Genomic DNA, 48629 nt, shown 5'->3' on the forward strand with positions numbered 1-48629 from the left:
CTGGGCGCTGTCCGCCGGGGTTCGTGCCGGTTCTGACGTCGGGTGAAGTGGGTGGGGCCAAGGCTTTGCTGTCAGTACCCGACCCTAGGCTAGCTCGATGGGATTCAGATCCAGCTTCTCGCTCCAGTGCATGGTCGAAGCGGCAAGGGGGCTCACCGAGCACGCGGTGGTCCAGCAGCGCATCGATAAGGTGTTGCGGATCATGGGAACGGACCGCACGTACGGCAAGGGCCGGCCATTGGTGGACGCCCTGAACGATGTGGCCCAAGGGGCCGTCCTGTGTGGGGACTTCGCGCTTGCTCAGCGCTTCCAACGGTTCGCCGGTTATGCCGGCGGAGAGCTGTTCCTCGAAGTTTTGGAGGGGTACTACGACGAGGACGCTCAGCAGCGTGGCGAGGAGTTCCATCGGAGGATGGCCGCTCTTGGCGCCGGCCGGGCGGTTGCCGTGCTTGACGTGCTCTGCCGTGACAATCCGGACGCGACTGCCGCGGATGCCCGTGATCTCTTCCGCGGCATTGCACAGTCCGCCGATCACCTAGGAGTCGAGGCTGGCGAGGGTGGGATCCGGCTGTCCACTCGGGAGGTCAGGCGACTCCAGCAGTATGGCCACCTTGAGCTCGTCCTGCGAAGTCTGCCGCGTCCGGCCTCTGCGGAGTCTGCCCGGTTGCTGGGTGATGTCCTGGCGGATGCCGACGCGGGGCTGTTGGCCCAGTTCCTCGAGCTGAAGGCCAGGCGGGCCGGCCTCGCGGCCCTGAGGGCTACGGTGGACGATCCGGCCAGTTCCGAGAGCGCGCTTCACGCCTGTCTGAAGAATCAGGCGTGGATCTTCGGCGGGGCCTATGTGGGTGAGCTGGCGCGCCGCCAATTCACCCCGGACACCATCCTGGACATCCCGCTTCTGCGTGCCGATGGCTCCCTGCACGTCGTCGAGCTCAAGCGCGCCAACATCGAGAACTTGGTCATTCGCCGCAGCGGCCATCTGATGCTCGGCGCGCCACCCCACCAAGCGGTCTCCCAGGCGCAGAACTACCTGCGGACACTGGACGAGAACCGGCGGACCATCCTGGCCGACTACGGAGTCGACAGCCGCAGGGCCTCGGCCACCATTGTGATCGGCCACTCGCGCTATGTGGGAGGGGGTATTGCGCCGACGGAAGTCGCACAGACCCTGCGTACCTACAACACGCACGCCACCCGGATAGAAGTGATCACCTACGAGACCCTGCTCGATTCGGCCAGTCGGATGCTTGCGCTGTCATCCGAACAACAGGACTCGGAAGCGACTGAGGAGGCCGACTCGTGACTGGCGCCCAGCCCTCGATCGAGCAGCTCCTGGCTCGCCTGTGCGGTGGCTCGATCACTGCGAAGGACTACGTGGGCTACTTCCTGAACGAGTACGGCGAGGAGCTCGTTTTTGCTCAGCGTCGAGGGGAGAAGACGGCGCGCCTCTGGCACAGCGACGCGGATTGGCAGCTGTTCCGCGTCGGCGACCACTCGATCCGGGTCGGCGAGGCCATGGGCGGGATGATCACTGTCGGCGACCTGGTCATCAACCAACCAGAGGCAACCTGGTTGTCTTCCTGCTTGGAGGCCTCTCGCCACCTGCGCCGACGGTAAACATGATGGCAGCGGGGACAGTCGGCAACGACGAAGGCCCGGACCGCGTGACGCGGTCCGGGCCTTCTGCCGGCGGAGGATACGAGATTCGAACTCGTGAGGGGTTGCCCCCAACACGCTTTCCAAGTGCCTCCAACGGTGTCCGCCGGGGTTCGCGGCTGTCCTGACCTGCGGCGGAGTGAACCGCTGGGCAGTGGCTGGACCCGGCTGGACGGGGGTGAACGAGACCAGAACTGAGACCAAGCGTGCAGGCGGCGCTCGGGGAACGGCGTCCGCCCTGTCGCAGGTGTCGGTCCGGTCATCCGTCGGCTGCAGCCCGACCAGAGTGGCGTGGCCCGGGGTAGCCATCGCTCCCCTGATCGAGTGAACCGACAGTAGCCAGCGGTTCGCCGAATCGTTACCCGGGAAGATGTTGCGAATATTTCGAATACTTCGGATGCTGCGACTACGCTGGGAAGCTAGGAGGTTCGACTATGGCAACCGCCACAGAAGGCCGGAAGATCGCGCCGGGCACCGTGGACGCGCAAAGCGCCGAACGGGCGCTGCGTAGGGTCCGTGACTACCTCGCGCACAACACGGACGCCACCGCAGACATCACCATCGTCGGTGAGGTCGGCACCGACGATCCTCTTGTGCTGCCGCGCCCCACGGTCGAGATGTTCGCCGCCATGCTCGCCGCCCTGGCGAACGGGCAAGGCGTGCAGATCATGCCAGTCAATGCCATCGTGTCCACCCAGGTCGCCGCCGACATGCTCAACGTTTCCAGGCCCTACCTGATCGGTCTCCTGGAGAAGGGAGACATCCCCTTCGAACGGGTCGGGCGCCATCGGCGCATCAAGTTCAACGATGTCATGGAGTACAAGCGGAGAGACGACCGCGAACGTAAGGACGCAGCCGACTCGCTCACGGCCCTCGATGAGGAGCTGGGGCTGCTCTGACATGGCCTTCATTGTTCTGTACGACTCGAACGTGCTCTACCCGAACACGGTGCGGGATCTGCTCATCCGTCTGGCTCGGCACGGGATCGTCCAAGCCAAGTGGACCGAGCAGATCCTCGACGAGGTGGAAGCTGCACTCCGCCGCAACGACATCGGAGACGACGAGAAGCGTGCGGAGCTGCGGCGCCGCATGAACGCAGCTGTGCGGGACTGCATCGTCACCGGCTACGAGCCTCTGATCGACGGGCTTAAGCTCCCCGATCCGAACGACCGTCACGTCCTCGCGGCGGCGATCAGGGCCGGCGCGCAAGTGATCGTCACCGACAACAGCAAGGATTTCCCGTCCGAGTACGTGGCGGAGTGGGGCATCGAGCAGAAGACCGCCGACGACTTCGTCATGGACTTGATCGACCTGGACGACCGTGTGGTCTACGGCTGCGTCATGGAGATTGCGGGTAGTCGGCGACGGGAGCCGGTCACGTTCGACGATGTGCTGGGCCAGTTGGAGAGATCCCAACTGATCGGATCAGTGAGCATGCTCCGAAGCGGACCTGTCGAGAGCACCTGACGAGCCAAGTCCATGGGCCCCGGCCGCCAGCAGATGCTGGCCGGGGCCTTCGCGTACTCACTCACACAGGAGCGGGACGATGCTTGGCAACTCTGGGGGACAAGCTCCATGTCGCGCACCACGCCGTTGCCCCGGTGGGCCGCCGAGATGGTCGAGGGGCGACTGTGGGAGAAGGGGAAACGACGAAGGCCCGGACCACGTGATGCGGTCCGGGCCTTCTGCCGGCGGAGGATACGAGATTCGAACTCGTGAGGGGTTGCCCCCAACACGCTTTCCAAATGTTCGTCCGACTGTCCGGGGACGGCCGTAGGTGTCCTGACCTGCGACGGAATGACTCGCGGGTCGGGCGCTGAACGCCCCCGGACGGGGGTGAACGCAACCAGAACTGCAACCAGGAGCCTCTTCGCGATGGTGTTGATTCCGCCCGGGGCTACGCGGGCATCACCCCATGGATGCGAGAGAGGGTGAACACCCGCTCGTCGTTCCGCAGATGGCACCAGGCGTGCAGGTAGGGAGCATCCAGTTCGAGCCGGCTGAGGGTGCGGACGGTTGTGTTGCCTGAGGTGGCTACATATTCGATCGTGATGGCCTGGCCGTCGTTGACGGCATGGGCCAGCTGGCGGACGTCAGTGAAGGGCAGGTTGCGCGCGTAGCCTGCGATGATCTCCTCGGTGTCCCTGTCGTAGGGGCGGCCGTCGTACGGGTCGGGCTCCGGGATGTCCTGCGGGGTGCCCCGCAGCCGGGTGGCGAGGGCGGGTAGGTCGACGGTCGTCCGGGCCTCTGCGGTGAGGGCTTTCGTGTGCTGCGGGCGGGGCCTGCCACCGGCTGGACGCGGGAGCGGGACGGAGCCCGCCGCGCGGTGGTGCTGGGCCCGTTCGATGCGGACGGACCCGTCGGGTTTCTCGGGGACGGGGGCGTAGCCCGCGGACCGCAGTGCCGCGAGCGTCTGGTCCAGTGGGGTCCGGCTAATCAGCACCGTCGGTGCCAGCAGCCGCAGGCCGAGCTGAGTGAGCTTGCGGTGCGCGGCCAGTTCGGCGAGGAGGGCGGGTTCCTCGCCGTGAATCACACAGGCCGCGGAGACGACGCGCATCCGGCCGTGGCTGCGCGCGGTGTCGTGGATCAGGTACGAGAGCGGCTGGGGAAGCGACTCGACGGCGATGGCGGCCAGGTCGGCTGTGAGGGTGTCGGGGGTGAGGCCGGCGTCGAGGGCGCGGCGGACGCTTCTCGGGCTGAACCGCCATACGGACGCCGCACCGGCGGTCTCCCGGTCCGCGACGGAGTCCAGCAGTGCGAGGAGGTATGCCGACGGCGTGCCGGTGACCACGGCCGTGAGATCGCTGCCGAAGCGGGCAGTCACGCTGGCGGCGGGCAGCAGTCGCCGGCAGGTGTCGGTCAGGGCTTCGGCGTCGTCGGCGAGCAGGGCGGCCCCGATCGGGGAAACGGCCCCGAGGGCGAGTGCGCCGAGCAGTTCCGCCTCCTTGATCAGGGTGGCGAACGGCGTGGCGTCCTGGGGGAGTTCGTCGGAGAGAGGGCGGAGCCACACGAGCAGCGCGCCCAGTTCCGCCGGCTTCGCTGCACCTTCGCCGACCGGGAGCTGCGACGCGGCTGTGAGCAGCCCGTGCCGGGCCTGCACGCAGCCTCCGCAGGGCGGTGCCCCGGCGAGCGCCGGAAGAGCCTTCCCGTCCTCGTCGCGGCTTCCGCCGGGGGTCAGCGGGAGCGCCCACCACGCCTGGAGTAGCACGGTGAGTTGGTCGGCCGGTTCCTGCTCGGCCCAGGTGTCGTAGGCGGCGGTAGCCGCGACCCGGTCACCGTCCCGGGCCAGCAACCCGGCCGCGCTCGCCGCCTCCAGCACGAGGCGCACCACGATCTCGTCGCACTGTGCCGCCTTGCCGATCCGGGACAGCTCGCGGGCGCCGATCCCGCCGGCCTTGAGCCGGGCCGGGGGAGTGGCGGCGCACACCCCGAGGACGGACACGGCATGGGCGGCGAACGCCATCGACGCGGCTGCGGTTTCACGGTCGATGTCCGGGGTGGTGGCAGGCACCGACCGCACACCGGGCGGGACGGGCGTGAACGGGGCGTGCCAGTCGGAGCCGCGCAATGCGAGTGCGACCTCCGCGGGCACGCGGGCCGAGCTGTACCAGTGGCGGTCCCGGATCAGCAGCCCCCGCTCCAGCGCCCATTGTTCACCGGGCTTGGAGTCGGCCGGAGCCCCGAACATGATGAAGTCCGGTCGCTTGGGGACCTCACGCGCCAGCCGCTCAAGGAGTTTCCGGGTGGCTGTGGGCGCCTTGGCCACCAGCGCGGCGACCCGAGCCGGATCGCTGTGATGGTCGACCAGCGCCGCCAGCCGCATCTCTTTTCTGTTGGCGGCCGGTTTGACGTCGAGTTTCGCCAACATGCGGCCCAGTTCGTCGGAGTTCGAGCCCGCGAGCAGTTGCACGAGCGGTGCGTCGAGCCCCAGGGGCGAGCCCCACGCGCTCCGTAGCGGCGCCGCCATGTGCAGCAGCCCACTGCCGGTCGGCCACACCAGGGCGCGGTCGGCCAGCGCGTTCAGGACGGCATCCAATCCGTGGGCGCGGTCACCGTGCGTCGCGTCCAGGAGTCCCGCCAGATCGTCCCGTGACACGGAGGTCAGTGCGGCGACGGCCTCTGCCACCTGAAGGCACGGCAGCGAGAGCCGGGGCAGGGCCAGTGCCACCGAGGCCGGGCGCTGGAGGCGGTCCGCCAGTTCACCGACCGACCGCGGTTCCGGAGCGGACGCGGCGTCCGGGCGGGCCACCAGGATTCGCTCCAACTCGGCCGCGTCCAGGCCGCGCAACCAGGCGGCCAGTGTCGATCCGCTCTTCTTACTGATGGGGCACCTCACCACAACGGAGGACGTCCACGTCCTGCCGGAACCAGCTGGGGGTACAAGGATGACGTACCAAACAGGGGTGGGAACGACGAAGGCCCGGACCGCGTGACGCGGTCCGGGCCTTCTGCCGGCGGAGGATACGAGATTCGAACTCGTGAGGGGTTGCCCCCAACACGCTTTCCAAGCGTGCGCCCTAGGCCTCTAGGCGAATCCTCCGTGGGAGAGCTTAGTACATGTTGAGGGGTGGTCGCGACCAGCTATCCCGGAGGCTCGGAGGCGGGGTGGCCTGTGGATCGTCGGGGCGGGGATCCGGTACTGTGGGTGTCAGCCCCTCGTGTGGCGTTATCTCTCTGAACCCCCCCAGGGCCGGAAGGCAGCAAGGGTAGGAGGGCTCTGGCGGGTGCACGGGGGGTCTTTGCGTTCCCGGGGCCGGTGGGCGGGGGCGAGGGGCGACGCGTTTGTCCGTGCGTCCCGATATCGTCGGGGGTGTGTCCCTAGCCCTGTACCGCCGCTACCGCCCCGAGACCTTCGCGGAGGTCATCGGGCAGGAGCACGTGACCGCTCCGCTCCAGCAGGCCCTGCGCAACAACAGGGTCAACCACGCGTACCTGTTCAGCGGGCCGCGCGGCTGTGGCAAGACCACGAGCGCACGCATCCTGGCCCGCTGTCTGAACTGTGAGCAGGGGCCGACGCCGACGCCCTGCGGCGAGTGCCAGTCCTGTCGCGACCTCGCGACCGGCGGGCCCGGCTCGATCGACGTGATCGAGATCGACGCGGCCTCGCACGGCGGCGTCGACGACGCGCGCGAGCTGCGGGAGCGGGCCTTCTTCGCGCCGGTGCACAGCCGGTACAAGATCTTCATCCTGGACGAGGCCCACATGGTGACCTCGGCGGGGTTCAACGCGCTGCTCAAGGTGGTGGAGGAGCCGCCGGAGCACCTGAAGTTCATCTTCGCGACCACCGAGCCGGAGAAGGTCATCGGGACGATCCGGTCCCGGACGCACCACTACCCGTTCCGGCTGGTGCCGCCGGGCACCCTGCGCGACTACCTGGCGGAGGTCTGCGGCCGGGAGGGCATCCAGGTCGAGGACTCGGTGTTCCCGCTGGTGGTCCGCGCCGGCGCGGGTTCGGTGCGTGACTCGATGTCGGTCATGGACCAGCTGCTGGCCGGTGCCGCCGAGGGCGGCGTGACGTACCAGATGGCGACGGCGCTGCTCGGGTACACCGACTCGGCGCTGCTGGACGAGGTGGTGGACGCCTTCGCCGCGCAGGACGGGGCGACGGTGTTCCAGGTGATCGACCGGGTGGTCGAGGGCGGGCACGATCCGCGGCGCTTCGTCACCGACCTGCTGGAGCGGCTGCGCGACCTGGTCATCCTGGCCACCGTTCCGGAGGCGGGGGAGAAGGGGCTGATCGACGCCCCGGCGGACCGGGTCGCAGTCATGCAGGCGCAGGCGGACGCCTTCGGTGCGGCGGAGCTGAGCCGCGCGGCTGACCTCGTCAACACCGGGCTGACCGAGATGCGCGGCAACGCGGCGCCCCGGCTGCAGCTGGAGCTGATCTGCGCCCGGGTGATGCTGCCGGGCGCGTACAGCGACGAGCTGTCGCTGCAGGCGCGGCTGGACAAGCTGGAGCGCCGGGCGGCCGCCGGCGGGTTCGCCGCTCCGGCGGGACTGGTACCGGCGGGCCCGGCCCCCGTGGCGGCTCCCGCGGCCCCCGCGGCCCCCGCGGCTGTTCCGGTCGCGGCCCCCGCGGCCGCGCCCGTCCCGGGGCCCGCCCCGGTGGCGGAGGCCGCTCCGGTGCAGGCCCCGCCCGTCCAGGCGGCCCCGGCTTCCGCGCCGGTGGCGCCCGCGCCCGCCGGGCCGGCGCCCGGTGCCTGGCCGATCCCGCGCAGCTTCCCCCCGGCCGGTGCCCCCGCGCCGCAGGCGCCTGCTCCGGCGGCGGAGGCCGCCCCGGCGCCCGCCCCCGCCGCGCCCGCCCCCGTGGCCGCCCCCGCGCCCCCGGTTCCCGCGTCCGCGCCCGGCGCGCAGCCGTCGGCCGCGGCGCAGCAGGGTGCCGCGCAGGTCCGGCAGCTGTGGCCGCAGATCCTGGAGGCGGTGAAGAACCGCCGCCGTTTCACCTGGATCCTGCTCAGCCAGAACGGTCAGGTGGCCGGGTTCGACGGCAGCGTGCTCCAGGTGTCGTTCATCAACGCCGGCGCCAGGGACAGCTTCGTCGGCAGCAACAGCGACGACGTGCTGCGCCAGGCGCTGGGCGACGCGCTGGGCGTGGACTGGCGGATCGAGTGCATCGTCGACCCGTCCGGCGGCGGCAGCCTCGGTGGCGGTGGCGGCGTCCCGGCCGGTGGCGGTGCCCCGGCCGGGGGCGGCTGGGGGGCTCCGGCCCGTCCGGCGGCCGCCGCGCCGCCGGTGCCGGCCCCGGTGCCCGCGCCGGTGCAGCCGCAGTCCTCGCCGCAGCCGCAGGCCGCCCCGGTGGCTTCCCCGCCGGTCCAGGCCGCGCCGCCGGTGGCGGCCGTGCCGGCCCGCCCGGTGCAGTCCGTGCGGCCGGAGGACGACGTCCCGGAGGAGGACGACCCGGACCTCAACGAGGACGCGTTCTCCGGTCAGGACCTGATCATCCGCGAGCTGGGGGCGACGGTCCTGGAGGAGATCCACCACCGCGGCAACTGAGCGACGGGCCGCCCCGGCAGCACGTAGGCTCGGCCGTGACGACGCGAGCTGGACTGCGGACGGGCGACGCGCCCCGTCCCGCACGCGGATGGCGCGAGCGGGGCGGGCACGTGGACGACGGGGCGGGCCAGCAGGCACGACAGCGAGGAGTGAGCCGTGTTTCCCGGTGGTGGCCAGCCCAACATGCAGCAGCTGCTGAAGCAGGCGCAGAAGATGCAGCAGGATCTCGCGAAGGCGCAGCAGGAGCTGGCCGAGGCGAAGGTGAACGGTTCGGCGGGCGGTGGCCTGGTCGAGGCCACGGTGACCGGTGCCGGTGAGCTGGTGGCGCTGACCATCGCCCCGGCCGCCGTCGACCCGGAGGACACCGAGACCCTGGCCGACCTGATCCTGGCGGCCGTGCGGGACGCCAACCAGACGGCGCAGAAGATGCAGGCCGAGCGCATGGGCCCGCTGACCCAGGGCCTGGGCGGCGGGATCCCCGGTCTGCCGTTCTGACCCCTCCGGCCCCGGAGCCCCGGGGGCCCGGAGCCCCGGGATTCTGGAGTTCAGACAGCGGACCCATGTGATTTATGTGGGAGTCGGGCGTCGGGCGGTGTGTCCGGCGCCCGATTCGTTGGATGATGGCACCGGAGCACCACCGACCATCCGAAGGAAGGCGCGACGTTGTACGAGGGCGTGGTTCAGGACCTGATCGACGAGCTGGGCAGGCTGCCCGGTGTCGGTCCCAAGAGCGCCCAGCGGATCGCCTTCCACGTCCTGCAGGCCGACCCGACCGACGTGCGCCGTCTCGCGCACGCGCTGCTGGAGGTCAAGGACAAGGTCCGTTTCTGCGCGGTCTGCGGGAACGTCGCGGAGGCCGAGCAGTGCCGGGTCTGTCTGGACCCGCGCCGCGACCTCGCCGTCATCTGCGTGGTGGAGGAGCCCAAGGACGTCGTCGCCATCGAGCGCACCCGTGAGTTCCGCGGCCGCTACCACGTGCTGGGCGGCGCGATCAGCCCCATCGAGGGCGTCGGCCCGGACGACCTGCGGATCCGCGAGCTGCTGTCGCGCCTCGCGGACGGCACGGTCACCGAGCTGATCCTGGCCACCGACCCCAACCTGGAGGGGGAGGCGACCGCCACCTATCTGGCCCGGCTCTGCAAGCCGATGGGCCTGAAGGTGACCCGGCTGGCGAGCGGTCTGCCCGTCGGCGGGGATCTGGAGTACGCGGACGAGGTCACCCTCGGCCGCGCCTTCGAAGGGAGACGACTGCTCGATGTCTGACCGGACGCTCAACCAGCAGCCCCACACGCCCCACCAGCCGTCCCACGGACAGCCGCACGGGGACCACGCGCCGCACACCCACGCGCACGGCTCGGAGCCGGACGACTTCGCCGTGCAGATCGCCGACTCGGTGGAGAGCTTCGTGCTCGCCGTCACCGAGGTCGCCAAGGGCGACGAGCCGGGCAGCGCGGTCTCGCTGCTGCTCCTGGAGGTCTCGCAGCTGCTGCTGGCCGGCGGCCGGCTGGGCGCCATCGAGGACGTCGTCCCCGAGGACCGCTTCGAGCCCGACGCGGGGCCCGAGCCGGACGGCGAGCAGCTCCGCGAGCGGCTGGCCGTGCTGCTCGCCCCGATCGACGTGTACCACGAGGTCTTCGACCCGTACGGGCCGCCGGAGAAGCCGAACGCCTTCCGGATCTCGGACGACCTGGCGGGGGTGGTCAGCGAGCTGCAGCACGGGCTGACGCACTACCGTGAGGGCCGGGTCAGCGAGGCGCTGTGGTGGTGGCAGTTCTCGTACCTCTCCAACTGGGGCACGACCTGCACGGCGGTGCTGCGCGCGCTGCAGTCGCTGATCGCGCACGTGCGGCTGGACAGCCCGATCGGGGCGGTGCCGGACGGCGCCGACACGGACGACGACGGGCTCACCGACGAGCAGCTGGAGCAACAGGCCGGCGACCTGATGGCGGCCGAGCTGGGTCTCGGGCGGTAGCGGCGCCCGGCGCGGCCGGCCGTGGCGGACGGTGACCGGCTCCGGCGGAGTGTGACGGATGCCTCAGCGGTCCGGGCGGGGAGGGAAACCCGCCGGATCGCCGTCCGTCCGTCCGCCGATTCTTCGGGGCACCGCCGGATCGCCCGCAGACCTGCCGGTGGCGCAGCCCGGCGGGCCGACCACCTGGTGAAACAGTCGTCTCATCATGTGGAAGGCGCCGGTCGGGGCACCCCTGCTCGGTAGACTGGCGCCGACCGCATGCCCCCGTTCCCCCGGGGGTGCGGGGGCCCGGAGCCCCCGGAAGACGACACAAGTCGAGGAGCGCACGTGGGCCTTGTCGTGCAGAAGTACGGCGGCTCATCCGTTGCGGATGCCGAGGGCATCAAGCGCGTGGCCCGTCGAATCGTTGACGCCAAGAAGGCCGGCCATGAGGTCGTCGTCGTGGTGTCCGCGATGGGCGACACGACGGACGAGCTCATCGAACTCGCGGAGCAGGTGTCACCGCTCCCTGCCGGCCGTGAGTTCGACATGCTGCTGACCGCTGGAGAGCGCATCTCCATGGCGCTGCTGGCCATGGCGATCAAATCCCTGGGTCACGAGGCCCAGTCCTTCACGGGCAGCCAGGCCGGTGTCATCACCGACTCCGTCCACAACAAGGCGCGCATCATCGACGTGACGCCGGGCCGCATCCGCACCGCCCTGGACGAGGGCAACATCGCGATCGTGGCCGGGTTCCAGGGCGTCTCGCAGAGCAGCAAGGACATCACCACGCTGGGCCGCGGCGGGTCGGACACCACCGCCGTCGCGCTCGCCGCCGCGCTCAAGGCCGAGGTCTGCGAGATCTACACCGACGTGGACGGCGTCTTCACCGCCGACCCGCGCGTGGTGAAGAAGGCCCGCAAGATCGACTGGATCGCGTACGAGGACATGCTGGAGCTGGCGTCGTCCGGCTCCAAGGTGCTGCTCGACCGCTGCGTGGAGTACGCGCGGCGCTACAACATCCCGATTCACGTACGCTCGTCCTTCTCGGGTCTCCCCGGGACGATCGTCAGCAACGACAACCCGAACAAGCCCGAAGGGGGCGAGATGGAGCAGGCCATCATCTCCGGAGTCGCCCACGACACCTCGGAGGCCAAGGTCACGGTCGTCGGGGTGCCCGACAAGCCGGGCGAGGCGGCCCGCATCTTCCGCGCCATCGCGGACGCCGAGGTCAACATCGACATGGTGGTGCAGAACGTCTCCGCCGCGTCGACCGGGCTGACCGACATCTCCTTCACCCTGCCGAAGACCGAGGGCCAGAAGGCCATCGACGCGCTCGGCCGGGTCAAGGAGGGCATCGGCTTCGAGTCGCTCCGCTACGACGACGCGATCGGCAAGATCTCCCTGGTCGGCGCCGGCATGCGCTCCAACCCGGGCGTCACCGCGACCTTCTTCGAGGCGCTCTCGGCGGCCGGCGTCAACATCGAGCTGATCTCCACCTCGGAGATCCGCATCTCGGTCGTCACCCGCGCCGACGACGTGCCGGAGGCCGTCCGCGCCGTGCACAGCGCCTTCGGACTGGACAGCGAGTCGGACGAGGCCGTCGTCTACGGGGGCACCGGGCGATGACCCGGCGGCCGAACCTCGCCGTCGTCGGCGCCACCGGCGCGGTCGGCGAGGTGCTGCTCGGCCTGCTCTCGCTCCGCCAGGACGTCTGGGGCGAGGTCCGACTCGTCGCCTCCCCGCGCTCGGCCGGCCGCAAGCCGGTCGTGCGCGGGGAGCCCGTCGAGGTCGTGCCGCTGACGGAGGAGGCCTTCGCGGGGATCGACGTCGCCGTGTTCGCCGTCCCCGACGCGGTCTCCGCCCAGTGGGCGCCGATCGCCGCGGCCAAGGGCGTCGTGGTGGTCGACGACTCCGCGGCCTTCCGCACGGCCGGGGACGTACCGCTGGTCGTCCCCGAGGTCAACGCGGCCGCGCTGCGGATGCGGGCCCGCGGCATCGTCGCCAGCCCCGCCAGCACCACCCTCGCGATGATCGCCGCCGTCGGCGCCCTGCACGCCGAGTACGGGCTGGTGCAGCTCGTCGTCGCCTCCTACCAGGCCGCCTCCGGCGAGGGCCGTGACGGCGAGGCGGCGCTGCGCGAACAGACCGCCCTGGTGGCCGGCGCGGAGCTCGGCCGGCAGACCGGCGACCTGCGCGCGGTGATCGCCGACAACGGGCCGTTCGCGGCCCCGCTCGCCCTCAACGCGGTGCCCTGGACGGGCTTCCTGCGGGACGGCGGGTGGTCCTCGGAGGAGATGGGCATCCGCGACGAGGCCCGCAAGATCCTCGGCCTGCCCGCCCTCAAGGTCTCGGCGACCTGCGTCCGCATCCCGGTCGTGCGCACCCACGCGCTGGCCGTGCACGCGCTGTTCGAACGCGAGGTCACCCAGGAGCACGCGCAGCAGATCCTCCGGGACGCCCCCGGCGTGGTGCTCTACGACGATCCGGCGGCCGGGGAGTTCCCCACCCCCAACGACGTGGTCGGCACCGACCCGGTCTGGGTCGGCCGGGTGCGCCGGGCCCTGGACGAGCCGGACGCGCTCGACCTCTTCCTCTGCGGCGACAACCTGCGCAAGGGCGCGGCGCTGAACCTGCTGCAGATCGCGGAACTGGTGGCCGGTGAGCTGACGGCCGGACAGGCCGCCGAGGACTGACCGGGGCTCAGCGGGGGTGGCGAAACCGCAACCCCTGCCGGGCGGTGGCGGAACCGTAACCCCGGCCCGGGGCGGCGGAACCTTCACCCCCGCCGGAGCGGACCGGGCCCCCGCCGCGTCCGGTCCTCCCCGCCCGCCCGGTACAGCACCTGACGGTCCGGACGGCATCCGGAAGGCGGGCGCGTGTCCGCTCCTCGACACAATCTGTCCGGAATCCCGCTGGAATCCCCTGGAGGCCTCTTCGGCCGATGCGGAAGAATGGCCCCCGGGCTGGGCAACCATGACAGGGGATCGAGTGTCCAACGGGCGTGGCGAACGTGATGGTGGGAGCAGGGGCGGGCATCCCGGCGAGGGCCGTGGTGACCTTCCCCTCGCGTACCCCGCGGCCGGCGAGTAGGCCGGAAGACGACCAGATGACCGCGGTCGCACCCGGTGCGGCGGGCTCCGGCGCCGGCACCGACGCCGGTACCAGCGAGGACCTGCTCACCGAGACCTACCAAGCCCACTACCGCTCCCTGCTGCGGCTCGCCGCCCTGCTCCTGGACGACCTGTCGACCTGTGAGGACGTCGTCCAGGAGGCGTTCATCCGGGTGCACGCCGCCCGCCGCCGGGTCCGTGAACCGGAGAAGACCCTCGCCTACCTGCGGCAGACCGTCGTCAACCTGTCGCGCTCCACGTTGCGCCGGCGGATCCTCGGTCTGCGGCTCCTGCCAAAGCCCATGCCTGACATGGCCAGTGCAGAAGAAGGCGCCTACGATGCGCTGGAGCGCGACCAGTTGAAGGCCGCGCTGCGTGGTCTGCAACGCCGTCAGCGGGAGGTTCTGGTGCTGCGTTACTTCGTGGACATGACGGAGGCGCAGGTCGCTGACACCCTCGGCATCTCGCTCGGGTCCGTGAAGGCCTACGGCTCCCGCGGACTCGCCGCCCTGCGGTCCCAGATGGAGGCCGGACATGGCTGACGGTGCCAGGCAACGGCCCTCCGGCGGCGCCGACGACGGGTTCTCCGCCGAGGAGCGGGCCGTCCGGGACCTGATGCGGCGGGCCGTCGCGGACATCCAGCCCGAACCCGGCGGCCTGCCGCGGATCCGGTACGCCGTACCCCGCCGTCGCGCCGCCCGGCGCGGAGCCTGGACCGGCGCCGCCGCCCTCGCCCTCGCCGTCGCGATCGCCCTGCCCGCCCTGCACGACGGGGAACACCTCGGCCTCTCCGGCGGCCCCGGCTCCGCCGACGCCAAGAGTCCGGCCGCCACCGCCCCCACCGGCACCAGGACCGGCGGCACCACCGGCTCCGGCACACCCCCGCGCACCGGCCCCGGCAGCGGCACCAGCGACACCGCACCACCGTCCGGCACCCCCACCGCCTCGCCCAGCTCCGGCAGCACCACCACCCGCGCCGACGGCACCACCACCGCCCCGGCCCCCGCCACCAGCACCGGCGACAGCCCGATCACCCCGCTCTGCACCCGTGCCGACCTCGGCCAGGGCAGCGCCCAGACCGGCCCCGCCGACTCCGACGGCCGGATCACCGGCTCCTTCACCGTGCTCAACGTCTCCGACCACAGCTGCCGGCTCGGCGGCCCCGGCGCCGTCGCCGTCACGTCCGTGACCGGGATCGACCGCGGCCGGGTCCGCACCGCCGACCGCACCGCCGGCGACCCTGCCGTGACCCTCCCCGCGATGGACGCCGAGCCGCCCGTGCTCGCCCCGCAGGCCGGCTACCGGGTGCCCTTCACCTGGATCCCCGACCGGACCGGCTGCCCCACCCGCGGGAGCGGCACCGCCACCACCACGCCCGCCGGCCAGGGCGGCGCCAACCCCGTCGCCGCCGGCACCCCGGCCCCCGCCGCCACCGGGGCGGCACCCGGCTCCGGCGCCTCGGGGGCCCCCAGCGTCGGGCCCCCGGCCAGTTCGTCCCCCAGTGCCGGGCCGACCACCGTGCCCAGTCCCACCGCCACCGCGACGGCCGGTCCGACCACGGCGCCCGCCGGCGCCACCATCGCCCACACCCCCGCCCCCGGCAGCCCCGCCGCCGCCACCGTCACCCTCCCGGTCGGCTGTGGCGGGACGTTCTACCGCGGCGGGGTGCAGGCGGCGGGCGGCGCGGCCGCCCCGCAGCCCTCGGGATCGCCCGCGGCGGGGTGAACCGGCGGCGGCCCGGGGCCGCCGCCTCCGCGCCGTCGGTCCGGCCGCGGCACGCCCCGCCGTGGCCCCGCCCGTCCGGTCGCCCGGGCCGGCTCCGCCCCGCCGCGGTCCGTGCCGCGGACCCCTGTGGTCGGAGCGGGTGTGAGGACTGGTTACCGTGGGGGGTGTGTACCGGTTCCTCCTGACCCCGCGCTGGCTCGGCGGCACCGCGCTGGCCGTGGCGGCCGTGGCGGTGTGCGTCTGGCTGGGCTCCTGGCAGCTCGGCCGGTTCGAGGACCGGTTCTCCTCCCACCGGGAGGCCGAGCGGACCGTCGCCGCCGCGGGTGATCCCAGGCCGATCGAGAGCCTGCTCAACCAGGCCGCCCCGCAGGTGACCACCGAGACCGTCGGCCAGCCCGTCACGCTGACCGGCGACTACGACCCGGAGCACCAACTGCTCGTCCCGGACCGGGTGGTGGACGGCAAGCAGGGCTACTACGTGCTCACCCCGCTGCGCACCGCCGACGGCCACGTCGCCGCGGTGGTCCGCGGCTGGGCGCCCGGCGAGCCCGCCGGGGGCGCGTCCGCGATCGCGCCGCCGCCGGCCGGGCAGGTGACCGTCACCGGCCGGCTGCAGGCCGGTGAGACCAGCGGCAGCAACGGTGCGGTGGCCGGCGGCCTGCCGGCCGGCCAGCTCGGCACCGTCAACCGGGCGGCACTGCTGAACGCGCTGGCGTACGACGGCTGGTACGACGGCTGGGTGGCGGCGGACGCCGCACCGGCCGGGCTGACCCCGGTGCCCACCGTCCAGCCGCAGGGCGGCGACGGGCTCAGCCTGCGGGCCTTCCAGAACCTGGGCTACACCCTGGAGTGGTTCGTCTTCGGCGGGTTCGTGGTCTTCATGTGGTTCCGCCTGCTGCGTCGCGAGGCGGAGGCGGAGCAGGACCGGGCCCTCGGCTTGGACCCGGTCCTGGACTGACCGCCGCGATCGGCCGCGCGCCGGCCGGTTCGGCGCTCCGACGCGCTCGATGCATCGGCGGTTCGGCGCTCCGACCCGCTCAGCGCTTCGGCGCACCCGGCACGGTGGGTGCTCCCGGCACGGCCGGCGCCGTCGGCACGGGCACGGCGGGGGCGCTGCCCGGCTTGGCCGGGACGCCCGGCACCGCCCCGGGGGAGCCCGGCACCGCACTCGGGGACTCGGTGAACGCCGGCGCGACGTCGCCGCAGCGGCCGCGGCCGCCGTTCACGGTGCCGTCCGAGTCGTAGTGGTCGATGTGGTGGTGCACCGTGCGCCCCGTCTTCGACCCCTTCGAGCCGCTGGACCCGCTGGACCCGCTGGAGCCCTTCGACCCGGACGAGCCCTTGGACCCGCTCGACCCCTTGCCGCTCCTGGCGGGCAGGACCACCGGGGCGTCCCCCTCGGACGGCTGGTAGACCGCCGGCCGCACGACCGTGCCCGCGCCCGGCCGGGCCGCCCCCCACGCGCCCGAGCGGGTCGCGGTGGCGGCCGGTGCCTTCGGCGCCGCCGCGGTCGGCGGGGCCGAGGGGGCCGACGGGACCGCGGGCGTCACCGTGCCCGACGGGCCGGGCGCCGCGGGTGCGGCCGGCGGCGGGCAGGACGCCAGCGCGTCGGACCGGCCGGAACAGCCGGTGAGCACCAGGGCCCCGACCGCCGCCACCCCCGCGACCACCAGCAGGCGTCTCACACCGTCCCCCCGCCACCGAGGTGCCGCCGGACGAAGTCGATCTCCAGCCGCAGCTGCTTGATCCGCTCCTCCACCACCAGCGACCCGTGCCCGGCGTCGTACCGGTAGACCTCGTGCGGCGTGCCCAGCCGCTCCAGCCGCTCGACGTAGTTCTCGATCTGCCGGATCGGGCAGCGCGGGTCGTTGACCCCGGCGCTGATGTAGACCGGCACCCGCACCCGGTCGACGTAACTGAGCGGTGAGGAGGCGGTGAAACGCTCCGGGACCTCCTCGGGGGTGCCGCCGAAGAGGGTGCGGTCCAGCGACTTCAGCGCCTCCATCTCGTCGGCGTACGCGGTGTGGTAGTCCGCGACGGGCACCGCGGCCACGCCCAGCGCCCAGGCGTCCGGCTGGACCCCGAGGCCGAGCAGGGTGAGGTAGCCACCCCAGCTGCCGCCGGTGAGCACGAGCCGCTGCGGGTCGGCGAGGCCGCTGGTGACGGCCCACTCGCGGACGGCCGCGATGTCCTCCAGCTCGATCAGGCCGACCCGCTCGCGCAGGGCGTCCGTCCAGGCCTGGCCGTAGCCGGTGGAGCCGCGGTAGTTGACCCGGACGACCGCGAAGCCGTGGTCCAGCCAGGCGGCCGGCCCGGCGGCGAAGGAGTCGCTGTCGTGGTGGGTGGGGCCGCCGTGGATCTCGAACACCGTCGGGTGGGGGCCCTCGCCCGCGCCGGCCGGCCGCTGCACGAGCGCGTGCACCCGCCCGCCGGGCCCGTCCACCCAGACGTCCTCGACCGGGACGGAGCCGGGCGGCACCGCGCCGGGCGCCCGCAGCACGACCGCCCCGGCGGTGGAGCGGACGGCGGAGGGCTCGGCCGCGGAGGACCACAGGTACTCGACGGTGCCGTCCGGACGGGCGGTGGCGCCGCCGACCGTGCCGCGCGGGGTGTCCAGGCGGGTCAGCCGGCCGTCCGCCAGCGCGTACGAGAACAGCTCGCTGCGCGCCTCGTACTCGTGCTCGACGAGCAGCTCCGCCGCGCCGGGCCGCCACTGGGCGGAGACGTCGCCGGGCAGCTCGCGCCCCTGCTCGTCGCGCAGCGGCAGCGCGGTCTCGGCGCCGGTGGCGACGTCCCAGATCATCGGCTCCCAGCGGCCGGTGCGCTGGTGCGCGACCAGCAGCCGGGTGTCGCCCTCGACGGGGGCGAAGCCGAGGCAGGCCACGCCGCGCGGCTCGTCGCGGCCGGTGACCTCGTCGAGCTCGGCGACGGTCGTGCCGTCGGCGAGGCGGACGACGCGGATCGCCGAGTGCATCGCGTCGCCGTGCTCGGTGTGGTCGATGGCCAGCAGCGCGCTGTCGTGGCTGAGGTCGCCGACGCCGCCGTACTCCTCGTGCCGGTAGATCTCGACGGCCGCGGCCGCGCCGGGGCGCCACAGGTGCAGGGTGGTGCCGTCCTCGTCGGTGGACCGGCCGACGACCACGGTGCCGTCACGGCCGAGCGCCAGGCCCGCCGAGTAGGAGGCGGCGAGGCCGGGCACGGCCTCCTCGTCGGGGCCGCCGGCGAAGGACTGGCGGCGCCAGACGCCGAACTCGTCCCCGTCGTGGTCGTCGAACCACCACACCGACTCGCCGTCGGGGGCCAGCTCGGCGTCGGTGGTGCCGTTCGGACGGTCGGTGACCTGGCGGTGGGTGCCGGTGGCACGGTCCCAGGCGTAGACCTCGTAGGTGCCGGTCGCGTTGGACACGTACAGCGCCCGGTCGGGGGCGTCCTCCGCCCAGTCGGGCAGTGACACGCGTGCCGCCCTGAACCGCTGCTCCCATGCCGGGACGGCGCTCTTCTCCTCGCTCATCCGACCATCCAACCCGATCGGGGGGACGGAACGGAACGGGCGGGTGGCTCCCGCCCGCCCGCCCGCACCGTTCCGCCCCCTCGGCGCCCCGCCGCCGGGGCCCGCCCGCGCCGCTCACGCCCGGCGCGGCAGCAGCCTGACCAGGCCCACCAGCACCAGCTCCAGCACCGCCAGCGCCGTCACGCTGCGGCCGAACGCCGCCACCGGATCCCCCGCCCCGTAGTACAGGAGTCCGATCAGGGCGATGCCGAGAGCCCCGCCGACCTGCTGCACGGTGGCCAGCACCCCGGCGGCCGAACCCGCCAGCCGCGGCTCCACCCCGGCCAGCACCACGGAGGTCACCGGCGCGATCACCAGGCCCATTCCGAGGCCGTCCACGAAGAGCCCCGGCGCCAGCCACCACACCCCGGCCGCCGGGGCCCCGTACACCGCGAGGGCGAGCAGGCCCAGGCCGGCGGCCATCGACAGCCCGCCGAGGGTGATCGTCCGCGGCCCGCCGAGCCGCTCCGCCACCCGGTGCACGGCGTTGGACGTGATCAGGTAGCCGACGCCGATCGCCGTGAACACCAGCCCGGCGCCGAACGCGTCCAGGCCGCGGCCCAGCTGCAGGTGCAGGGCGAGCACCAGGAAGAACGAGGCCTGGCCGAGCCAGAAGGCCAGCTGGGCGAGCAGCCCGGCGCCGAACGCCCTGCTCCGGAACAGCCCGGTGTCGACCAGCGGGGAGCCGGTCGCCCGGGTGCGGTGCTGGTGCACGGCGAAACCGGCCAGCAGGGCCGCCGAACCGGCCAGGCAGAGCAGCGTCCACGACGGCCAGCCCAGCTGCGGGCCCTGGATCAGCGGCAGCACCAGGCCGGTCAGCGCGGCGGTGACCAGCAGCACGCCGACCGGATCCAGACCCGGCCGCCGCGGCGCCCGCGACTCCGGCAGGCACCGGCGCACCAGGACGAGGGCGGCCAGGCCGACCGGCAGGTTGATCAGGAAGCAGCTGCGCCAGCCGAGGCCGAGCACGTCGGCCCGGATCAGCAGCCCGCCGATCAACTGGCCGAACACCGCGCCGACGCCCATCGTCAGCCCGTACCGGGCGAACGCCCGGGCCTGCGCGGCGCCGCTGAACGCCGTCCGCAGGATCGCCAGCACCTGCGGGCCCATCAGGGCCGCCGCCAGCCCCTGCGCGACCCGGGCGCCGACCAGCGCGGCGGCGGTCGGGGCGAAGCCGCAGCCCGCGGAGGCGAGGGTGAACAGGGCCAGCCCGAGGCCGAACACCCGTCGGCGGCCGTAGCGGTCGCCGAGCCGGCCGGCGGTGACCAGGCCGGCCGCGAGGGCCAGGCTGAACCCGGCCATCACCCACTGGACGACGGCCGGTCCGGCGCCCAGGTCGGCCTGGAGGGACGGGACGGCGACGTTGACGACGAAGACGTCGAGGGAGGTCATGAAGGTGGCGGCCAGGACGACCGGCAGCAGACCGGGCGGGGCGCCGGGGCGGCTCGCGGCGGGTCGGTCCTCGGCGCTCGTGCTCCCGGTGGATCGCCTGGCGGCGGGTCGGTGGGCGAGGTCGGGGGCGGTGCTCATCGGGCTCTCCTCGGTGGGGCGGGGCCAGGGGCAGGGCCAGGGGTCGTCGGCGGGGGCGGGGCGTGGCGCCCGGGGGCGGTGGGGGTCGCCCCCGGGCGCCCCCGGCCGGGGTGGGGCGCCCGGGCGGTCGGGGCGCGGCCGGTGTCGGGTGCGCGGGCCGGCGTCCGTCAGGAGTCCGGGTCGGCGTCAGGCACCCGGGACGCGGTCCAGGAAGCCGTACACCGCGCCGATCCGGCCGTCCGGCGTGGCGACCAGCACGTCGAAGCCGATCACCACCGGCTCGGCGCCGGCCGGTCCGAGCAGCCAGGTGAACCGGGCGACGTCGTGGTGCGCGTCCACCGGGCCCAGGGTGAACTCCAGCCCGGGGAACTGCGCCTGGGCCGCGCCGATCAGCGCGTCGACGGCGTCCCGGCCGGTCACGGCGGCCAGCGGGTCGGTGTAGCCGCCGTCCTCGGCCCACACCTCGTCGACCAGCTTGCGGCGGGCGGCCGGGTCGGTCTCGTTCCAGACGGCCAGGTAGCGCTCGGCGAGCTGCTGGAGGGTGCCGGCGGTGATCTCGGTCATGGTCATCTCCCGTGTTCCGGTGGGGTGTTGGGCGGTCGTTCCCGCTGCACACCACGGTAGGGACGGGCCGGCGCGGGCGAATCGGTCACGTATCGGCAAGGGGGTGCGTAACCCGGCGCTGCGGGGTACGTAGGTGTGCGGCCCGTCGCCGCCGCCGCGCCGCCCGTCGCGATCCCGTCCGCACCGTCCCCGTCCGCCCGCGCCGCCCCGGTCCCCGCTCGGTAGGGTCGGGGGATGCTGTACGGGAGGGAACACGAACAGGCTTCCGTGGACGGACTGTTGGCCACGGCGCGCGGCGGCGGCAGCGGAGTGCTGCTGCTCCGCGGGGAGCCGGGCATCGGCAAGACCGCGCTGCTGGAGCACGCCGTCGCCCGGGCGGGGGAGGCGTTCCGGGTGGTCCGGGCGGCCGGCGTCGAGTACGAGGCCGAGCTGCCCTTCGCCGGCCTGAGCCTGCTGCTGGCGCCAGGTCTGGACCGGCTGGAGGTCCTGCCGGCCCCTCAACGGCGCGCGCTGGAGGCGGCGTTCGGGCTCGGCGACGGGCACGCCCCGGCGCCGGCCGACCGGCTGCTGACCGGGCTCGCCACCCTCGGCCTGCTCGCCGAACTCGCCTCCGAACGGCCGCTGCTGTGCGTCGTCGACGACCTGCAGTGGCTGGACCGCGCCTCCCTGGACGCCCTGCTGCTGGCGGCCCGCCGGCTCCAGGCCGAGGGGGTGGCCCTGCTGCTCGCCGCCCGCACCGGCGGCACCGCGCCGGACCTCCCGGCCACCGGCTTCCCCGAGGTCCACCTGGCCGGCCTGCCCGCGCCCGACGCCGTGCGACTGCTGGAGCACCGGGCCGGCCCCGGCCTGCCCGCCGCCGTCCGCGGCCGGCTGCTCGCCGAGGCGGCCGGCAACCCGCTCGCCCTCACCGAACTCCCCGTCGCCGTGGCCGCGCAGACGCCCGCCGCCGGGGCCGGGACGGCCGGAGCGGGCTCCCCGTCGCCGGCCCCGGGCGGCCTGCCGCTCACCAGCCGGCTGCTGATCGCCTTCCACGGCCAGGTGACCGGACTGCCCCCGGCCACCCAGACCCTGCTGCTGGTCGCCGCCGCCGAGGAGAGCGGCGCACTGGACGTCGTGCTGCCCGCCGCGGCCGCCCTCGGCGTCCCCGCCGAACACCTGGGCCCCGCCGAGGAGTCGGGCCTGGTGACGGTCGCGCCCGACCGGCGGATCGCCTTCCGGCACCCGCTCCTGCGCGCCGCCATCCTGCAACGCGCCCCGCACCACCAGCGACTGACCGCCCACCGGGCCGTCGCCGGGGCGCTCCCGGACGGCGACCGCCGCACCTGGCACCTCGCCCTCGCCGCCACCGCCCCCGACGCCGCCCTCGCCGACGCCCTGGAACGCACCGCCGTCCGCGCCGGGGCCCGCGGCGCCCACGGCGCGGCCGCGGCGTACGAGCGGGCTGCCCGGCTCACCCCGGACCGCGACGGCGCCACCCGCCGCCTCGTCCTGGCCGCCGAAGCCGCCACCGAGGAGGGGAGGCTGGCGCAGGCCGAGGCGCTCGCCGAGGAGGCCGGCGGACGCACCGACAGCGCCCTGGCGCACGCCCTGCTGGACCAGGTCCGGGCCACCGCGCACTTCTGGCGCGGCTCCTACCCGACCGCCCACCGGCTGCTGCTGGACGCCGCCACCGGGGTCGCGGCGCCGCACGCCGCCCGGATGCTGTTCCAGGCCTTCCACGCCGCCTGGTACGCGGGGGAGGAGCCGGTGGTCGCCGTCCTCGACCGGCTGGCCGCGCTACCGCTCGCCGAGGACGACCCGCTCACCCCGCTCGCCCGCCACCTGCCCGCCGCAGTGCTCCCCGCCCTCGGCCACCCGGGCCCCGGCCACCCGGCCCCCGCCCGCCGGCAGCCGCCCACCGCCCGCGACACCGCCGCGGCCGCCCGCGGGGCCGGTGCCGAGTCCCCCGCCGACCTCGTCCAGCTCTGTGGCGCCACCCTGATCCTCGGCCGCGACGAGGAGACCGCCGAACTCGGCGGCGAGCTCGTCGCCGAGGCCCGCGCCAAGGGCGCCGTCGGCGTGATGCCGACCCTCCAGTTCTTCCTCGCCGAGGCCGAACTCTTCCACGGCCGGCACCGCGACGCCGAGCTCACCGCCACCGAGGCGCTCGCCCTCGCCCGGGACACCGGGCAGCACCAGTGGGTGAGCCAACTCACCGCGCTGCTCGCCTACCTGGCCGCCCTGGACGGCGCCGAGGACCGCTGCACCGGGCTCGTCGCCGAGTCCCTGGCCACCACCGGCCCGCAGACCGCCGCCCCCGCCGCCGGCCTCCCCTGGGCGCACTGGGCGCTCGCCCTGCTCGACCTCGGCCACGGCCGGGCCGGCGCCGCCGCCGACCGACTGCACACCCTCACCAGCGGGCCGCACCGGCACCACGTCAGCGCCACCCGCGCCGTCCCCGACCTCGTCGAGGCCGCGGTCCGGCTCGGCGCCCCGGATCGGGCGGCCGAGGCCTACGAGCGCTTCGCCCGCTGGAGCGCCGCCGCCGACCGCCCCTGGACGGAGGCCCTCCGGCTCCGCTGCCAGGCACTCCTGGGCCCCGACGAGCTCGCCGAGTCCGCCTACCGAGCCGCCCTCGACCTGCACGGGTCCGCGAACCGGCCCTTCGAACAGGCCCGCACCGCCCTCCTCTACGGCGAGTGGCTGCGCCGCTCCCGCCGCCGCACCGACGCCCGCCCCCAGCTGCGCGCCGCCCTGGAGACCTTCGAACGCCTCGCCGCCCACCCCTGGGCCGCCCGCGCCCGCACCGAACTCACCGCCACCGGCACCGCGGCCCCCGCCCCGGCCGACACCCCGCACGCCTCGCCGCTGACCCCCCAGGAGCTCCAGATCGCCCGCCTGGCCGCCCGCGGCCTCACCAACCGGGAGATCGCCGCCCAACTCTTCCTCAGCCCCCGTACCGTCGCCCACCACCTCTACAAGGCCTACCCCAAACTCGGCATCACCTCGCGCGCCGAGCTCCCCGCCGCGCTCTGACCCGGCCCCACCCACGCCGAGGGCCCCCGCCGGATCCGTCCGGCGGGGGCCCTGAGCCACAGTCATGCTGTCGGTCGCGCAACGACGACAGAGGCCCTGCCGGATTTCTCCGGCAGGGCCTCTGCACTGGGTCGGGGTGGCGGGATTTGAACCCACGGCCTCTTCGTCCCGAACGAAGCGCGCTACCAAGCTGCGCCACACCCCGGTCCTGCGTTTCGTTGCTCTGTCTCCGTCGCAACGAGTAGAACTCTACCGGACGCTCGCCGAGACACGAAATCCGGTTCTCGGCGGGCGTCCGCCGCAGGTCAGCGGGGGGCCGGGGTGAGGGTGAGGAGGGTGGCCTCCGGGGGGCAGGCGAAGCGGACGGGGGTGTAGCGGTTGGTGCCGCAGCCGGCCGAGACGTGCAGGTAGGAGCGGCGTCCGCCGGCCTGGTGGGTGGAGAGGCCCTTGACCCGCCGGGTGTCGATGTCGCAGTTGGTGACGAGGGCGCCGTAGAAGGGGATGCAGAGCTGGCCGCCGTGGGTGTGCCCGGCGAGGATCAGCGGGTAGCGGTCGGCGGTGAAGGCGTCGAGCACGCGCAGGTAGGGCGCGTGGACGACGGCGAGCGAGAGGTCGGCGTCGGCGGAGGGGCCGCCGGCGACCTCGCTGTAGCGGTCGCGCCGGATGTGCGGGTCGTCGAGTCCGGTGAACTCGAGGTCGAGGCCGTCGACGGTGAGCCGGCCGCGGGTGTTGGTGAGGTCGAGCCAGCCGGCCGAGTCGAAGCCGTCGCGGAGCTTCTCCCACGGGTTGTGGACGGCGCCGGTGATGCCGCGCCGGGCGCTGCCGTCGGCGTTGTTCAGGCCGTGGTCGCCGCTGCGCATCGCCTGGAGGTAGCGGGCGGGGTTCTTGCGGGCCGGGCCGTAGTAGTCGTTGGAGCCGAAGACGTAGACGCCGGGGAACTCCATGAGCGGCCCGAGCGCGTCGAGGGTGGCGGGGACGCCGAGCGGGTCGGAGAGGTTGTCCCCGGTGTTGACGACGAGGTCGGGGCGGAGCCCGGCGAGGCTCTTCAGCCAGCGCTGCTTCTTGCCCTGTCCGGTGACCATGTGGATGTCGGAGACCTGCAGTACCCGGATGGGCCGGGCGCCGTGGGGCAGGACGGGGACCTCGACCCGGCGGAGCCGGAAGGAACGGACCTCGTACCCGACGGAGTAGGCGAGGCAGGCGGCGCCGGCGGCGGCGAAGCCGAGGGGAACGGAGTACAGCGGTCGCATCGCCCCATGCTCTCAGACGGTGGATCAGCCGGTGAACGCCCGGTGGCCGGTGGGAGGCCCGGGTCGGCCCGTCGGGCGCGGGTCATTCCCGGGTGCGCCGGACCCGCAGGGCCCGGACCTTGTGCCGGTTGCCGCAGCGTTCCATCGAGCACCAGCGGCGCCGGCCGGGGCGCGAGGTGTCGACGAAGACCAGCCGGCAGTCGGGGGCCGCGCACGCGCGGATCCGGTCCGCGTGGGGGCCGGTGAGCAGGGCGATGGCGTCCCGGGCGAAGGTGGCGGCGAGCTGGTGCCCGTCGGCGGGCAGCGGGGCGGCGGCGGTGCCGTCGGGGGCGATCTGGGGGGCGAGCGGCGGGTGGGCGGCGGCCCGGTTGAGGACGGCGTAGTCGTCGGCGGCGCCGGGGCGGGCGTGGGCGCGGGCGGCGGTGAGGCGCCAGAGCGCGTCGCGCAGGGTACGGGTGGCGGCGAGCTGGTCGGGGTCGATCCGGACGGCCCCGGCGGGCAGCCGCAGCCGGGAGCGGGGCAGCCACCGGGCGAGGTCGGACGGCTGGTGCAGGGCCTCGTGCCGGGCGTACGGGCCGGGGCCTCCGGTGGTGAGCAGTTCGAGGCAGAGGGCGCCCGCGTCGAAGCGGAAGGCGGTGCCCCGGGCGGTGGTCAGGGTCAGTCCGGCGGGGGTGGTCCGGTCTCCGTCCGTCATGTAACCAGGCTAGGCGGTTACGCCCGGGCGCCGGGTCCGGATCCGGCGCCCGGGCCCGCCCGCGACCAGCGATCCCGGTTAATGGCAAGCGGGTGAACTCCGCAGGTGGGAGACTCGGGGCCATGACCACGCTCAAGGCGCAGCTGCAGGAGGACCTCACGGCTGCCATCAGGGACCGGGACGAGCTGCGCTCGTCCACCATCCGGCTCACGCTGTCCGCCGTCACCAGCGAGGAGGTGGCGGGCAAGGAGAAGCGCGAGCTGTCCGACGCCGAGGTGCTCAAGGTGATCGGCCGTGAGACGAAGAAGCGCCGGGAGGCCGCCGAGGCGTTCGACGCCGCCGGCCGTGCCGACCAGGCCGCCCGGGAGCGGGCGGAGGGCGAGCTGCTGGCGGGGTACCTGCCCAAGCAGCTCTCCGACGAGGAGCTGACGGCGATCGTGGCGGCCGCCGTGGCCGAGAGCGGCGCGACCGGTCCGCAGGCGATGGGCGCCGTGATGAAGCTGGTGAAGCCGAAGGTGGACGGCCTGGCCGAGGGCGGCCGGGTGGCCGCCGCGGTGAAGGCCGCGCTGACGGGCTGATCCCCGCCGGGCCGCCCGGTGCCGCCCGGGCCGTCCCGGGCGGCCGCCGGAACCACGAGGGGCGCCCTCCGAGAGTGATCTCGGAGGGCGCCCCTTCACCGTGCGGCGCCTTCACCGGGCCGGGCCGTTCGGCCGCCCGGTCGGCGCTCAGCCGTTGTTGCCGCCGTGCTTGCCGCCGTTGCCGCCGTTCCCGCCGATGACGCCCGGCGGGAAGGTGAACCCGCCGCCGATCATCCCGCCGGCGTTGTTGTTGCCCCCGCCGGGGTTGCCGCCGGGGCCGCCGCCGTTGTTCCCGCCGGGGTTCCCGGCCGGCGGCGGCGGGTTGCCGCCGGGCTGGGCGTTCGGGTCGGCCGGCGGGGTGGCCCCGCCGGTCGGCGTGGCGTTCGGGTCCGGCTTGGGCGCCGGGTCCGGGATGTTGATGGTCTGCAGCTGGTCCTTGGGCGTGCCGCGCAGGGCCTGGTCCATGGCGAGCTTCCAGATCGGGCCCGGCCCGGTGGCGCCGAAGACGCCGTCGCTGCCGTAGTAGGTGTCACCGATCTTGATGTTCTTCATCTTGACGCCGCCGGCCGGGCCGCCGAGCCAGACCGAGGTGGCGAGGGACGGGGTGTAGCCGCTGAACCAGGCGGCCTTCTTCTCGTCCGTGGTACCGGTCTTGCCGGCGATCTGGCGGCCGTCCTCCAGGCCGAGGGAGGCGCCGGTGCCCTTCTCCGTCACGTTGAGCAGGACGGTGTTGAGCGCGTCCGCGGTGTTCTCGGAGAAGGCCTGGCTGCAGCTGGACTGCGGGACCTTGACGTCCTTGCCGTCGACCGTGGAGATCTTGGTGATCGCGACCGGGGTGCAGTACTTGCCGCGGGCGGCGAAGGTCGCGTAGACGTTCGCCATGGTCAGCGGGCTGAGCTCCAGGGTGCCGAGGACCATCGAGGGGACCTCCTGGAAGGGGTCGCCCTTGGCGGACTGTGTGATGCCCAGCTTGTTGGCCATCTGCTTCATCGCGCAGAGGCCGACCTGCTGCTCCATCTGGACGAAGTAGGTGTTGACCGAGCGGGCCATCGCCTCCTTCAGCTCGTACGGGCCGACCTCGCTGGGCGACTCGTTCTTCACCGTGGCCTTGGGCTTGTCGGTGTTCTTCCAGGTGCCCGAGCAGGTGGACATGTTCGGGTAGTCGATCTTGTTCTCGGACGGGAACGGCTGGGTGGGCTGCATGCCCGACTCCAGGGCCGCCGCGGCGAGGATCGGCTTGAAGGTCGAGCCGGTCTGGAAGCCGTTGCCGCCGCCCATCGAGGCGTCGACGTTGAGGTTGACGACGGTCTGGTTCTTGTTCGGGTCCAGGCCGTACGGGCGGGTCTGGGCCATCGCCAGGATCTTGCCGGTGCCGGGCTCCATCATGGTCGCGGCGGCCGACACCGGGTCGGTCACGAGGACCTTCTTCGGGTTGGTCACGGCGGCCTGGGCGGCGGCCTGCTTGTCCGGGTCCAGCGTGGTGTAGATGTTCAGGCCGCCGGTGTCCCAGAGCTTCTTGCGGTCCGCGGCGTTCTTGCCGAACACCGGGTCCTGCTTGACGACGTGGCGCACGTAGTCGCAGAAGAAGCCCATGCCGGCCTGGGCGGTGATGCAGCCGTTCTGCGGGTCCTTGTACTTCAGGCCCAGCGGGGCGGCCTTCGCCTCCTTGGCCTGGTCCGCGGTGATGTGCTTGTTCTCGAGCATCTTGTCGATCACGACGTTGCGGCGCTTGACCGTGTTGTCGGGGTAGCGCACCGGGTCGAAGGACGACGGGTTCTGCACCATGCCGGCCAGGGTGGCGGCCTCGGCGACGGTCAGGTCCTTGTTGCTCTTGCTGAAGTAGCGCTGGGAGGCGGCCTCGACCCCGTAGGCCTGGTGGCCGTAGAAGGTGATGTTGAGGTAGTTGGTGAGGATCTGGTCCTTCGTCAGGTCCTCCTCCAGCTTGATCGCGACCTTGAGCTCCTGGATCTTGCGGCCCAGGGTCTTGCGCTGGGCCTCCAGGACGGCGGCCTGGTCGTCGCCGGCCTTCTCGACGTTGACGTTCTTCACGTACTGCTGGGTCAGCGTCGAGGCGCCCTGGGAGGCGGTGCCGCTCTCGGCGTTCTTGCTGATGGCGCGCAGCACGCCCTTGAGGTCGACGGCGCCGTGCTCGTAGAACCGGGCGTCCTCGATGTCGACCTGGGCGTGCCGCATGAACGGCGACATCTGGTCGGCGGTGATGACGGTGCGGTCGCGCTCGTAGACCTTGGCGATCAGCCCGCCCTTGGCGTCGAAGATCTGGGTCGCCTGGGTGAGCGGCGGGGTCTTGAAGTCGTCGGGGATGTTCTCGAAGCTCTCCGCCGTGTCCTTGGCGGTCAGCCCGATGGCGCCGACGGCGGGCAGGGCGAGGCCTGCCAGCAGGACTCCGGAGAGCACGCTGACGCCCAGGAACTTCACTCCGTGCCCCGCGAAGTCCAGCGGTGATCCGCTGCGCTTGCTGCGCGGAGCTCCGGGGTTGCCTGGGGGCTGGGGTGCCTGGGGGCGCTTCGGTGCCATGAGGAGAACCCTACGTCCCCGAATCCCGCACATAGGGGCAGGTGTTCGCCTAGGCTTGTCACAAGCTTGCGACAGCTTCGGTGCGTCAACATCATTCACTCTTGTGAGTGCGGAGACTTGCCCGAATTGCCCTTTCTTGGGTGGGTTTTGAGGCAGCTGTGGCCTGCTGTGCACCTGTGGGCGGTAGCGCTCCGTAGCGACGCGCGTGGCGAGAGTGGCCTCGGCGTGTTTGGCAAGGCTTGCGACCTGCGATCACTCCAACGAGTGAGCTGACCGATACCCATAGTCCAATCGGGTCATTCGAGATTGAGCCCGAAGGGGCTGTTGCAAGCTGTCGTTCTTCCGTAACGTCCTCAACTGGCAACGGTGAATATGCCGTTGCCGCCGTGGGGGAGCCTCGAATACGGGAGAGGACGGCGCCGGGATGGGCTGGGTTGACGACTGGAGTGCGCAGGCCGCCTGCCGCACGAGTGATCCGGACGAGTTGTTCGTCCAGGGGGCCGCGCAGAACCGCGCGAAGGCGGTGTGCAGCGGCTGCCCCGTCCGCACGGAGTGCCTCGCGGACGCGCTGGACAACCGGGTCGAGTTCGGAGTCTGGGGCGGGATGACGGAACGCGAGCGCCGGGCACTGCTGCGCCGCCGCCCGACGGTCATCTCGTGGCGGAGGCTGCTGGAGACGGCCCGCACCGAGTACGAGGAGTCCCTCGCCACCGGTGTGATACTGACCGACTACGCCCAGGCGGGCTGACCGCCCGACCGGGGCGGTGCCCGGCCGGGCCGGCCGGACCGGCGCCTACGCGGCGCCGCTGAGCCGGTCCCCGATCGCCCGCAGGCCGTCCAGGTCGTGCACGTCGCCCGGCAGCGCGGCGACCTCCACGATCGGCACGTCCGGGTAGACCGAGACGAAGCGGTCCCTGGTGCGCCGTTCCCGCCCCATGATCTGCATCCGCTCGGCGTGCAGCCGCAGCAGTCCCGCCGCGAGCTGTTCGGCCTCGGGCGAGGAGTGCTCCGAGCCGTTCTCCTCCAGTGCCTCGGCGGCCGCCAGCGCCCGCTCCGCGGTGAGCTGCGGCGCGCCGGAACCGTGCACCCGGTTGAGCACCAGCCCGGCCAGCGGCATCCGGTCGGCGGCGAGCCGGTCCACGAAGTACGCCGCCTCGCGCAGCGCGTCCCGCTCCGGCGCGGCCACCACCAGGAACGCCGTGCCCGGCGCCTTGAGCAGCTGGTACGTGCGGTCGGCGCGCTCGCGGAAGCCGCCGAACATCGAGTCCATCGCGCTGACGAAGGTCTGGACGTCCGTCAGCAGCTGGGCGCCGAAGATCTTCCCCAGGGTGCCCGTGAGCAGGCCCATGCCGGCGTTGAGGAACCTCATCGCGCTGCGGCCGCCGACCTTGGCCGGGGCGGTCAGGATGCGGATCACTCGGCCGTCGAGGAAGGACCCGAGCCGGTTGGGCGCGTCCAGGAAGTCCAGCGCCGAGCGGGACGGCGGGGTGTCGACGACGATCAGGTCCCACTCCTCGGCGTCGCGCAGCTGCCCGAGCTTCTCCATCGCCATGTACTCCTGCGTGCCCGCGAAGCCGGCCGACAGGGACTGGTAGAACGGGTTCTCCATGATCGCCCTGGCCCGCTCCGGCTCGGCGTGGGCGAGCACGACCTCGTCGAAGGTCCGCTTCATGTCGAGCATCATGGCCTGCAGCTCGCCGTCCCCGGCGACGCCCTTGACCACCCGCGGGGTGTTGTCCAGTTCGGTCAGGCCCATGGACTGGGCGAGGCGCCGGGCCGGGTCGATGGTGAGCACCACGACCTTGCGGCCGCGCTCGGCGGCGCGCAGTCCGATCGCCGCGGCGGTGGTGGTCTTGCCGACGCCGCCGGAACCGCAGCAGACGATGATCCTCGTCCCCGGGTCGTCGATCAGGGCGTCCACGGCGAGCCGGCTGCCGGTGGCCCGGACGCCGCCGCCTCCGCCGGCCGCTCCGCCGTTCGTCGCCGCACCGCCGGTCGCCCCGCCGCCGCGCGTTCCGCTGCCGGTCGTTCCGCCGTTCGTCACGCCGCCCCCTGCCGCTTCAGTTCGGCCGCCAGCCGGTACAGCCCCCCGAGGTCCACGCCCTCGCCCAGCAGCGGCAGTTCGTACGTGGGCAGCCGTAGCTGCTGCAGGTCGGCGCGCTGTTCGCGCTCCAGCTCGACGCGTTCGGCGTGCTCCCGGGCCTGTTCCAGCAGCGGGTCCAGCAGCGGCTCCACGGCGGCCCGGACGGTCTCCGGGCGGCGCGAGCGCCCTCCTAGCCCGGCCTCGCCGAGCGCCAGGGCGACCTCCTCGCGGTGGTCCCCGTCGACCGCGGCCACGGCGGCGGCGTCCAGCACCGGCGGCCGGACCATGTTGACCAGCACCCCGCCCACCGGGAGCCCGGCCTCGCGCAGCTCGGCGAAGCCGTCGACCGTCTCCTGCACCGGCATCTCCTCCAACAGGGTGACCAGGTGCACCGCCGTCTCCGGCGACTTCAGCACCCGCATCACGGCCTGCGCCTGGGTGTGTATCGGGCCGATCCGGGCCAGCCCGGCGACCTCGGCGTTGACGTTCAGGAAGCGGGTGAGCCGCCCGGTCGGCGGCGCGTCCATCACGACGGCGTCGTACCGTCGGCGGCCGTCGGGGCCCTTGCGCCGGGCCGCCTCGCAGGCCTTCCCGGTGAGCAGGACGTCCCGCACGCCGGGCGCGATGGTGGTGGCGAAGTCGACGAAGCCGACCTTCTGCAGCGCCTTTCCGGCCCGGCCGAGCTTGTAGAACATCTCCAGGTACTCCAGCAGCGCCAGCTCGGTGTCGATGGCCAGCGCGAACACCTCGCCCGCCCCGCCACCGGCCGGCAGGCCCAGCTGGGTCCGGGAGACCGAGGCGATCCGGCGCTCCTCGTACGGGAGTGCGGCGATCCCGAACAGCTCGGCGACGCCCTGCCGCCCCTCGACCTCGATCAGGAGCACCCGCCCGCCGTCGGCGGCGAGCGCCAGTGCCAGCGCCGCGGCCAGCGTGGTCTTCCCGGTGCCGCCCTTGCCGCTGACCACGTGCAGCCGGACGCCCTCCCAGTCGGGGTCGCGCCGGGCCGCCTGGCCGGGGGTGCGTGCCACGCTCCTTCTCCGTCCGTCTCCGTGGGCCGGAGGCCGCTCCGTCGGCCGGCCCGTCCTGCGGTGCCCTCTCGCGGGGCGCCCCGTGACCAGGGTGCCCTCTCGCGAGGGTAACCAGGGACCGCGCCGGATGCCCGGAGCACCAGGGGGGCCGGGCCTGAATCATGCCCCCTTTGTGGGCCACCTCACACGCCGGTCCGCCGACGGCGCCGATCGCCGCGGCCGCTCGTCTAGAGTCTGGCCATGACCAAGTGGGAATACATGACGGCGCCCCTGCTGGTGCACGCCACCAAGCAGATCCTGGACAACTTCGGCATGGACGGCTGGGAGCTCGTCCAGGTCGTGCCGGGCCCGAACCCGGAGCAGCTGGTGGCCTACTTCAAGCGGGAGAAGAGCGCATGAGCAAGGTCGAGGCGAAGCTCGCCGACCTGGGCCTGACCCTGCCGCCGGTGGCGGCTCCGGTCGCCGCGTACGTCCCGGCCCTGCGCTCGGGCGAGTTCGTGTTCACCTCCGGCCAGCTGCCGGTCGTCGGAGGCAAGCTGCCGAGCACCGGCAAGGTCGGTGCCGAGGTGTCCCCGGAGGAGGCCAAGGAGCTCGCGCAGACCTGTGCGCTGAACGCGCTGGCCGCGATCAAGTCGGTGATCGGCGACCTGGACCAGATCGAGCGGGTCGTGAAGGTGGTCGGCTTCGTCGCCTCCGCCCCCGACTTCACCGGCCAGCCCGGCGTGATCAACGGCGCCAGCGAGCTCCTCGGCAAGGTGCTGGGCGAGGCCGGGGTGCACGCCCGCAGCGCGGTCGGCGTCGCGGTGCTGCCGCTGGACGCCCCGGTCGAGGTCGAGCTCCAGGTGCGCGTCAAGACCGCCTGAGGTGATCACGAAAGGCGGGGTTGGGCCTGTCCAACCCCGCCTTCGTGCGCTTAGCATCCGGGCATGGACCATCGAGCGACGACGCTCCCGATGCCGCCCGGTTGGCCTGCCCGGATCCGGGCGGTCGACTCCGGCGTGCTGACCCCGCCGGTGCCCCGGCCCGCCGCGACCGTCGTGCTGCTGCGCGACGCCCCCGACGGCCCGGAGGCCTACCTGCTGCGCCGGCGCACCTCGATGGCCTTCGCAGCCGGCATGTACGCCTACCCGGGCGGCGGGGTGGACCCGCGCGACGCCGAGGTGGAGACCGGCTGGGCCGGCCCCTCCCCCGAGGAGTGGGCCCGGCGGCTCGGGGTGGACGCCCGGACGGCGCGGGCGGTGGTCTGCGCGGCCGTCCGCGAGACCTTCGAGGAGGCCGGCGTGCTGCTGGCCGGGCCGGACGCCGACAGCGTCGCCGCGCCGCGCGACTGGTCCGCCGAGCGGGCCGCGCTGGAGGCGCACGAGCTGTCCTTCGCCGAGTTCCTCCGCGACCACGGCCTGGTCCTGCGCAGCGACCTGCTGGCCGGCTGGGCCCGCTGGGTCACTCCGGAGTTCGAGGAGCGCCGCTACGACACCTGGTTCTTCGTGGCCGTGCTGCCGGCCGGCCAGCGCGCCGCCCTGGAGGTCGGCGAGGCGGACCGGGTGGCCTGGCTGACGCCGGCCGAGGCGGTCCGCGGCCATCGGGAGGGCCGGTTCGGCATGCTGCCGCCGACCGTGACGGTGCTGCGCGAGCTGTCGCCGGTGCGCTCGGCCGCCGAGGCGCTGACCGCGGCCGCCGGGCGCTCGCTGGAGCCGGTGCTGGGCCGGGCCGAGGTCCGGGGCGACCGGATGACGGTCCGCTGGCCCGGGTACGACGAACTGACCATCGACGGGGACTTCCCCGAGGACGCCTGACCGCACTGGGCGCCGGACCGGTCACCCCACCGGCACCCCGGTCACCCCGGCGGCACCCCACCGAGCACCGGACCCGGCGTCGCACCGCCCGCCGGCCGGACACCGCACCACCCGACACACCGTCGCAGAGAGAGGACCGACGCCCGATGACCCACAACGACGTGGCTCGCCGGACGGCACCCGAGATGCCCGCCCGCCGCCTGACCCCCCGCACCACGGCCTGTGACGGCCCGGTCCCGTTCACCGACCTGGCCCAGCGCGCCATCGTCCGGATGCTGCCGCTGAGGGCCCTGTACCGCGACGGCGGGGGCGGCCGGTGAGCGGACTCCTGCCGGGTGACCCCGCCGCCGCCATCGGCGGCGAGGCCACCCCCCGGGCGCTGTGCGTACTGGCGCCGAACCCGTCGCCGATGACGCTGGACGGCACCAACACCTGGCTGCTCTCCGAGCCCGGCTCGGACCTCGCGGTGGTGATCGACCCGGGCCCGCTGCACGAGGGCCACCTGCGCCGGGTGATCGACCACGCGGAACGGCTGGGCAAGCGCGTCGCGCTCACCCTGCTCACCCACGGCCACGCCGACCACTCCGAGGGCGCGGCCCGCTTCGCCGAACTCACCGGCACCGAGGTGCGCGCCCTGGACCCGGCCCACCGGCTGGGCTCGGAGGGACTGGTCGACGGCCAGCGCCTCGACGTCGGCGGCCTCGACCTGCGGGTGGTCGCCACTCCCGGTCACACCTCGGACTCGCTGACCTTCCACCTGCCCGCCGACGGCGCCGTCCTCACCGGTGACACCGTGCTCGGACGCGGCACCACGATGGTCGCCCACCCGGACGGCCGGCTCGGCGACTACCTGGACTCGCTGCGCCACCTGCACACGATGGCCTCCGAGCACGGCGTGCGGACGGTGCTGCCCGGCCACGGGCCGGTGCTCGCCGACGCCCTCGGCGCGGTCGACTACTACCTGGCGCACCGGGCCACCCGGCTCGCCCAGGTGGAGACCGCGGTCGAGGCGGGCTGCCGGACGGCGCCCGAGGTGGTGGCCCGGGTCTACGCCGACGTGGACCGGGCGCTCTGGCCGGCCGCGGAGCTGTCCGTGCGGGCGCAGCTGGAGTACCTCGCGGACCACGGGCTGATCCCCGACCAGGGCTGATCCCGACCGGGGCTGATCCGCGACCAGGGCCGAGGCCGCGCCGGCTCCTCCGGCGCCCGCCCGTCCGCGCCGGGGCGCGCCCGCGAACGCCGAAGGGCCCGTCCATCCGGACGGGCCCTTCGCGGCGTCGGGAGCGTCAGCGCGAACGGCGCGACAGCCGCTCGACGTCCATCAGGACCACCGCGCGCGCCTCCAGCTTCAGCCAGCCGCGGCCGGCGAAGTCGGCGAGCGCCTTGTTGACCGTCTCGCGGGAGGCGCCGACCAGCTGGGCCAGCTCCTCCTGGGTGAGGTCGTGGGCGACGTGGATGCCCTCCTCGGACTGCACGCCGAACCGGCGGGAGAGGTCCAGCAGGGCCTTGGCGACGCGGCCGGGCACGTCGGAGAAGACCAGGTCGGACATCACGTCGTTGGTCCGGCGCAGTCGGCGGGCGATGGCCCGCAGCAGCGCGATGGAGACCTCGGGGCGGGCGTGCAGCCAGGGCTGCAGGTCGCCGTGGCCCAGGCCCAGCAGCTTGACCTCGGTCAGCGCGCTGGCGGTGGCGGTGCGCGGGCCCGGGTCGAACAGCGACAGCTCGCCGATCATCTCGCTGGGGCCGAGGACGGCGAGCATGTTCTCGCGGCCGTCCGGGGAGGCGCGGTGCAGCTTGACCTTGCCCTCCGCGACGACGTACAGCCGGTCACCCGGGTCGCCCTCGTGGAACAGCGACTCACCACGGGCGAGGGTGACCTCGGTCATGGAAGCGCGCAGCTCGCCGGCCTGTTCGTCGTCGAGTGCCGCGAAGAGTGCGGCGCGCCGCAGAACGTCGTCCACGTGCTTCCTCCTTCTCGGCCGTCCGGCGGGTGGGCCGTCCGGCGCAAGTTCCGTACAGTGCTCTGCATCACCAAGCATGGCGCATGTCGCTCCGATCATATGAGGAGGGGGTGCGCCGAGGTGTGCTGCGCGGGGCCATTCGTACCGCCGGGTCACCGGGCGGCCGGGCCCCCGGTCACCGCCGGGTCGAACGCCTCGCCGGGCCGGTCGAACCCGCTGTCGGCCGGATCGAACAGCACGTCGCCCACCGCCGTTCGGGCGTAGAGGACGCTGTGGCCGGCCCGGTGGGCGCTGGTCAGACCGGCCGCGCGCAGGGCGGTCAGGTGCTGCGAGACGCCGGCGGCGGACAGCCCGGTGCGGCGGGCCAGCTCGGTGGTCGAGGCCGGGGAGTCCAGTTCCGCGAGCAGCCGGGCCCGGGACCGGCCGAGCACCGCGGCCAGCGCGTCCGAGCGCTCGGCCGTCCCCGGCCGGGACTCCCACAGGGTGGCGGCGCCGCGCGCCGGGTAGCTCAGCTGCGGGGGATCCGGTGGCAGCACCCTGGTCAGCACCCGCGGCCAGACGAAGGCGGACGGCAGGAGCAGCAGCCCGGCCCCGGCGTTCAGCCGGGTGACCGCGCAGTGCCGCCGGTCCAGGAGCAGCGCCGTGCCGTCCCAGCGGACCGTCTCGTGCAGGTCGTCCAGCATCCGCGCGGTGCCCTGCGCGGCGGCCTGCCGGGAGCGGTGGAACACGTCCGCCTCCAGCAGCGTGCGGATCCGCGCCCAGTACGGGGCGAGGGCGAGCTGCCAGTACGCCTCGATCTCGGCGGTGAGCCGGGGCAGCTGTGCCGCCGGGTCGCGGTACAGCGGCTCCAGGACGGGCGGCAGGCGGCCGCCGGCCTCGGCGGCCAGGACGTCGAGGTCGGCCCGGACCTGGGCGGCGCCGGTGGCCGCGATCGCCGTCAGCTCCTCGGCCAGGGTGGGGGAGGACCCCGCCGGGGCGGGGTTGAGGAAGTCCGGCAGGTGGCCGGTGTGCGGGACCATCCCGGCCAGCCGGCCGCGGTCCAGCCCGGTGGTGGCCAGCCGCCCGCGGACCTGCTCGGCCCAGCGGCGGTGCGGCTCGGGGACGGCGGCCCCGGCGAGGGCGCGCAGACCGCCGACCACCTCCTGCATCGGGGAGACCGCGAAGCGGGTCAGCGCCACGTCGTTCGCGGAGAAGTGCAGTGCCGTGCGCATACGGGCCCCTCCCCGGAGATTCGGCCCCAGCTTAATCACTGGTGGGCGCTGCGGGCCGGGCCGGACGATGCGGGGGACGGACGCACCACCGGACGGCACCGAAAGACGACGGAGATCCCGCATGTCCACTGGCACCACCACCCACGCCCACCCGGCCCGCGAGCGGGCGCTGCGGCTGCGCGAGCTCCTCGCGGACGGCGTCCTCGTCCTGCCCAACGCCTGGGACGCGGGCAGCGCCGCCGTCATCGCCTCGGCCGGCGCCCCGGCGATCGCCACCACCAGCGGTGGCGTGTCCTGGTCGCTCGGCCGCGGGGACGGCCACCGGCTGGCCCGGGGGGAGGCCGTCGAGGCGGCCCGCCGGATCGTCGCGGCCGTGGACGTGCCGGTCACCGTCGACGCCGAGGGTGGGTACGGTCCGCTGCCCGCCGACGTGGCCGCGACCGTGACGGCCCTGGTCGGGGCCGGTGCGGTCGGCGTCAACCTGGAGGACTCGACCGCCGTCGGCGGCCCGCTGCACCCGGTGGCCGAACAGGCCGGGCGGCTGCGCGCGGCCCGGGCGGCGGCGGCCGCGGCCGGCCTCCCCGAGCTGGTGCTGAACGCCCGCACGGACGTCTTCCTGTTCGGGCTGGGCGGACTCGACGACGTGCTGGCCCGGGCCGGGGCCTACGCCGCGGCGGGCGCCGACGGCCTCTTCGTCCCCGGGCTGCTGGACCTCGACCTGCTCGCCGAGCTGTGCCGGCGCTCCCCGCTGCCGGTGAACGCGATGGCCGTCGCCGGGGGGCCGGGCGTCGCCGAACTCGCCGCCGCGGGGGTGCGGCGGGTCACCGTCGGCACCGGCCTCGCCCAGCTCGCCTACACCGCCGCCCGGCGCGCCGCCGCCGAACTGCTCGGGCCCGGGACGGTGCGGGAGCTGGACGGCGCGCTCGGGTTCGGCGACCTGAACGGGCTGTACGGGGGCTGAACGGGCCGTACCGGGGCTGACCGGCGACGGCCCGGGTGCCCGGGCCGTCGCCCCGCCGGTCCGTCAGCCGGTGAAACCCAGCTCGCCGAGGCTCTGCTCGATCCGGGCGCGGTGCGCGGCCTCCCAGTCGTCCAGCGACTCGGCGGCCTCCTTGGCCAGCTTGGCCCGGGCCGCGGCCAGCGTCGGCGCGCGCCCGGCGGCGGGGACCACCACCACGCCCTCCTCGTCGGCCACCACCACGTCCCCGGCCGCGACCAGGACGCCGCCGCAGCGCACCGGGCCGCCGTGCGCCCCGAGGGCCCGCTTCGCCCCCGGGATCGGGATCACCCCCCGGGCGAAGACCGGGAAGCCGAGCTCCCGCACCTCGCCGAGGTCGCGGATCAGGCCGTCGGCCACGAATGCGGCGACGCCCCGGCGCTGCGCCACCGCGCACACGTTGCCCCCGGCCAGCGCGTGGTCCGGGTCGCCCGACTCGACGACGATCACGGCGCCCGGCTCGGCCCGGTAGATCGCCGCGTGCAGCATCAGGTTGTCGCCCGGCGGGCACCGTACGGTGAACGCCGGGCCGGCCACCCGGGGCGCCCCCGACCAGAGCGGGCGGATGCCGGCGTCCATGACCCGCTCGCGCCCGAGCACGTCGGCCAGGGTGGTGGTGGGGATGTCCTTGAAGTCCTCGTCCATGGTTCCTCGTCCTCCGGGTGGGGATGCCGTCGAGCGATGGTTCCACGGCCCGTCCGCGACGCTCCCGGACGGGCGCCCGCACGCACCGGGGCCTGCCGGGGCGCGGCCCCTCCGGGCACCGGTCGGGCTGATCCGCCCCGACGGGTCGGCCGGTCGAAGTAGCCTTCGTGCATGGCAGAGAGCAAGGTCCGGAAGGCCGCGGCACCGAAGGCCCGGCCGGCCGTGAGGGCGAGGAAGCCGGAGTCGCACCTGGCGATGGTGCGGCGGGCGCGGCGGATCAACCGGGAGCTGGCGGAGCTGTACCCGTACGCGCACCCGGAGCTGGACTTCGAGAACCCGTTCCAGTTGCTGGTGGCCACGGTGCTGTCGGCGCAGACCACGGACCTGCGGGTGAACCAGACGACGCCCGCACTGTTCGCGAAGTACCCGACGCCGGAGGACATGGCGGCGGCGAACCCGGAGGAGCTGGAGGAGGTCATCCGCCCGACCGGCTTCTTCCGGAACAAGGCGAAGGCGCTGATCGGCCTCTCGGTCGCGCTGCGCGACGGGTTCGGCGGCGAGGTGCCGGGGCGCCTGGAGGACCTGGTGACGCTGCCGGGCGTGGGCCGCAAGACCGCCAACGTGGTCCTCGGCAACGTCTTCGGAGTGCCCGGGATCACCGTGGACACCCACTTCGGGCGGCTGGCCCGGCGGTTCGCCTGGACGGCCGAGGAGGACCCGGTGAAGGTCGAGGCGGTGGTCGCCGAGATCTTCCCGAAGTCGGAGTGGACGATGTTGTCGCACCGGGTGGTCTTCCACGGCCGCCGGATCTGCCACTCCCGCAACCCCGCCTGCGGGGCCTGCCCGATCGCCCCGCTCTGCCCGGCGTACGGGGAGGGCGAGACGGACCCGGAGAAGGCGCGCAAGCTGCTCAAGTACGAGATGGGCGGCCGGCCCGGCCAGCGGTTGAAGCCGCCGGCGGACTTCCCCGGCGAGGCCGCCGCACGGGCCGACGCCGACGCCCACCTGGGCCGGGTCGCGGACCTGGCGGTGGGCGAGTGACGCGCGGGGCGCAGGAGATGCCGGAGGCGCGGGAGGCCCGGGTGATCGAGCGGGACGGCCTGCCGGCCTGGCTGGAGCCGGTGCGGGAGGCGGCCGAGCGGGTCCTGCCGGAGCAGCTGAGCCGCTTCCTGCCGCCGGCCGAGGGCGGCCGGGCGGCGGCGGTGCTGATGCTCTTCGGCGAGGGGCCGGACGGGCCGGACCTCCTGTTGATCGAGCGGGCCCGCTCGCTGCGCTCGCACGCCGGCCAGCCGTCCTTCCCGGGCGGCGCGCTGGATCCGGAGGACGGCGACCCGCAGGGCCCGGGCCCGGTCGCGGCGGCGCTTCGGGAGGCCTGGGAGGAGACCGGGCTGGACCCGGCCGGGGTGCAGGTGTTCGCGGCGCTGCCCGCGCTGTACATCCCGGTGAGCCGCTTCGTGGTGACCCCGGTGCTCGGCTGGTGGCGGGTGGAGTCGCCGGTGCGGCCGGTGGACCGCGGGGAGACGGGCGCGGTGTTCCGGGTGCCGGTCGCCGAGCTCGCCGACCCGGCGAACCGGGTGCGGCTGCGGCACCCCTCCGGGCACGTCGGGCCGGCCTTCGCGGTCGCCGGCCGGCTGGTCTGGGGGTTCACGGCGGGGGTGATCGACCGGGTGCTGCACCACAGCGGCCTGGAGCGGCCCTGGGACCCGTCCCGGGTCGTCGACCTCTCGGACGAGGCGCTGGCCCTGGTCCAGGGAGACCTCGACCACTCCAGCGCGCTGCCGGGCGGCGACGCCGGCTCCTCGTGAGGGGCCGTCGGTACGGCCGGGCCGGGGGCCGTGGGAGGGTGTCGGGGTGAACGTCCTGGATGTGCTGCTGATCGCCGCTGCCGTGGGATTCGCCGTGTCGGGCTACCGGCAGGGCTTCGTGGTGGGTGTGTTGTCCCTGGTCGGGTTCCTGGGCGGCGGGCTGCTGGCCGTCCAGTTGCTGCCGCTGCTGCTGGACCACCTCAGCCCGGGCACCACGGCCTCGGTGGTGGCCGTGGTGGTGGTGATCGTGTTCGCCGCGATCGGCCAGGCGGTCACCGCGCACTTCGGCTGGAAGCTCCGCGGGCACATCGACCGCCGTCCGGCACGGGTGCTGGACGCGCTGGGCGGCTCGGCCGTGAACGTGGTCTCGATGCTGCTGGTGGCCTGGCTGATCGGTTCGGCGCTGGCCGGGGCGTCGCTGCCGACGGTGTCCAAGCAGGTCCGCTCCTCGGCGATCCTCGGGGGCGTGCAGAACGCGCTGCCCGACGACGCGCCGAACTGGTTCTCGGACTTCTCCAAGGTGCTCGCCCGCAACGGCTTCCCGCAGGTCTTCAACCCGTTCGAGCACGAGCCGATCACCCAGGTCGACACGCCGGACCCGGCGCTGGCGGGCACCCCGGCGGTGGCGCGGGCGAAGCAGAGCCTGGTCAAAGTGGTCGGCACCGCCACCTCCTGCGGCAAGACCCTGGAGGGCAGCGGGTTCGTCTTCGCCCCGCACCGGGTGATGACCAACGCCCACGTGGTGGGCGGGGTCGACGAGCCCACCGTGCAGATCGGCGGGACGGGCCAGCTGTACGACGCGACGGTGGTCCGCTACGACTGGCAGCGCGACATCGCGGTGCTGGACGTCCCCAAGCTGAACGCGCCCCCGCTGACCTTCGCGGGCGAGGCGAAGACCAACGACAGCGCGATCGTGGCGGGCTTCCCGGAGAACGGCGCCTTCAACGTCCAGCCGGCCCGCATCCGGGGCCGGATCCAGGCCAACGGCCCGGACATCTACCACCGCGGCCAGGTGGTGCGCGACGTCTACTCGGTCCGCTCGCTGGTCCGCCAGGGCAACAGCGGCGGCCCGCTGCTCACCCCGGACGGCCAGGTGTACGGCGTGGTGTTCGCCAAGTCGCTGGACAGCGCGGACACCGGGTACGTGCTGACCGCGGCCGAGGTGCGGGAGGACGCGGAGAAGGGCAGCACCGCGAGCAGCCGGGTGGACACCCAGGGCTGCGCGCTCTGACCGCGGCCGGCGGGCCGCACCCGCCGGCCGGGCCCCCGCCCCGGTCGGCTCCGCCCTCCGGCGGGGAAGCACCGGGGACGCGCCGGCAGGGAAGCACCGGGGACGCGCCGGCGGGGAAGCATCGGGGACGCGCCGGGGGCACTCTGCCGGATGTCCGTCGGATCGTCAGTCCCCCCTGGTAGCCTCTGCCGCGCTCACCCGTTCGGCTCAACCGGGCGCCGTCCCGGAGTGAGTCGCACGGGAGGTCGGGGAAGTCCGATGATGGGTCACTCGCACGCGGTCAGCGGGGCGATGCTGTACGCGGCCTCGGCGCCGTTCCTGCCCCCGCTGCTGCTGCACACCGCGCTGCAGCCCGCGGACATACTGATGGGCACCGTGCTGTGCGCGGGTGCGGCCCTGCTGCCGGACCTCGACCACCACGACGGCTCGATCGCCAACTTCCTCGGCCCGCTCTCCAAGGCCCTCTGCCGCTTCGTGGCCTGGGCCTCGGGCGGGCACCGGCACGCCACCCACTCGCTGCTCTTCGTCGCGCTGACGGGCGGCGGCACCTGGGCCGGGGTCACCTTCCTGGGCCGGAACTTCACCCTCGCGCTGACGTTCTTCCTGCTCGCGCTGGCGATCCGGGCGCTGCGGCTCTGCCCGCCGGGGGACGGTCCGCAGACCTGGATCACCGTCGTCGGGCTGTCCGCGCTCGGCACCTTCGGGATGAACACCTGGATGCCGAACTCGCCCGGCTGGCTGCCCTACGCGGTGGCGCTGGGCACGCTGGCGCACCTGCTGGGCGACTGCCTGACCAAGAAGGGCGCGCCGCTGCTGTGGCCGCACAAGGAGCGCTACGAGGTGGTGCTGATCAAGCGCAGCGGCAACAGCGTGGAGACCAAGGTGCTGGTGCCGATCATGTCGGTGGCGACCTTCGTCCTGCTCTGGTTCACGGCGCTGTCGCCCACGATCGTGAACTGACCGGCCGGGCGCCGGGGCCGCCGGGCCGCCGGCCGGTCGGGCCGGTGACGCCGGGCGGTGCGGCGCGGGGCCTCAGGTCTCGCGCCGCAGTCGTGCGCCGACCCAGCGGGCGCGCCGGCCCAGGATGCGCGGGATGCCGAGCTGGCGCTGCGCCGGCCGCTGGCGGCGGTCGAGGCCGTCGAAGCCGAGGTCGTCCGCCCGGTCGGGGCGGTGGGCGGAGCGCTGGGAGCTGTTCTGGCGTTGGGCGCGCGGGGCACCGCCGCGATCGGGCATCCAGGTCATACCGGAATGGATGCCCCTGGGCCGGTGGGGGTAATCGCCCGGGTCGCGTCGAAGTTGTCCTATGCGCTTGTCATATGAGCTCAGCGTCAAGGGAGTTGGGGGCCGAAGGCCCTTCCCGCGGGACCCGCCGAAAGGGCCCGTGCCTCACTCCTTGTGGTGGCCGATCCAGTCCAGCAGCTCGGCGGTGAACTGCTCCGGGACCTCCTCGTGCGGGAAGTGCCCCACCCCGGGCAGCAGCCGCCAGCGGTACGGCGCCGCCACGTACTCGCCGCCGCCGAGCGCGGTGCGCGACAGCAGCACCGGGTCCGCCGCGCCCTGGACGTGCAGGGTCGGCGCCGTGATCGGCTTCTTCATCCGCCGGGCGAACTGGATGCCGTCCGGGCGGGCCATCGAACGCAGCAGCCAGCGGTACGGCTCGATCGAGCAGTGCGCCGTGCTCGGGATCTGGATCGCCTGCCGGTACGCGTGCTTGGCCGCCCCGTCGAGCTGGTTCGGCCCGGTCCAGGCGTCCAGGTAGTGGCCGACCAGCGCGGCGTCGTCGGCCACCAGGCGGCGTTCCGGTATCCACGGCCGCTGGAAGCCCAGCACGTGCTCGAAGGCGGCCGCCTGGCGGCGGTCGGTCAGCAGGGCCCGGCGCAGGTCCCGGGGGTGTGCGGCGGAGACGACGGTGAGGCTCTGGATCACCGACGGGCGCATCACCGCCGCGACCCAGGCCAGCGTCCCGCCGGAGGCGTGGCCGACCAGGTGCGCCCGGCGTTCGCCGAGCGAGCGGATCACCCCGGTGATGTCCAGTGCCAGGTTGCCCGGGTCGTACCCGCGCGGGGTGCGGTCGCTGCCGCCGATGCCCCGCAGGTCGAGGGCCACCGCCCGGTAGCCGGCCTCGGCCAGCGCGGTCAGCTGGTGGCGCCAGGCCCACCAGTACTCGGGCCAGCCGTGCACCAGCAGTACCAGCGGGCCCGCGCCGAGCTCGGCGATGTGGAACCGGGCGCCGTTGGCCGCCAGGTCGCGGTGCGTCCACGGGCCGGCCTGCCGGACGCTCCAGGCCTCGGCGGCGTCGTCGACGGCACCGCCGGCGGCCTCCTCGGCGGGCTCCCGTCCGGGGGCCGGGGCGGGGCCGGATGCGGCGGACGGCTGCGCGGGTACGGGCTTCTGGTCAAGCGGCATACCGAGAGCGTGTCACATCCGTGCGCCGGACACGTGCCCGGCACTCGCTCCCGGCGGGTCCGGGAGCGCCCGGCGGGCCGCCGTCCGACGGGCCGGCGCGCCGCCACCGGGGAGGGGCGGGCGGGCCGCCGGACCGGCCGTCACCGGACGGGCGGGCGGGCGGTTACGGGATGCGGCCCAGGCCCCGGTCGATCTCCTCCTGGGTGGCCGGGCGCGGCCGGGCGTTCTTCAGCACGTCGGCGGTCCTCTGCGCGCCCTCGATGGTGCGGTGCGGCTTCTCGATCTTCTTGAACGAGCGCCAGGCCAGCAGCCCGAGCACCACCGCGAGCAGCACGTAGGCGGCCGCCACGATCAGGAAGGACCAGCCGAGCGAGAGGCCCAGCGCGTGGATGCCGAACGCGGCGGCGGCGCTGAACATCGGGACGGAGGCCAGCAGCACCACGCCGGCGACGGCCAGTGAGACGCCCCCGGACACGCCGCGCTTGACGTCCGCCCGGATCTCGGCCTTGGCGAGCGCGATCTCGTCGTGGACGAGCGCGGACAGGTCGGCGGTGGCCGCCGCGAACAGCTGCCCCACCGAACGCTCGCCCTCGTAGGGCGCCCGGCCGTAGCTGGACGGGTCTGCGGCTCCTGCGGGCATCAGCGGTTCTCCTCTGCGGCTGTGCGGCGTGACGCCGCCGTGTGGTGCGGTTCCGGAGGCCGGTGGGGGCCCGGAGGCGTCCGTGGACTGTCGACAGCTCAGAATCATGCCCCTACCGGTCAGTCGCACACCACTCCGGGGCCCCGCCGGGGGGACGTGTCCCGGGCCGGGGAGGGCCGCCGGAGGGCCTCAGGGCGCCTTCCCGGGCCCCTCCTCGCGGGGGTGCCGGGTGAGGTCGGCGACCCGGGCGCGCCAGGCCGGGTCGTCCTGCTGGTAGACGTCCGGGACGCCGTCGCCGTCCACGTCCCGGTCCTCCTCCTCGCACAGCGCGCGGTAGTGCCGGTTGCGCAGCTTGAGCAGCACGGTGGCGATCGTCGCGCAGAACAGCGAGCCGACCAGGACGGCGGTCTTGGCCAGGTCGGCGAGGGCCGGGTCGCCGGGGAAGGCCAGCTCGCTGATGAGCAGCGAGACCGTGAAGCCGATGCCGGCGAGCACCGAGACCGCGAAGAGGTCGGCCCAGCTGAGCCGGGGGTTCAGTTCGGCCCGGGTGAAGCGGGCGGCCAGCCAGGTGCCGCCGAAGATGCCGACCGTCTTGCCGACCAGCAGGCCGATGACGATGCCGAGCGGCATGGCCTGGGTGAACACCTCGCGCAGCGCCGGCCCGGAGATCGTCACCCCGGCCGCGAACAGCGCGAAGACCGGGACGGCCAGGCCGGCCGAGAGCGGGCGGACCAGGTGCTCGATGTGCTCGCCGGGGGACTGCTGCTCGTCGCCCTCGCGGTGGCAGCGCAGCATCAGGCCCATCGCGACGCCGGCGACCGTGGCGTGGACGCCGCTCTCGTGCATCAGCGCCCAGGTCAGGAAGGCCAGCGGCACGAACAGGTACCAGCCGTGCACCCCGCGCCGGTGCAGGAACCAGAACAGCACCAGGCCGGCCAGCGCCAGTCCGAGCGCCCAGAACTTGATGCCGGAGCTGTAGAAGACCGCGATGATCAGGATCGCGATCAGGTCGTCCACCACGGCGAGGGTCAGCAGGAAGGCGCGCAGGGCGGACGGCAGGTGGCTGCCGACCACGGCCAGCACGCCGAGCGCGAAGGCGATGTCGGTGGCGGTCGGGATCGCCCAGCCGCCGGGGTGGCCGCCGCCGCCCGAGTTGACGAGCGTGAAGAGGACGGCGGGCAGGGCCACGCCGCAGACCGCGGCGACCACCGGCAGCAGCGCGGCGCTCGGGGTGCGCAGCTCGCCCGCGACGAACTCGCGCTTGAGCTCGATGCCGGCCACGAAGAAGAAGATCGTCAGCAGGCCGTCCTTGGCCCAGTTGCCGAGGGTGAGGTCGAGGTGGAGCGGGCCGGACGGGCCGACGGTGTGGTCGAGGACGCTCTGGTAGGCCTCCGGCCAGACGTTGGCCCAGATCAGGGCCACCACGGCGGCGACGAGCAGCAGCACGCCGCCGACCGTCTCGGTCCGCAGGGCGTCGGTGATGAAGGTCCGCTCGGGCAGGGACAGCCGGCCGAGGAACTGCCGGCGGGTCGTCGGCTCGGGGACGGGCGGCTGGTCGGTCACGCGGGACCTCCTGGGGCTGGGAGCGGCAACGGATGCACGGGTGGTGCAGTTGCCGACCAGACTTCCCGGCGCGCCCTGTGACGCCCGGTCTCCTGCTCGGGGACCTTGATGCGTCCTTAGCAGTCTAGCGGGATCTTTCGGGTGACGACCGGATCGTCCTACTGAAGGACTTAAGCCCTGCCGACGGCTTCCGCACCCCCGGGGAGCACCCGCCCTGCACCCGGATGGCCCCGGCCGCATGCAGTCGGGTGAACCCGTCCCTATCGTCGGTCGCAGGCGCCGCCCGACCCGGGGCGGCGCGCCCCCCCCCGGTGGGGAACGGCCGGGACCGACCGGAGGCACGACCATGCCCAGACCACCCCTCTTACCGCCGTCGCGGCGACTCCCCCGGTGGAGCGCCGACCGATGAACACCGCGCTGTACCCCCCGGTCGGTACCGACGTCCCCGAGGACCTCGACCACCTGCTCCGCCCGCTGTTCCACGCCGCGGGCCCCGGCGGCGGCATCGCCGTCGCCGTGATCCGGGGCGCCGAGCGGACGGTCGCCTGCCGGGGCCACTCCGACCGCTCCGCCGAACGCCCCGTCCGGGCCGACACCCGGTTCGAGCTCGGCTCCGTCACCAAGACCTTCACCGGCCTGCTGCTGGCCGAGATGGCCGCCCGGGGGGACGTCCGCTACGACGACCCGATCGACCGCTACCTCCCCGCGCACGCCGCCCCCGGCTACCCGCACGAGCGGCCGATCACCCTGCTCCACCTGGCCACCCACACCTCGGGCCTGCCCCGGTCGCCGGTCGGTCTGCTGCCGGCCGTGGCCCCCCGGTGGTTCACCCGCCCGTACGCCACGTTCGGCCCCGCGCACCTGCTCGGGGCACTGCCGCGGACCCCCGTCCGGGGGACTCCGGGCACGCAGGTGCGCTACTCCAACCTCGGCTGCGGACTGCTCGGGATGCTGCTGGCCAACGCGGCCGGACAGCGTTACGACGATCTGCTGGCCGCCCGGGTCTGCGGGCCGCTCGGCCTGGTGGACACCTCCTGCGGGCCCGGCCCGGAGGACGTCGCCCGGTACCGGCGCGGCCGCCGGGTGCCGTCGTTCCGGCTGCCGGCCCTGCCCGGCGCGGCGGCCCTGCGCTCGACCGCCGACGACATGCTCCGCTACCTGCAGGCGCACCTGTCGCTGGACGCCGTTCCGCTCCCGGAGCCGGCCGACGCGGCGGTGCTGCGGACCGCGCTCGGCGAGGTCCGCCGGCCGCGGGCCGGGCGACGCCGCGGCGGCGGGACCCGGATCTGCCTGGGCTGGAACCAGCGCTCGGGGGCGGGCCCGGACCGGACGGCCGGGGCCGGGCCGGGGGAGGACGAGGGGGTGGAGGAGGAGCTGGTGTTCCACACCGGGTCGACCCGCGGCGGTACCGCCTTCGTCGGGTTCAGTCCACGGGCGGAGGTGGGCCTCGCGGTCATGGCCGGGGCCCGGTCGCTGCGCAGCCGCGGCTTCGTCCAGCGCGCGTACGACACCCTGCGGACGATGGCCGCCGACCGGACGGCCGGGAGCGACGGCGTCGGCGGCGAGGACGGCGGGGTCGCGGAGGGCGGGGCCGGCGGTGCCCGGTCCACCGGGCGCGGTGGGCGGGCAGCGCCGGGCGGGGTGGTGCCGGAGTGACGACGGCGCCCCGGGCGGTGGTCACCGCCCGGGGCACCGGTCAGACCGGTCGCGCAGCTCAGCCGTTGCTGGCGGTGGGCGGGAGCTGGGCCTGGATCTGGCTCATCACGGTGCTGTCGGCGAGCGTGGTGGTGTCGCCGACTTCGCGGCCTTCGGCGATGTCGCGCAGGAGGCGGCGCATGATCTTGCCGGAGCGGGTCTTGGGGAGTTCGCCGACGACCTTGATCTGCTTGGGCTTGGCGATCGGGCCCAGGGTGCGGCCGACGTGGGCGCGCAGTTCCTCGACGAGTTCGGGGGTGTCGGTGGCCGTGCCGCGCAGGATGACGAAGGCGACGATGGCCTGGCCGGTGGTGGCGTCGGCGGCGCCGACGACCGCGGACTCGGCCACGGCGGGGTGGCCGACCAGGGCGGACTCGACCTCGGTGGTGGAGATGTTGTGGCCGGAGACGAGCATCA

Annotated in this window: 44 protein-coding genes, 2 tRNA genes, 1 other RNA gene and 1 pseudogene; 28 read left to right on the forward strand and 20 right to left on the reverse strand. The window is 74.1% G+C overall.

Annotated features, from left to right (window positions below):
• Nucleotides 1–97 precede the first annotated feature (97 nt).
• The 4 genes from ACIA8Q_RS11015 (at nucleotide 98) to ACIA8Q_RS11030 (ending at nucleotide 3123) form a co-directional block, all read left to right on the forward strand.
• Nucleotides 98–1303, forward strand: a complete 1206-nt coding sequence (locus ACIA8Q_RS11015; protein ID WP_396317025.1) for a Shedu anti-phage system protein SduA domain-containing protein — start codon at nucleotides 98–100, stop codon at nucleotides 1301–1303.
• A complete protein-coding gene (locus ACIA8Q_RS11020; protein WP_387900658.1) occupies nucleotides 1300–1617 on the forward strand; it encodes a hypothetical protein in 318 nt (105 codons plus the stop codon). The genes ACIA8Q_RS11015 and ACIA8Q_RS11020 overlap by 4 nt, the downstream gene beginning before the upstream one ends.
• Before the next feature lie 473 nt (nucleotides 1618–2090).
• Nucleotides 2091–2555, forward strand: coding sequence for a helix-turn-helix domain-containing protein (locus tag ACIA8Q_RS11025; protein ID WP_380451209.1), 465 nt, complete (start codon nucleotides 2091–2093; stop codon nucleotides 2553–2555).
• 31 nt (nucleotides 2556–2586) lie between these two features.
• Nucleotides 2587–3123 (forward strand): putative toxin-antitoxin system toxin component, PIN family, encoded by a 537-nt coding sequence (locus tag ACIA8Q_RS11030; RefSeq protein ID WP_396317026.1) that lies wholly within the window; start codon nucleotides 2587–2589, stop codon nucleotides 3121–3123.
• Nucleotides 3124–3553: 430 nt separating this feature from the next.
• On the opposite strand, the gene ACIA8Q_RS11035 is transcribed toward ACIA8Q_RS11030, so the two are convergent.
• Both ACIA8Q_RS11035 and ACIA8Q_RS11040 read right to left on the reverse strand, forming a co-directional pair.
• Complete coding sequence (locus ACIA8Q_RS11035; protein ID WP_396317027.1) at nucleotides 3554–5944, reverse strand: helicase C-terminal domain-containing protein; 2391 nt, start codon at nucleotides 5942–5944, stop codon at nucleotides 3554–3556.
• 167 nt (nucleotides 5945–6111) lie between these two features.
• Nucleotides 6112–6196, reverse strand: a tRNA-Ser gene (locus ACIA8Q_RS11040).
• Nucleotides 6197–6306: 110 nt separating this feature from the next.
• Here ACIA8Q_RS11040 and ffs point away from each other — a divergent pair.
• The 10 genes from ffs to ACIA8Q_RS11090 all read left to right on the forward strand — a co-directional run bounded on the left by ffs (nucleotide 6307) and on the right by ACIA8Q_RS11090 (nucleotide 16396).
• Nucleotides 6307–6397: signal recognition particle sRNA small type (gene ffs, locus ACIA8Q_RS11045), an RNA gene on the forward strand.
• Between the two features lie 71 nt (nucleotides 6398–6468).
• A complete protein-coding gene (locus ACIA8Q_RS11050; protein WP_396317028.1) occupies nucleotides 6469–8649 on the forward strand; it encodes a DNA polymerase III subunit gamma and tau in 2181 nt (726 codons plus the stop codon).
• A gap of 156 nt (nucleotides 8650–8805) precedes the next feature.
• Nucleotides 8806–9144, forward strand: coding sequence for a YbaB/EbfC family nucleoid-associated protein (locus tag ACIA8Q_RS11055; protein WP_148644036.1), 339 nt, complete (start codon nucleotides 8806–8808; stop codon nucleotides 9142–9144).
• A 168-nt stretch (nucleotides 9145–9312) separates the two neighbouring features.
• Nucleotides 9313–9912, forward strand: coding sequence for a recombination mediator RecR (gene recR / locus ACIA8Q_RS11060; protein WP_218198914.1), 600 nt, complete (start codon nucleotides 9313–9315; stop codon nucleotides 9910–9912).
• On the forward strand, nucleotides 9905–10621 hold the full coding sequence (locus ACIA8Q_RS11065) for a DUF5063 domain-containing protein (RefSeq protein ID WP_360205576.1): 717 nt from the start codon (nucleotides 9905–9907) through the stop codon (nucleotides 10619–10621). Before recR ends, ACIA8Q_RS11065 begins: the two co-directional genes overlap by 8 nt.
• A gap of 327 nt (nucleotides 10622–10948) precedes the next feature.
• On the forward strand, nucleotides 10949–12229 hold the full coding sequence (locus ACIA8Q_RS11070; RefSeq protein ID WP_360205574.1) for an aspartate kinase: 1281 nt from the start codon (nucleotides 10949–10951) through the stop codon (nucleotides 12227–12229).
• The gene (locus tag ACIA8Q_RS11075; RefSeq protein ID WP_360205571.1) at nucleotides 12226–13296 is read left to right on the forward strand and encodes an aspartate-semialdehyde dehydrogenase; all 1071 of its coding nucleotides are present in this window, start codon (nucleotides 12226–12228) and stop codon (nucleotides 13294–13296) included. The genes ACIA8Q_RS11070 and ACIA8Q_RS11075 overlap by 4 nt, the downstream gene beginning before the upstream one ends.
• A 320-nt stretch (nucleotides 13297–13616) precedes the next feature.
• A complete protein-coding gene (locus tag ACIA8Q_RS11080) occupies nucleotides 13617–14255 on the forward strand; it encodes a SigE family RNA polymerase sigma factor (protein ID WP_387900768.1) in 639 nt (212 codons plus the stop codon).
• The gene (locus tag ACIA8Q_RS11085; RefSeq protein ID WP_396317029.1) at nucleotides 14248–15438 is read left to right on the forward strand and encodes a hypothetical protein; all 1191 of its coding nucleotides are present in this window, start codon (nucleotides 14248–14250) and stop codon (nucleotides 15436–15438) included. Before ACIA8Q_RS11080 ends, ACIA8Q_RS11085 begins: the two co-directional genes overlap by 8 nt.
• A gap of 166 nt (nucleotides 15439–15604) precedes the next feature.
• Complete coding sequence (locus tag ACIA8Q_RS11090) at nucleotides 15605–16396, forward strand: SURF1 family protein (RefSeq protein WP_396317030.1); 792 nt, start codon at nucleotides 15605–15607, stop codon at nucleotides 16394–16396.
• A 79-nt stretch (nucleotides 16397–16475) separates the two neighbouring features.
• Here ACIA8Q_RS11090 and ACIA8Q_RS11095 read toward each other — a convergent pair whose 3' ends face one another.
• From ACIA8Q_RS11095 to ACIA8Q_RS11110, 4 genes are all read right to left on the reverse strand, one after another.
• A complete protein-coding gene (locus tag ACIA8Q_RS11095; RefSeq protein ID WP_396317031.1) occupies nucleotides 16476–17123 on the reverse strand; it encodes a hypothetical protein in 648 nt (215 codons plus the stop codon).
• Nucleotides 17120–18949, reverse strand: a complete 1830-nt coding sequence (locus ACIA8Q_RS11100; protein WP_396317032.1) for a prolyl oligopeptidase family serine peptidase — start codon at nucleotides 18947–18949, stop codon at nucleotides 17120–17122. The genes ACIA8Q_RS11095 and ACIA8Q_RS11100 overlap by 4 nt, the downstream gene beginning before the upstream one ends.
• 114 nt (nucleotides 18950–19063) lie before the next feature.
• Nucleotides 19064–20518, reverse strand: coding sequence for an MFS transporter (locus tag ACIA8Q_RS11105; protein ID WP_360205551.1), 1455 nt, complete (start codon nucleotides 20516–20518; stop codon nucleotides 19064–19066).
• Nucleotides 20519–20704: 186 nt separating this feature from the next.
• Nucleotides 20705–21082 carry a nuclear transport factor 2 family protein gene (locus ACIA8Q_RS11110; RefSeq protein WP_360205549.1) on the reverse strand — a complete coding sequence of 126 codons (378 nt, stop codon included), beginning with the start codon at nucleotides 21080–21082 and terminating at the stop codon, nucleotides 20705–20707.
• A gap of 234 nt (nucleotides 21083–21316) precedes the next feature.
• Here ACIA8Q_RS11110 and ACIA8Q_RS11115 point away from each other — a divergent pair, with 234 nt between their 5' ends.
• A complete protein-coding gene (locus ACIA8Q_RS11115; RefSeq protein WP_396317033.1) occupies nucleotides 21317–24097 on the forward strand; it encodes an AAA family ATPase in 2781 nt (926 codons plus the stop codon).
• Nucleotides 24098–24228: 131 nt separating this feature from the next.
• Here the strand turns inward: ACIA8Q_RS11115 and ACIA8Q_RS11120 are convergent.
• From ACIA8Q_RS11120 to ACIA8Q_RS11130, 3 genes are all read right to left on the reverse strand, one after another.
• Nucleotides 24229–24302: transfer RNA gene (locus ACIA8Q_RS11120), tRNA-Pro, on the reverse strand.
• A gap of 100 nt (nucleotides 24303–24402) precedes the next feature.
• Nucleotides 24403–25347: a metallophosphoesterase gene (locus ACIA8Q_RS11125; RefSeq protein ID WP_360205543.1), complete on the reverse strand. Its 945-nt coding sequence runs from the start codon at nucleotides 25345–25347 to the stop codon at nucleotides 24403–24405.
• An 82-nt stretch (nucleotides 25348–25429) separates the two neighbouring features.
• Nucleotides 25430–26041, reverse strand: a complete 612-nt coding sequence (locus tag ACIA8Q_RS11130; RefSeq protein ID WP_396317034.1) for a CGNR zinc finger domain-containing protein — start codon at nucleotides 26039–26041, stop codon at nucleotides 25430–25432.
• A 122-nt stretch (nucleotides 26042–26163) separates the two neighbouring features.
• On the opposite strand from ACIA8Q_RS11130, the gene ACIA8Q_RS11135 reads away from it, so the two are divergent.
• Nucleotides 26164–26619 (forward strand): GatB/YqeY domain-containing protein, encoded by a 456-nt coding sequence (locus ACIA8Q_RS11135; protein WP_360205537.1) that lies wholly within the window; start codon nucleotides 26164–26166, stop codon nucleotides 26617–26619.
• A gap of 147 nt (nucleotides 26620–26766) precedes the next feature.
• Here ACIA8Q_RS11135 and ACIA8Q_RS11140 read toward each other — a convergent pair whose 3' ends face one another.
• Entirely contained in the window at nucleotides 26767–29154 is a 2388-nt protein-coding gene (locus ACIA8Q_RS11140) for a transglycosylase domain-containing protein (RefSeq protein ID WP_396317035.1), read from the reverse strand.
• Between the two features lie 424 nt (nucleotides 29155–29578).
• On the opposite strand from ACIA8Q_RS11140, the gene ACIA8Q_RS11145 reads away from it, so the two are divergent.
• Entirely contained in the window at nucleotides 29579–29902 is a 324-nt protein-coding gene (locus tag ACIA8Q_RS11145) for a WhiB family transcriptional regulator (protein WP_030240986.1), read from the forward strand.
• Between the two features lie 45 nt (nucleotides 29903–29947).
• Here ACIA8Q_RS11145 and ACIA8Q_RS11150 read toward each other — a convergent pair whose 3' ends face one another.
• Both ACIA8Q_RS11150 and ACIA8Q_RS11155 read right to left on the reverse strand, forming a co-directional pair.
• A complete protein-coding gene (locus ACIA8Q_RS11150; protein ID WP_396317036.1) occupies nucleotides 29948–31198 on the reverse strand; it encodes an ArsA family ATPase in 1251 nt (416 codons plus the stop codon).
• A complete protein-coding gene (locus tag ACIA8Q_RS11155; protein WP_360205532.1) occupies nucleotides 31195–32265 on the reverse strand; it encodes an ArsA-related P-loop ATPase in 1071 nt (356 codons plus the stop codon). Before ACIA8Q_RS11155 ends, ACIA8Q_RS11150 begins: the two co-directional genes overlap by 4 nt.
• Nucleotides 32266–32505: 240 nt before the next feature.
• Here ACIA8Q_RS11155 and ACIA8Q_RS11160 point away from each other — a divergent pair, with 240 nt between their 5' ends.
• The 5 genes from ACIA8Q_RS11160 (at nucleotide 32506) to ACIA8Q_RS11180 (ending at nucleotide 35208) form a co-directional block, all read left to right on the forward strand.
• Entirely contained in the window at nucleotides 32506–32664 is a 159-nt protein-coding gene (locus tag ACIA8Q_RS11160) for a hypothetical protein (RefSeq protein ID WP_360205529.1), read from the forward strand.
• Nucleotides 32661–33128 (forward strand): RidA family protein, encoded by a 468-nt coding sequence (locus tag ACIA8Q_RS11165; protein WP_360205526.1) that lies wholly within the window; start codon nucleotides 32661–32663, stop codon nucleotides 33126–33128. The genes ACIA8Q_RS11160 and ACIA8Q_RS11165 overlap by 4 nt, the downstream gene beginning before the upstream one ends.
• Before the next feature lie 63 nt (nucleotides 33129–33191).
• Nucleotides 33192–34058 carry an NUDIX hydrolase gene (locus ACIA8Q_RS11170; protein ID WP_360205524.1) on the forward strand — a complete coding sequence of 289 codons (867 nt, stop codon included), beginning with the start codon at nucleotides 33192–33194 and terminating at the stop codon, nucleotides 34056–34058.
• A 146-nt stretch (nucleotides 34059–34204) separates the two neighbouring features.
• Entirely contained in the window at nucleotides 34205–34378 is a 174-nt protein-coding gene (locus ACIA8Q_RS11175) for a hypothetical protein (RefSeq protein WP_360205521.1), read from the forward strand.
• Entirely contained in the window at nucleotides 34375–35208 is an 834-nt protein-coding gene (locus ACIA8Q_RS11180; protein ID WP_360205519.1) for an MBL fold metallo-hydrolase, read from the forward strand. The genes ACIA8Q_RS11175 and ACIA8Q_RS11180 overlap by 4 nt, the downstream gene beginning before the upstream one ends.
• A 136-nt stretch (nucleotides 35209–35344) precedes the next feature.
• Here the strand turns inward: ACIA8Q_RS11180 and ACIA8Q_RS11185 are convergent, their stop codons facing one another.
• Nucleotides 35345–36019 (reverse strand): Crp/Fnr family transcriptional regulator, encoded by a 675-nt coding sequence (locus tag ACIA8Q_RS11185; RefSeq protein ID WP_030240972.1) that lies wholly within the window; start codon nucleotides 36017–36019, stop codon nucleotides 35345–35347.
• A gap of 152 nt (nucleotides 36020–36171) precedes the next feature.
• Nucleotides 36172–37230 carry a winged helix-turn-helix domain-containing protein gene (locus tag ACIA8Q_RS11190; protein WP_396317037.1) on the reverse strand — a complete coding sequence of 353 codons (1059 nt, stop codon included), beginning with the start codon at nucleotides 37228–37230 and terminating at the stop codon, nucleotides 36172–36174.
• A gap of 121 nt (nucleotides 37231–37351) precedes the next feature.
• Here ACIA8Q_RS11190 and ACIA8Q_RS11195 point away from each other — a divergent pair, with 121 nt between their 5' ends.
• Nucleotides 37352–38191, forward strand: coding sequence for an isocitrate lyase/phosphoenolpyruvate mutase family protein (locus tag ACIA8Q_RS11195; RefSeq protein WP_360205513.1), 840 nt, complete (start codon nucleotides 37352–37354; stop codon nucleotides 38189–38191).
• Nucleotides 38192–38254: 63 nt separating this feature from the next.
• Here ACIA8Q_RS11195 and ACIA8Q_RS11200 read toward each other — a convergent pair whose 3' ends face one another.
• A complete protein-coding gene (locus ACIA8Q_RS11200) occupies nucleotides 38255–38872 on the reverse strand; it encodes an RraA family protein (protein WP_396317038.1) in 618 nt (205 codons plus the stop codon).
• Nucleotides 38873–39043: 171 nt separating this feature from the next.
• Between ACIA8Q_RS11200 and nth the strand changes: the two genes are divergently transcribed.
• The 4 genes from nth (at nucleotide 39044) to ACIA8Q_RS11220 (ending at nucleotide 42868) form a co-directional block, all read left to right on the forward strand.
• A complete protein-coding gene (gene nth, locus ACIA8Q_RS11205; protein ID WP_360205508.1) occupies nucleotides 39044–39913 on the forward strand; it encodes an endonuclease III in 870 nt (289 codons plus the stop codon).
• 17 nt (nucleotides 39914–39930) lie between these two features.
• Nucleotides 39931–40677 carry an NUDIX hydrolase gene (locus tag ACIA8Q_RS11210; RefSeq protein ID WP_387900685.1) on the forward strand — a complete coding sequence of 249 codons (747 nt, stop codon included), beginning with the start codon at nucleotides 39931–39933 and terminating at the stop codon, nucleotides 40675–40677.
• 46 nt (nucleotides 40678–40723) lie between these two features.
• Nucleotides 40724–41908 (forward strand): MarP family serine protease, encoded by a 1185-nt coding sequence (locus ACIA8Q_RS11215; protein WP_360205502.1) that lies wholly within the window; start codon nucleotides 40724–40726, stop codon nucleotides 41906–41908.
• Nucleotides 41909–42166: 258 nt separating this feature from the next.
• The gene (locus ACIA8Q_RS11220; protein ID WP_396317039.1) at nucleotides 42167–42868 is read left to right on the forward strand and encodes a metal-dependent hydrolase; all 702 of its coding nucleotides are present in this window, start codon (nucleotides 42167–42169) and stop codon (nucleotides 42866–42868) included.
• A 72-nt stretch (nucleotides 42869–42940) separates the two neighbouring features.
• Here ACIA8Q_RS11220 and ACIA8Q_RS11225 read toward each other — a convergent pair whose 3' ends face one another.
• The 4 genes from ACIA8Q_RS11225 to nhaA form a co-directional block, all read right to left on the reverse strand.
• On the reverse strand, nucleotides 42941–43150 hold the full coding sequence (locus tag ACIA8Q_RS11225; RefSeq protein WP_360205496.1) for a hypothetical protein: 210 nt from the start codon (nucleotides 43148–43150) through the stop codon (nucleotides 42941–42943).
• A 144-nt stretch (nucleotides 43151–43294) separates the two neighbouring features.
• The gene (locus ACIA8Q_RS11230) at nucleotides 43295–44314 is read right to left on the reverse strand and encodes an alpha/beta hydrolase (protein WP_360205493.1); all 1020 of its coding nucleotides are present in this window, start codon (nucleotides 44312–44314) and stop codon (nucleotides 43295–43297) included.
• Nucleotides 44315–44477: 163 nt separating this feature from the next.
• Nucleotides 44478–44954 carry a phage holin family protein gene (locus ACIA8Q_RS11235; protein ID WP_360205490.1) on the reverse strand — a complete coding sequence of 159 codons (477 nt, stop codon included), beginning with the start codon at nucleotides 44952–44954 and terminating at the stop codon, nucleotides 44478–44480.
• Between the two features lie 189 nt (nucleotides 44955–45143).
• Nucleotides 45144–46517, reverse strand: a complete 1374-nt coding sequence (gene nhaA, locus ACIA8Q_RS11240) for a Na+/H+ antiporter NhaA (RefSeq protein WP_396317040.1) — start codon at nucleotides 46515–46517, stop codon at nucleotides 45144–45146.
• A 405-nt stretch (nucleotides 46518–46922) separates the two neighbouring features.
• On the opposite strand from nhaA, the gene ACIA8Q_RS11245 reads away from it, so the two are divergent.
• A complete protein-coding gene (locus ACIA8Q_RS11245) occupies nucleotides 46923–48173 on the forward strand; it encodes a serine hydrolase domain-containing protein (RefSeq protein WP_396317041.1) in 1251 nt (416 codons plus the stop codon).
• 58 nt (nucleotides 48174–48231) lie between these two features.
• On the opposite strand, the pseudogene ACIA8Q_RS11250 reads toward ACIA8Q_RS11245, so the two are convergent.
• A pseudogene (locus ACIA8Q_RS11250) lies at nucleotides 48232–48629 on the reverse strand (acetyl-coenzyme A synthetase); the annotation flags it as partial.

The organism is Kitasatospora sp. NPDC051705, assembly GCF_044453265.1.
Lineage (GTDB): Bacteria > Actinomycetota > Actinomycetes > Streptomycetales > Streptomycetaceae > Kitasatospora.

Excerpts from the sequence above, each read along its gene's own strand:
- ACIA8Q_RS11015 (WP_396317025.1), top strand. The coding sequence starts at position 98 with ATGGGATTCAGATCCAGCTTCTCGCTCCAGTGCATGGTCGAAGCGGCA.
- ACIA8Q_RS11025 (WP_380451209.1), top strand. The coding sequence starts at position 2,091 with ATGGCAACCGCCACAGAAGGCCGGAAGATCGCGCCGGGCACCGTGGAC.
- ACIA8Q_RS11065 (WP_360205576.1), top strand. The coding sequence starts at position 9,905 with ATGTCTGACCGGACGCTCAACCAGCAGCCCCACACGCCCCACCAGCCG.
- ACIA8Q_RS11075 (WP_360205571.1), top strand. The coding sequence starts at position 12,226 with ATGACCCGGCGGCCGAACCTCGCCGTCGTCGGCGCCACCGGCGCGGTC.
- ACIA8Q_RS11080 (WP_387900768.1), top strand. The coding sequence starts at position 13,617 with ATGGTGGGAGCAGGGGCGGGCATCCCGGCGAGGGCCGTGGTGACCTTC.
- ACIA8Q_RS11085 (WP_396317029.1), top strand. The coding sequence starts at position 14,248 with ATGGCTGACGGTGCCAGGCAACGGCCCTCCGGCGGCGCCGACGACGGG.
- ACIA8Q_RS11100 (WP_396317032.1), bottom strand. The coding sequence starts at position 18,949 with ATGAGCGAGGAGAAGAGCGCCGTCCCGGCATGGGAGCAGCGGTTCAGG.
- ACIA8Q_RS11105 (WP_360205551.1), bottom strand. The coding sequence starts at position 20,518 with ATGAGCACCGCCCCCGACCTCGCCCACCGACCCGCCGCCAGGCGATCC.
- ACIA8Q_RS11110 (WP_360205549.1), bottom strand. The coding sequence starts at position 21,082 with ATGACCGAGATCACCGCCGGCACCCTCCAGCAGCTCGCCGAGCGCTAC.
- ACIA8Q_RS11115 (WP_396317033.1), top strand. The coding sequence starts at position 21,317 with ATGCTGTACGGGAGGGAACACGAACAGGCTTCCGTGGACGGACTGTTG.
- ACIA8Q_RS11125 (WP_360205543.1), bottom strand. The coding sequence starts at position 25,347 with ATGCGACCGCTGTACTCCGTTCCCCTCGGCTTCGCCGCCGCCGGCGCC.
- ACIA8Q_RS11130 (WP_396317034.1), bottom strand. The coding sequence starts at position 26,041 with ATGACGGACGGAGACCGGACCACCCCCGCCGGACTGACCCTGACCACC.
- ACIA8Q_RS11135 (WP_360205537.1), top strand. The coding sequence starts at position 26,164 with ATGACCACGCTCAAGGCGCAGCTGCAGGAGGACCTCACGGCTGCCATC.
- ACIA8Q_RS11140 (WP_396317035.1), bottom strand. The coding sequence starts at position 29,154 with ATGGCACCGAAGCGCCCCCAGGCACCCCAGCCCCCAGGCAACCCCGGA.
- ACIA8Q_RS11145 (WP_030240986.1), top strand. The coding sequence starts at position 29,579 with ATGGGCTGGGTTGACGACTGGAGTGCGCAGGCCGCCTGCCGCACGAGT.
- ACIA8Q_RS11160 (WP_360205529.1), top strand. The coding sequence starts at position 32,506 with ATGACCAAGTGGGAATACATGACGGCGCCCCTGCTGGTGCACGCCACC.
- ACIA8Q_RS11165 (WP_360205526.1), top strand. The coding sequence starts at position 32,661 with ATGAGCAAGGTCGAGGCGAAGCTCGCCGACCTGGGCCTGACCCTGCCG.
- ACIA8Q_RS11170 (WP_360205524.1), top strand. The coding sequence starts at position 33,192 with ATGGACCATCGAGCGACGACGCTCCCGATGCCGCCCGGTTGGCCTGCC.
- ACIA8Q_RS11175 (WP_360205521.1), top strand. The coding sequence starts at position 34,205 with ATGACCCACAACGACGTGGCTCGCCGGACGGCACCCGAGATGCCCGCC.
- ACIA8Q_RS11190 (WP_396317037.1), bottom strand. The coding sequence starts at position 37,230 with ATGCGCACGGCACTGCACTTCTCCGCGAACGACGTGGCGCTGACCCGC.
- ACIA8Q_RS11195 (WP_360205513.1), top strand. The coding sequence starts at position 37,352 with ATGTCCACTGGCACCACCACCCACGCCCACCCGGCCCGCGAGCGGGCG.
- ACIA8Q_RS11200 (WP_396317038.1), bottom strand. The coding sequence starts at position 38,872 with ATGGACGAGGACTTCAAGGACATCCCCACCACCACCCTGGCCGACGTG.
- nth (WP_360205508.1), top strand. The coding sequence starts at position 39,044 with ATGGCAGAGAGCAAGGTCCGGAAGGCCGCGGCACCGAAGGCCCGGCCG.
- ACIA8Q_RS11210 (WP_387900685.1), top strand. The coding sequence starts at position 39,931 with ATGCCGGAGGCGCGGGAGGCCCGGGTGATCGAGCGGGACGGCCTGCCG.
- ACIA8Q_RS11220 (WP_396317039.1), top strand. The coding sequence starts at position 42,167 with ATGATGGGTCACTCGCACGCGGTCAGCGGGGCGATGCTGTACGCGGCC.
- ACIA8Q_RS11225 (WP_360205496.1), bottom strand. The coding sequence starts at position 43,150 with ATGACCTGGATGCCCGATCGCGGCGGTGCCCCGCGCGCCCAACGCCAG.
- ACIA8Q_RS11230 (WP_360205493.1), bottom strand. The coding sequence starts at position 44,314 with ATGCCGCTTGACCAGAAGCCCGTACCCGCGCAGCCGTCCGCCGCATCC.
- ACIA8Q_RS11235 (WP_360205490.1), bottom strand. The coding sequence starts at position 44,954 with ATGCCCGCAGGAGCCGCAGACCCGTCCAGCTACGGCCGGGCGCCCTAC.
- ACIA8Q_RS11245 (WP_396317041.1), top strand. The coding sequence starts at position 46,923 with ATGAACACCGCGCTGTACCCCCCGGTCGGTACCGACGTCCCCGAGGAC.